Source organism: Kocuria sp. CCUG 69068 (genome assembly GCF_020833785.1).
GTDB classification, from domain to species: Bacteria; Actinomycetota; Actinomycetes; order Actinomycetales; family Micrococcaceae; genus Kocuria; species Kocuria rosea.
In genome coordinates, this window is sequence record NZ_PDDL01000015.1 from 1 (window position 1) to 52,477 (window position 52,477).

The following is a 52,477-nucleotide window of genomic DNA, read 5'->3' on the forward strand; positions in this document are numbered from 1 at the left end:
GCCGACACTCCGCACTCGAGTACGCCACCCCGCACGAATACGACCTCGCTCGAACGCCGCAGGCACTCACCACCGCTGGAAGCTAGCGACCACGACTGGCAACCAAACCATAGGTCAGGTCAACCTGACACCTTCCGGTGCGGCGGTCCCGCTGTGCCGTCGCGCGTCGAGGTAGTCCGATGGCTGACCGCGAACCGACCGTGCCGTGGCTCGGGTACGGCTACGGCTTCTGCGGACGGGTGCGCGGGTGATCGTTGTCCTCAGGCCAGGTTCGACACGCCCGTGTAGGTCGCGTAGGCCGGGAGCCCGGTCCGTTCATAGACCTGGAGGGCGAGCCCGCCCGGGGTGGTCTGATTGCTGACCAGCTGCAGGCGCGCTGGCGCGCCACCGTCGGGGAAGAGGCGGCGCCCGTGGCCGAGGACGACCGGGGCCACCACGAGCCGGAGTGCGTCGATCAGTCCTGCGGCCAGCAGAGACTGGGCCAGTCGAGCGCTTCCGTGGATCTGAAGCTCGGCCCCGGGCTGCTGTTTGAGTTCTGCGATCTGGGCCGCAACGTCGCCGGAGAGGACCGTGGTCGGCTTCCACGGGCCGGTGGTCAAGGTGTGCGAGGCGACGTACTTCGGCAGGCTGTTCATGAGCTCGGTGAAGGGATCGTTCGGGTCGGTGATCTTCGGCCAGTCCCTGGCGAAGGCGTCGTAGGTGCGCCGGCCCAGCAGCAGTGCCTCGGCCTGGCCCAACCACTGCGCGGCGCGGTTGATGAACGCCTCGTCCAGGTAGGGGACCAGCCATCCCCCCTGGGTGAACCCACCGCTGGTGTCCTCCTCGGGTGATCCCGGGCCCTGGGACACCCCGTCGAGACTCACGAACTCGGTGACGGTCAGCTTCATCGTCTTCTCCCTTCGGTGGGCGTGGGTCTAGGTCCGTGGCTCGACGAGCTCGGGCGGCAGTCTGGTGACGGTGCCCCAGCCCTCGTGGAAGCCCAGCCGTTCGTGCCGATCACGATCGGGTCTGCTGGCTTCGCCCGGTTCCTGTCGGAGGCCGGCACAACAGCCCGGTGATGATTCACGGCAGGAGTCCGGAGTCGCGCTGACCGCCCCCCCTCCACCGCTTGTCGGACTGTCGCGCGACAGTTCCCATTGTCTGGCAACTTTCGCGCCCCGGGGCCCTTCGCTCGCGCAAAACAGGTCGCCGTGTCTGTTCACTATCGATTGACTCGGGTCGGGGCCTTGTTCCAGGCTGGACGAGTTCCCGGGCGGAGACGATTTCGCCCTGACCGATCGAGGAAGGAGTCACCATGGTGGATCTCGGAGGCTTTGCGGACAAGGCCAAGAATTTCGCCAGCGAGAACCCGGACAAGGTGGAGCAGGGCATCCAGGGCGGCGGCGACATGGTCGATGAGCACACCGGCAACAAGTTCCAGGACCAGGTGGACCAGGCCCAGGAACACGCCGGAGGTCTGGTCGGCGAGCAGAACCCTGAGGATCAGCAGAACTGATCCGCACGTGTTGTCGCGGGCCTCGGACCCCATGTGGGGCCCGAGGCCCGCGTCGTGACGTCGACCTTCAGTTCGAGGAGCCGGTTTCCCTTCCCGGCACGGGATGCGGCGCCCAGGTGTCCGACCGGCCCACTCGTGCGCACCCCTCGAGGCGGCCGCCACCGAGCACTCGACCGACCAGCCCCCTGCCCCTTGCGGGCCTCCACAACGGGTCGTTCCCACACGACTCCAGCACTGCCCGCCCCCAGGCGGTGGGCACAAGGCACCCAGGGGCAGGCGGCGCTGAGCATTCGGACCGATGTGCCGCTAGCAGCGTCTAAAAGGACATCGATACGGTCTCAATAGGTTAGGGCGGCGGGGTTCTCGGTGGGCTCAGCGCCGATAGTCTGGGCGCATGCTTAGAGGATTCAAAGAATTCATCATGAAGGGCAACGTCCTGGACCTCGCCGTCGCCGTGATCATCGGTGCCGCCTTCGCCCAGGTCGTCAACGCCCTCGTCGAGTCCGTGCTCATGCCCGCCATCTCGGCGCTGGTGGGCTCACCCAACTTCGACTCGTTCGCGATGATCACACTCAACGGCAACGACATCCGGTTCGGGGTGCTGCTCACCGCCCTGGTCAACTTCCTGCTCGTGGCCGCCGCCGTGTACTTCGCGATCGTGTTGCCCATGAACAAGATGATCGAGGCCCGCAACCGCCGCCTGGGCATCGCCCCCGCCGACGAGGAGGCCGACCCCCAGGTGCAACTCCTCACCGAGATCCGGGACGCCCTCAAACAGCGCTCCTGACCCTCTCCGCCCGCCAGGGCCCGTCCCGGATCTCGGGACGGGCCCTGCTCCTTTCCTCCCCATCCATACGAGAAGACGTCTCGGAAAACGAACCTCTACCGCAGCACGGTCCGCCGCTAACGGGCCATATGTAAAGCGGTGGGCTGAGCCGCAAGCGGGAATTCGGTGCCCGGTCCGGGATGGCATGGTCGCTCTGGTCCCGTCCCACCTTCCCGGCCTCGACGCCGGTTTGTTCAAGCACCGATGCTGAGACTAGGGGTCGGTCAGACCGGCCGGTGCGTGTGAGCAAACCAACGTTCTCCCGCTGAGGAGTTTGGCCGCAGTCGGTGATAAACCGAAAGGGAGGGTCCGTGCCAGCCACCGTGCCGCTGGCCGCCATCATCCTCGTGCTTCCTTGACCCATCGCCATCTGCATTTGTTCCCGTTTGCCCTCTGGAGCCCCCTGTGAGCCTGCAGCAGTCCTTCGACGACCCGCACCGTCCCACCACCGACACGACGGTGCGGGTCTTTCCCAACATCGCGCCAACCCCCCGATCGCCGGAGCCGACATGGTGGAACAACCCAGCCGCGATCGCACTGATCGGCATGCCCCTGTCCGTGGGCCTCACCTGGCTCCCCTGGCTTCCCCCAATTCTGGGTGTGGTGGCCATGCTGAGTAGTCTCGTCGTGGCCGTCTGCGCAGCAGTGGCTCACTTGACCTGGCCCGAAAGCCACGTCAAGGCATTGGCAGAAGGCGCCTGGGTGGCCCGGCAGTGCGGCTACCAAGCCGCTGTCAGCGGCCACGCGCTGCACTGGATGGATGGTGACGACACGATCAAGCACGCCACCGTCGTGCGCGGAAGCACCGGATGGGACCTCATCCTGACCGACCAAAACACCAGCATCAGTGTCGACTGATCAATTCCTCAATCGAATCCGCGACTAATACAGGTCATATGTAGAGTCGAGCCCCTGAAGTGCTGACGCGACACTCAGAGAATCCTTAATTGCACGTCCGCATGGACCAGGCGGCCTCGCAATAGCTGTGCCATAAATAGCAAGACACGGTGATAGTGGCTGACCCGCTTCCAAGCTCGTGGATACACCTACTTTGTCTTGCCTGTGCGCAGGCGCGGCGTGCCCTGCCGTCGTCGTGGCGCGTTATTCAGAGAGCATCGAGGCCTGTCACATGCTCGAAAATCAGACTGGTCTGGGTGGCAGCCACGATTGGGTTCGAGGACAGGTGTTCGAGCACGAATTGGCGGATGTGGTCGGTGTCCCGCGTGACGACGTGAATCAGGAAGTCGTCCACTCCGCCGACGAAGAAGAACTGGGTAACTTCCGGCACCTTCTTCAAGTTCTCGCCGAAGGCGGCCATTTGCTGGCGAGCTCCGGGGCGCAGGCGCACGCTGATCAGCGCCTCGATGGTCTGCCCCGATGCTTTGGGGTCCACCTCGATGGTGAAGCGACGGATTACTCCGGCCCGCTGCAGGGTCTTCATCCTCGTCAGGCACGTGGAGGGGGCCACCCCGAGGTTCTCGCTCAGGGCTTGGTTGGTCATCCGCGCGTTGGCTCGCAGCAGTTCCAGCAGGCGACGGTCGAGGTCGTCGAGCTCGTAGGGCCGGCGTCGATCCTGCGGCGAGGGTTGTGTGATGCGGGTCACCTTTTCTACCATTCTGTAGATTTGGCGCAAACTCTCGAAGGATCTGCAATCCTACCTCCAGTGATGGCATGAATACGACAGAATTTCTTCATCTAGTCCATGTTTCTTTGGAAGGTCCGTCATGATTGTCTCCGTTCCCCGCGAAGTGAAGAACAACGAGTACCGGGTGGCCATCACCGCCTCGGGCGTGCACGAGCTGGTCGCCCACGGCCACGAGGTCCTCGTCGAGGCCGGGGCCGGGATCGGCTCGGGAATCGACGACGACGCCTACACCGCTGCCGGCGCGCAGATCCTCGCCGACGCGGAGGAGCTGTGGGCCCGCGCCGACATGGTCCTGAAGGTCAAGGAGCCGGTGGCCTCCGAGTACCACCGCTTCCGCGAGGGTCTGGTGCTGTTCACCTACCTGCACCTGGCCGCCGAACCCGAGCTGACGGCCGCACTGCTGAAGGCCGGGGTCACCGCCATCGCCTACGAGACGGTCCAGACCGCGGACCGGCGCCTGCCCCTGCTGGCCCCGATGAGCGAGGTCGCCGGGCGGCTGGCCGTCCAGGCCGGGGCCGCGGCCTTGACCGCACCGGCCGGCGGCAAGGGCGTGCTGCTGGGCGGGGTGCCCGGGGTGCGCCCGGCGAAGGTCACCGTCCTGGGCGCGGGGGTGGCCGGCACCAACGCCGCCGCCATGGCCGTGGGCCTGGGCGCGGACGTGAGCATCCTTGACATCAACGTCGACCGCCTGCGCCAGCTCGACGACCGGTACGCCGGGCGCCTCACGACCATCGCCTCCAACGCCTACGAGGTCGAGCGCGCCGTGACCGAGGCCGACCTCGTGGTCGGCTCCGTGCTCGTTCCCGGGGCGAGGGCCCCGAAGCTGGTCACCAACGCCATGGTGGCGGCCATGAAGCCCGGCAGCGTGCTGGTGGACATCGCCGTGGACCAGGGCGGGTGCTTCGCCGACTCCCGGCCCACCACCCACGAGGACCCCACCTTCCGCGTCCACGACACGGTCTTCTACTGCGTGGCCAACATGCCCGGGGCCGTGCCGAACACCTCCACCTACGCGCTGACCAACGTCACCCTCCGCCACGCCGTGGCCCTGGCCGACAAGGGCGCCGAGGCCGCGCTGGCCGCCGACCCGGCTCTGGCCGCCGGGCTCAACGTCCACGCCGGGCGGGTCACCCACCGCTCCGTGAGCGAGGCCCACGGCCTGGAATACACCGACCGGCAGGATCTGGTCGCGGCCTGACCGGATAGAACTGAAGTGAACCCCATCGGCCAGGCTCCTCGCGCTTGGCAGCACCAGTAAGGGTGCGGGACTTTGATGGGGTCGGCTGAGCAAGGACTCAGCAGAGCTTTACGACCATGACTTCCGCACCGGTCGCCCAAGGCATAACCAGCCGTCTATTGTTGACAATAAGAACGACAGATTTGATGATGAGCTATGACCACCTCGAAGCTTGGCCCCGGCAACATCACAGACTTGGGCCTCGGTGTCCCGGATCGACAGGGCAACGCCGATGTCCGTGCGTCTCTCTTTTCCGCTGAGGAGTACGCACAGCGTCTGGTGATGGTGCGCGGGCGCATGGACTATCAGGGCCTCGGCGCCCTGATAGTGACGGATCCCGCGAACATCTTCTACCTCACCGGTTACGATGCCTGGTCGTTCTACACCCCGCAGATGCTGTTCGTGCCGGCACAGGGCGAGATGCTCCTCTATTTGCGGGAGATGGACGCTAACGGGGCCTTCCGCACCTCGTGGCTGCCCCCGGATCAGATCGTCGGCTATCCCGAGCGCTACGTCCATCGTCCCCATCTGCATCCCTTCGACTGGGTGTCCTTCGACCTGCGCCGGCGCGGCCAGATCGCCCCGGCCGCCCGCGGGTGCGTCGGTCTCGAGATGGACTCCCACTTCTTCTCCCCCAAGGGATACCGGTCCCTGGTCAACGCGCTGCCGGAGTGGACACTCGTTGACTGTTTCGAGCTCGTGAACTGGGTGCGGGCCGTGAAGTCGGAGGCCGAGATCCAGTACATGCGTACCGCGGCCCGGGTCACCACGGCGGCGATGCAGGCCGCGATCGACGCGATCGAACCCGGTGTCCCGCAGAATCGGGTGGCCGCCCAGATCGCCCGGGCCCAGGCCGAGGGCGTCGACGACGCGTGGGGCGACTTCCCCGCGATCGTGCCCATGCTGCCGACGGGTGCCTCCGCCGACACCCCGCACCTGACATGGTCCGACCGTGTCCTGCGGGAGGGCGACGCCGTGGTCGTGGAGCTGGCCGGCGCGCACCGCCGCTACCACGTCCCTTTGGCCCGCACGGTGATGCTGGGTCCACCCACGGACGAGCTGCTGCGCCTAGAGGCGGCCGTGGGCGAGGGCCTGCAGGCCGTCCTCGACACCGTGGCCGAAGGGGTGCCGGTCCGGGAGCTGGCCAGGGCCTGGAACTGGTCGCTGGCCGAGCGCGGATTGGAGAAGCACAGCCGGCTCGGGTACTCCATCGGCATCGGTTATCCACCCGATTGGGGTGAGCGCACCATCAGTATCCGCACGGAGGACGAGTCCGTGCTGGCCGAGAACATGACCTTCCACGTCATCTGCGGCATGTGGATGACCGGGTACGGGTACGAGGTCTCCGAGTCCGTGCGCGTCACGCGCACCGGGGTGGAGATTTTCACCTCGTTCCCCCGAGCACTCATCAGGAAGTGAGAAACCCATGACGACCACCACCACACACCTCACCACGGTCGAGAACCTCGCCGTCAAGCCCACTCACGGGATCAGTGGGGACCCGGGCCAGGGGTTGCTGCCCTTGGCCCGGCGGGCCGACGGGCTTGTCGGCTCTGTCATCGACTCCTCCACCTCTTTGCTGGCCGCCCAGTCCCACGACATCGTCCGCTTCGCGATGGGCGCCCCCGCCGCCGAGGTCATCCCCACGGCCGAGTTCCGCCGCATCGCCGCGGAGGTGCTCGACGACAGTTCCTTCACCTACGGGGCCACCGAGGGAGAGCCAGGGCTGATCGAGACGGTGGTAGAGCACCACTCGACCACCCCGGAGCCGACCCGCCCCGAGCGCCTCGTGATCACCTCCGGGGGCATGCAGGGTCTCGACCTGGCGTTCAAGCTGTTCGTGGACCCCGGGGATCTCGTGGTGGTCGAGAGCCCCACCTACACGAACGGCTCCGGCACGGCCCTGAGCTACGGCGCGGACATCCTCGAGGTCCCGATGGACCGAAACGGCATGGACGTGGACGCCCTGGAGACCCTGGTGGCCGAATCCGGCCGGACCCCGCGGGTCATCTACACCATCCCGAACTTCCAGAACCCCTCCGGCACCACTCTCAGCGAGGCCCGAAGGGTCCGCATCCTGGAGCTGGCCCATCGGTGGGGATCGATGATCCTCGACGACGACCCGTACGGGGGCCTGCGCTTCGCCGGCCAGGATGTCCCGGGCTTCCGGGAGATCAGCCCGGACGACCCTCTGGTGTTCTCGGTGCGGACCTTCTCCAAGGTCCTCGCCCCCGGCCTGCGGGTGGGGTGGGTGGACGCGGACCCGAAGCTGCGCAAGCTGCTGATCGCCGGCAAGCAGGCCATGGACACCTGCACGAACGTGCCCGCCCAGCACATCGTGGAGCGCTTCGTGCGCCAGGGCGGCTACGACGACCACCTGGCCGGTCTGCGCACGGAGTACCGCCGCCGCAAGGAGGCCATGGACGCCTCGATCGCCCGGCACCTGGGCTCCCGGGTGACCACCACGGATCCCGAGGGCGGGTTCTTCCTCTGGGTGACCCTTCAGGGCGAGGACGCCCGGGTCTCCACCTCGCGGCTGTTCGAGATCGCCCTCGCCGAGGGCGTCGCCTTCATCCCCGGCCCGGCGCTGTCCCCCTCGGGCCGGTTCGAGGACGCCTTCCGCCTCTGCTTCGCCTCGACCACCCCGGAGCGCACGGAGGTCGGGCTGCAGCGCCTGGCCCGCGCCCTGGACATCGCCCGCGCGGAGCTCGACCGCTGAACGACGACGCGGGCGCAGCCCGGTCCGGGAGGAACCATGCAGACTGCCCACGAGTTCGAGCACGCCGTCCTCGACCTCATCGACCCGGACGAGGTCGTGGCGCTGACCCGAGCCCTCGTCGACGCCGGCGGGGAGAACCCCGGCGGCACCGAGGAACGCACCGTACAGATCCTGGAACAGGCCGGCCGGATCCGCGGGCTCGAGGTCCGCATCGACCCGGCCGCCCCGGGCCGGCCGAACGTGGACGTCGAGCTGGCCCCCGGCGGACCGGTCGGGGACGGGCCCGGTCTGCTCTTCCTCGGGCACTCCGATGTGGTGCCCGCCGGGCCCGGCTGGACCCGGGAGCCGTTCCGCTCCGTCGTGGCGGACGGCCGGGTCTACGGGCGGGGGGCCACCGACATGAAGGGTGGGCTCGCGGCCGTGCTGGTGGCCATGGACGCCCTACGCCGCTCCGGTGCGGAACTGCGCGGGCCCGTGCGGCTGGCCTGCACCGTGGACGAGGAGGACCTGGGCCTGGGGATCCGGCACCTGACACGGCGAGGCCTCGGCCGGGGTTTCCGCGGCTGCGTGGTCGCCGAGCCCACCGACCTCCAGACGGTGGTGGGCTGCCGTGGCGACGCCTACCTGGAGCTCGAGGTCACCGGGGTGCCGGCGCACTCCGGGCGGCCCGCGGACGGACGCAATGCCATCGACGCCGCGGCCCGGGTGCTCGAGCTCGTCCGCGCCGACCACGACCGCCGGCAGCAGGACCTCGATCCGCTGCTGGGCGCGGGCACCTGGAACGTCGGGCGGATCGAGGGCGGGCGCACCACCTCGATGGTCGCCCCGTCCTGCCGGGTGTGGCTCGACCGCCGGTTGATGCCCGACGAGGACCCGCACCGGCTCGCCGCGGACCTGGTGGCGGCCGTGGACGCGGCCGGCATCACGGGGGACGGCATCTCCGTGAACATCGAGGTCACCATGGCCATGCCGGGGTTCCGCACGGACCTCGACCACCCCCTGGTCACCGCCGTGCACGGTGCCGTCGCCGACCTCGGCGGCCCCGCGTCGGTGGGCGGGTGGAGCGCGGCCTGCGACGGCGGCTTCATCGCCCGGGACCACGGCGTCCCCACGGTGGTGATGGGCCCCGGCGGCCTCAATGACCAGGCCCACCAGGTCGACGAGTCCGTGGGCGTGGACGAACTGGTCCTCGCCGCGCGCGCCTACGCCCTCACCGCGCTGCGGCTCCTCGGCGCCTGACTGAAGTTCCCGGCTTGCGGGGGACTTCCGGCGTCACCGGGACACCCACGTCCCCCGCCGCACCACGTCTCAAAGTCCAGCACAGGCCGTTCCCGTGCTCCCGAGCTCTCATCCCGTGTCGATGATGCGCCTGGGGCCCTGCGCTGCGCCGGTGGCAGTCACGGCCCTGCGCTGCGCCGGTGGCAGTCACGGCCCGTGGGTGGAGATGGCAGAGACCCCCGCACCTCGGATCGAGGTGCGGGGGTCTCCAGGTGGAAGGTCAGGCCCGGGCCCGGGCGCGAATGATGTCCTGCGGCTTCGTCTCCGGGATCTCAGTGCCGCGCAGGGACGCGCCGACGGTCTCCTTCATGGTGCGAACCGCGATGAGCCCGACGACGCAGGCTGCCATCATGTAGAACGCCGGGACCAGCGGGGTGCCGGTGGCCTCGATGAGCGCTTCGTTGGCGAGCGGGGCGGTGCCGCCGAAGACGGCCGTGGCGAGGTTGTAGGTGATCGCGAAGCCGGCGTAGCGCACGTGGGTGGGGAACATGGCCGGGAAGGTCGCGGAGATGGTGGCCAGCTGCGGGATGTAGAGCAGACCGAGCACCGCGAACCCGAGAAGGGCCCACCAGAACCCGTTGGCCATGAGCATGTACATGGGGATGGCCAGCACGAACAGCCCGATCAGCGAGACGTACCACATGGGCTTGCGCCCCACCCGATCGGACAGGGCCCCGGCGAAGGGGATGACGAGCATCATCGCGAACTGTGCGACGAACATGATGGTCAGCACGGTCCGGGAGTCCATGCCGGTCTGGCCCTCCAGGTAGGTCGGCATGTAGCTCAGCAGGGTGTAGTTCACCACGTTGAGCGCGATCACCAGACCCGTCATCGTGAGCATGGGACGCCAGTACTGGGTGATCAGGTCCTTGAGCGCCGTCCCGGCGGAGGACTCGGCGTGCCCGGCCTCCTCCAGCTCCAGGAAGATGGGCGAGTCCGCCAGCCGAGACCGGAGGTAGAGACCGACCAGGCCCATGGGTCCGGCGAGCAGGAACGGGATGCGCCAGCCCCACTCGCTCATGGCCTCGTTGCCCAGCACCACCTCACCCGACAGGACGATGAGCGAGCCGAGGGCGAAGCCGCCCAGCGTGCCGAACTCCAGGAAGCTGCCGAGGAAGCCGCGCTTCCTGTCCGGGGCGTATTCGGCCATGAAGGTCGCGGCGCCGCCGTACTCGCCACCGGTGGAGAAGCCCTGCACGGCGCGCAGCAGGATCAACAGGATCGGGGCCGCGATCCCGATGGTCTCCACCGAGGGGATCAGACCGATGCAGAACGTGGCCCCGGCCATGAGGATGATCGTGAGCGCGAGGATCCGCTTGCGGCCGAGGCGGTCGCCGAGCGGTCCCCAGAACAGGCCGCCCAGAGGCCGGACCAGGAACGAGAACGCGAAGGTGCTCAGCGCCAGGATGGTGCCGTACTCACCCGGGAAGAAGTTCTGGGTGATGTAGACGACCGACACGGCGTACACGCCGTAGTCGAACCACTCGGTGGCATTGCCGATGGCGGAGGCCGCGACGGCGCGGTTGACCGTCTTGGCGTCCGGTTCGGGCCGTCCTGTTGCCGGGTTGCGGGGCAGGCCGTCCTGTCGGGCGCCGGAATGGCCAGGATCGTGGTGTGAATTCATGGAATCCTCCAAGAGTGCGGATGGTGCACCGGCTGGCGCCCCGGTTGTGTTGGGCTTGCCTTGAACGGAACAGCCCGCGTGAATGATGGTCAACAATTCGTCAGGTGTCGTGGTGCTTTTGGTGCACCGGGGTCAGGGGTGCTTGCCCCCTCCCCTCGTGCGCGGCCGTGGTCGGATGCCGCGTGGTATCCGACGCAGTGGTGCTCCGGGACCAAGGCGGCCCTCAGCCACCGCTGACCACCGCCCGCGCGGGCGGCTGGGTGCCCCAGGCGGTCGCCTGCTCGTATGCCTGGGCGGCGCGGAGCACCATCCGGTCCGCGTGCCGGGGCCCGATGATCTGCAGTCCCGCGGGCAGGCCCGCCCCGGTGAGGCCGCACGGCACGCTCACCGCCGGTTGCTGGGTCATGTTGAACGGGTAGGTATACGGCGTCCAGCTGGTCCAGTTCGGGGAGTGCCAGCCCTCCGGCGCGTCCTGGCCCCGGGGGAAAGCGGGGATCGGCAGGGTGGGGGTCAGCAACAAGTCATAGGTTTCGTGGAAGCGCCCCATGGTCACGCCCAGGTCCATCCGCACAGCCGTGGCGTCCAGGAAGTCGGAGGCGCTGATCTCGCCCTGCTCCTCGATGCTGCGGCGCAGCCCCGGGTCCACCTCGTCCATCGCGCCGGGACCGTAGCCCTCCAGGACCTTTGCGGCACCGGCGAACCACAGGGTGTGGAAGGCCTCGACCGGGTCCTGGATGCCCGGATCCACCTCCTCGACCACGGCCCCGAGCTCCACAAACCTTTCGGCGGCGCGGCGGACGAGCCGCTCGATCTCGGGATCGTTCTGCCCGAACCCCAGTGTGGGCGAAAAAGCGATGCGCAGGCCGCCGACCCCGCCCTCAAGCTCTTCCAGGAAGGACCAGGTGGGCGTCGGCAGGGCGGACCAGTCACGGGAGTCGAAGCCCGTGATGATGTCCAGCAGCAGGGCGGCATCAGCCACGGTGCGGGTCATGGGCCCGGCGTGGGCGAGCGTGCCGAAGGGACTGGCCGGAAACATCGGAATGAGGCCGTAGGTGGGCTTGATCGCCACCGTGCCGGTGAAGGCGGCAGGGATCCGGACCGAGCCACCGCCGTCCGTTCCCACGGACCAGGGCCCCATGCCCATACCCACGGCCGTGGCGCTGCCGCCGCTGGAACCCCCCGAGGTCAGGTCAGCGCCCCATGGGTTGCCGGTCGAGCCGTGGCGCAGGGAGTCGGTGACCCCTTTCCACGCGAACTCCGGGGTGGTGGTCTTGCCGAGGAGCACGGCACCGGTCTCGCGCAGCCGGGCCACACAGGGGGCGTCCTCCTCCCACGACCGGTTCGCGTCGATGAGCCGGGTGCCGCGCAGCGTGGGCCAGCCCCGAGTGTAGAAGATGTCCTTGATGGACGTGGGGACCCCGTCGCCGGGACCCAGCGGCTCCCCCGCATGCCATCGCTTCTCCGATTCGGCGGCCGAGCGCAGGGCCTGCTCGTGGTCCACGGACACGAAGGCGTTCACCGCACCGTCCAGCTCATCGATGGTCCGCAGCACGGCCCGCGTGGCGTCGACCGGGGAGAAGCTGCCCCGGCGGTAGCTGTCCAACAGCTCGAGCGCCGTGAGTTCCGTCAAATCAGTCATGGTCTTCCTTCTAGGTCGAAGTTGGTCGAACGGGGACCACGATGGGGCCACTCCGGGTGGTCGCGGGAGTCTTTCCGCCCTGCGGAACGAAGAGCAAGGCATCCGAGACGACGTGGTCCGGGGGCGTCAGGTTGAGAGACCACGAGAGAGAAGGGAAGACCACGCCGGCCCGGATCACCGCCGCCCGCCAGGTCCCCGTGGCCGGGCCGGGTGTCCGCACGGCACGGGCATGCTCCTCCATGGCAGTCGCCGATGGGCCACAGCCCAGCAGTAGCGTCCTGAAATCGGCTGACTGCCCCCGGACCTCGGCCGCACGGTCAGCAGTGAACGAGCGGTCCAGGATGGGCACATCGGGGAGCGCACTGGGAAACACGTGATCACCATCCCCCGTCGTACGATTGTCTACAAGAAGCATATGGTGTTGATGTGAGCTAGGCAACAAGGAGAAGGCATGAGGCGCGCCGCGGGGTGTGGGTCCGGCTCCGGAGCCGTTGAGGATAAGCCTGGAGACCGCTACCGCAGTCTCGATACCCTTCCTCCGCAGGGTTGCCCATAACTGGCACCCGGACGTGCGTATCGGAGCAGGTCACAGGCGGTGGGCACGGGGAATGTCAAGGTGCCCAGCGGGTCATCAGAAGGCGCGGAGCACCGCAGGGGAGGCGAAATCGGGACACAGTGCAGCCCTCGCTCTAGTCCGCTTCGGGATATGATTGTGAACAATATTTTTGTCCAGCACGGTTACCTATGGTCGGAGGCACCATGACCAGCCCCATACTTCAACCGGTGGTCCAGGAGACGACGCCTGCCCTCATCGCACGGCAATTGCGCCGGGCCATCGGCGAGGGCGACCTGGTGCCCGGTCAGCAGCTGAACGAGGCCGAGCTCAGCCGCCGCCTGGGTGTGAGCCGCGGGCCCCTGCGGGAGGCCATGCAGCGACTCACCCAGGAGGGTCTGCTGGTCAGCATCAGGAACCGGGGCGTGTTCGTCATCGAGGTGACGGACGACGATGTGCGGGACATGTACCTGGCCCGCACCGCCGTGGAGCGGGCGGCCGCGACACGGGTCATCCAGATCAACGCTGAGCACGCGGGTGAACGACTCCTCGAGGTGGTGCGGACGATGACGGCTGCGGTCGCGCAGAATGACACGGACGCGCTCACCGAGGCGGACGTGGAGTTCCACGCGCTGCTCGTGGCCCTTGCCGGCAGTGCCCGGCTTTCCCGGATGCACACCACGCTCATGGTGGAGACCCGTATGTGCATCACCGCGCTGGAGAGCCGGTACAACTCCCACATCTTCCGGCTGGACGAGCACCGGGGCATCGCCGAGGCGATCGGACGATCCGACGTGGAGCGCGCCGATCGGCTGCTCCTGGACCACATGGAGGACGCCATCGGCCGCCTGAGTCCCTCCGAGGGCTGATAGAAGAGCACCACTCACGTCCGGGACTCTCCGGAGCCGGTCCTGGCCCAGTCGACACCGACCGACCCATCCGCCCGCCCCTGAGTCACCCACGGGTGGGCACCGGGCAGAGGGCAGACGAGAACGCATCCAGTTGTACCTGAAACGCGCGGGTGCTCCTTGCCCGGCCAGGACAGTCGGGCGAGGAGCACCCGCGCGTGCGGGGCCCGGCGCACCGGGCCGTTGCGTCAGCCGCGGGGAACGGCCATGTACTTGGTCTCGAGGAATTCCTCGATGCCGACGCGGCCGCCTTCGCGGCCGAGCCCGGAGGCCTTGATGCCGCCGAAGGGTGCCGCGGGGTTGGAGACGATGCCCGTGTTGAGCCCGAGCATGCCGACCTCGAGGGCGTCGCCCACCCGGAAGCCGCGGTCGATGTCTTGGGTGAAGAGGTAGCCCACCAGGCCCCACGGGGTGTCGTTGGCCATGCGGACGACCTCCTCCTCGGTGTCGAACGGGATCACGGGGGCCACGGGGCCGAAGATTTCCTCGTTCATGAGTTGCGCGGTGGGGTCCACGTCGGACAGGACGGTCGGCGAGTAGAAGTATCCGGGCCCGTCCGGACGGGACCCGCCGCAGACGACCGTGGCGCCCTTGGACACCGCGTCGTCCACCAGCTCCTGCACCTTGGCCAGGGCCTTTTCCTCGACGAGGGGGCCGACGTCGGTGCCGTCCTGCGCGCCGTCGCCGACGGACAGCGAGCCCAGGCGCGCGGCGAGCCGCTTCGAGAACTCGTCCGCGATCGAGCGCTGCACGAACAGGCGGTTCGCGGCGGTGCAGGCCTCGCCCATGTTGCGCATCTTCGCGGCGACGGCGCCTTCCACGGCACGGTCCAGGTCCGCGTCCTCGAACACCACGAACGGGGCGTTGCCCCCGAGCTCCATGGAGGAGCGCATCACGTGCTGGGCGGCCTGCTCGAGCAGGCGCACGCCCACCTCGGTGGAACCGGTGAAGCTGATCTTGCGGGCGATGCCGGAGGACATCCACGGGCCCACCACGGAGGAGGCCTTGGAGGTGCAGATGACGTTCAGCACGCCCTCGGGCAGGCCGGCCTCCACGAGGATGTCCACCAGGGCGAGGGAGGACAGCGGGGTGAGGTTGGCGGGCTTGAACACCATGGTGCAGCCGGCGGCGATGGCGGGGCCGATCTTGCGGGTGCCCATGGCCAGTGGGAAGTTCCAGGGGGTGACCAGCACGCACGGGCCCACCGGCTCCTTGGACACGAGGATGCGGTTCTTGCCGTCGCCGGTGGTGGTCTGGTCGCCGCCGATGCGCACGGCTTCCTCGGAGAACCAGCGGAAGAACTCAGCGGCGTAGGCCACTTCACCCTTCGCCTCGGCGAAGGGTTTGCCCATCTCCGTGGTCATGATCAGGGCGAGCTCGTCCTGGCGCGCCATGATGATGTCGTAAGCGCGGCGCAGGATCTCGCTGCGCACCCGGGGCGGGGTCTTCGCCCAGTCCTTCTGCACACGGCCGGCGGTCTCGATGGCGCGCTGGGCGTCTTCGGTGCCGCCGTCGGCGACCGTGGCGATGACCTCTTCGGTGGCCGGGTTCACGACGTCGAAGCGCTTGCCTGAGGCGGCCTCGCTCCACCGGCCGTCGATGAACAGGCCGGTGCTGACCTTGCCGACGGCGTCGAGGGCCTGCTGGGAGGTACGGGAGGCGTTGACGTTGGTGGTCATGGGGTGTCCTCTTTCGGGGTCGTGGAGCGGGTTCGGTCGGAGGCGGCCGGCTGCGGCGGGCCCGGGTCCAGGATCTGGGCCAGGTGCAGGCCCGGTCTGGTGGCGTCGAGTTGGTTGATCTGCATGGCGCAGGAGAAACCGTCGGTGAGCACGGCGGTCTCGGCCCCCGTGCCGCGCAGGGCCGGTGCCAGGGCGTTCTCGGCGACCTGCATGCTGACGTCGTAGTGCTGTTTCTCGAAGCCGAAGTTGCCGGCCACGCCGCAGCAGCCGGTGGCGTCGACCACGTCGGTTACGCCCGCGGCGGTGAGCGCGGCACGCTGGCCGGCCGCACCGAACACCGAGTATTCGTGGCAGTGGGTCTGCAGCACCACCTGCTCGGGCACGGGACGGGCCGGGGACGGGGTCCACCCGTCTGCGGCGCGCTCGGCCGTGTGCGCCGCGAAGCTGCGCACACGGGCGGCGACCCGCCGCGCCTGTTCCGTGGGGACGAGCTCGGGCAGGTCCTTGGCCAGGGCCGCGGCACAGCTGGGCTCCACGACCACGATCGGGCGGTCCGTGCCGTCGTCGAGCGTCTCCGCGGCCCGGGCCAGCAGCTTCTTGGCGGTGCCCAGCTGGCCGGTGGAGATCCAGGTGAGTCCGCAGCAGGCATCAGCGGAGCACTCCACGGTCTCCCCGGAGTCGGCGAGCACGCGGGCGGCGGCACCGGCCACCTCGGGGCGGAAGCCCCGGGTGAAGGTGTCCACGAACAGCAGTGCGGTACCGGCGCCCGGCTGCTGCGCGCCGGCGGCCGTGACCTCCCGGCGCCACTCTCTCGCCCCGGCGAAGCGCGGCATGGTGCGCTTAGTGGTGAGCCCACCCACGACGGCGGCGACCTTGGCCAGGGGCGTGGCCAGTACCGCGTTGACCAGCGGGGCGATCCGCCCGGTGAGCTTGAGCCAGCGCGGCAGCCAGCCCAGGGAGAAGTGTGAGATCGGGCGGAGTCGGCCCTGGTAGTAGTGGTCGAAGAACTCAGACTTGTAGGTGGCCATGTCCACCCCGGCCGGGCAGTCGGTGGCGCAGGCCTTGCAGGACAGGCACAGGTCCAAGGCCTCCCGCACCTCCTCCGATCGCCAGCCCTTCTGCACGGTGGCCGCACCACGGACCATGTCCTGGAGCACCCGCGCCCGGCCGCGGGTGGAGTCCTTCTCGTCCCGGGTGGCCCGGTAGCTGGGGCACATGACCCCGCCGGTGTCCGCGCGGCAGCGGCCCACGCCGATGCAGCCCTGGACGGCGTGGACCCACGGGTCGGTGCCCGCGCCATGGGCGGTGGCCGGGTCGTCGGTCTCCACCAGCGATCCGCCGCCGTGGCTGCCGACCGGGCGCAGATCGAAGCTTGTGCGCCACTCCCGCGCCGGGATGCCCTCCAGTGCCAGGTGGGCGTCCATGGGGTCCGGGGCCGTCATCGAGCCGGGGTTGAGGATCCCGGAGGGGTCCCACAGGCGGCGGTACCGGGCGAAGGCGGCGAGCACCGTCGGGGAGTACATGATCGGCAGCAGTTCCGAGCGGGCGCGCCCGTCCCCGTGCTCGCCGGACAGCGACCCGCCGTGGCGGACCACGAGCTCGGCGGCCTCGTGGGTGAAGCGGCGGAAGACTTCTCGCCCGGCGTCGGTGCGCAGGTCGAAGGTGATGCGGATGTGCATGCACCCGGCGCCGAAGTGGCCGTACATCACCCCGTCCAGGTCGTGTTCGGCCAGCAGGACGCGCAGGTCCGCGAGGTAGTCCGCGAGGTCCTCCGGGGCCACGGCGGAGTCCTCCCAACCGGGCCAGGACTCCCCGCCGCTGGCCAGCCGGGACGACAAACCCGCCCCGTCCTCGCGCACGCGCCACAGCGAGGCTCGCTCCACGAGGTCGGGCACGGCCCGACCCTCCACGAGCCGGCCGTTCTCGGCCAGCCTCGTCAGCAGGCGGTCGGCCTCGGCGGCCACCGCCTCGGGCTCGGATCCGTCGAGATCCACGAACAACCAGGCCCGTCCGGCGGGCAGGCCCAGCACGGAGCCCGCTCCGCGCCGGAACCGCATGGTCTCCACGATGGCCTCGTCGGTGCCCTCCACCGCCGCCGGCGAGAACTCGAGGATGGTGGTGATGTCCCGTGCGGCCTCCACGACGTCCTCGTAGCCCAGGCACACCAGCAGCGCGCTGGCAGGTTTGGGCACGAGCTTCATCCGGGCGCGGACCACCACGGCGCAGGTGCCCTCCGAGCCCACCAGCGCGCGGGCCATGTTGAACTTCTTCTCCGGCAGCAGGTTCTCCAGGTGGTACCCGGAGACCTGCCGCTGGATCCGGCCGAGCTCGACGCGGAAGGCGGCGAGGTTCTCCCGCGCCAGCCGCATCAGCGACTCCGTCAGCTCGGCCGCACGGGCGGCCGACGCGTCGTCGGACGGATCGGTGGCGCGCAGACCCGTGGTGGTGGCCGTCAGCCGCGCGCCGTCGGTGGTGACAACGTCGATCTCCACCACATGGTCGGAAGTGCGACCGTAGCGCACGGAGTGGTTGCCGCACGCGTCGTTGCCAATGGCCCCGCCCACGGTCGCACGGTTCTTCGAGGAGGGGTCCGGAGCGAAGGTGGAACGGTTGCCGGTGGCGCGCTCCACCTCCCGAGTGAGGTCCGACAGGACCACGCCCGGGTCCACGTCCACGGTGCCCGAGGCCTCGTCAATGCCGTGAATGCGGTTCAGGTAGCGGGAGAAATCCAGCACCACCCCGGGGCCCACGGCGTTGCCGGCCATGGACGTGCCCCCGCCGCGACCGATCAGCGCAGTACCGGTCTCCCGGCAGGCCGCCACCGCGGCCAGCACCTCCTCCACGGTGCGCGGGAACACCACGGCCAGCGGGGGCACCCGATAGTTGGAGGCGTCATAGGCGTACTCGGCCAGCCGGCGCGGCGAGGAGTCCGCCGCTACCCCCGCCGCGGCGAGGAGGCCCAGCACAGCGGGGTCGACGGCGGCCTCCCTGCGGGCGGCAGTAGCTGCCGTGCCAGAGGCTACGACGTCGGGGAGGGCGGGAACGGTGGCTTCGCTCATGCGTGCTTTCAGGCTCCCGTCGTGCCCGCAGGGACAGCACCGACCACAGCGGCCACAGCGGCCTCGAAGCGCTCCAGCCCAAGGGAAACTTCCTCTTCGGTGACCACGAGGGCGGGGATGAGGCGCACCACGTTGCCCTCCGGCCCACAGGTGAGGGTAAGCAGTTCCTGCTCCGTGGTGGCCTGCTGGACGGCCGCGGCCGTCGCGGCGTCCGGGGTGCCGTCCTGGGCGGTGAACTCGATGCCCTGCATCAGGCCGAGGCCGCGGACGTTGCCGATCACGGGGAAGCGCTCCTGGATCTGGATCAGCCCGGCCTGCAGCTGTTCGCCGCGCACCCGCGAGTTCTCCACCAGACCCTCCTCCTTGACCACCTCGAGGGTGGCCACGCCGGCGGCGGCGGAGACCGCGTTGCCGCCGTAGGTGCCACCCTGGGAGCCCGGCCAGGCCTTGGACATGGTCTCGGTGGAGGCGGCGATGGCCGAGATGGGGAAGCCGGAGGCGACGCCCTTGGCCGTGATGATGATGTCCGGAGTGGCGGTGGAGTGCTGGTGGCCCCAGAACTTGCCCGTGCGCCCGACGCCGGCCTGCACCTCGTCGAAGATCAGCTGGATGCCGTACCGGTCGGCACGCTCCCGCAACCCCTCCATGAAGGCCGGCGGGGTCGGCAGGTAGCCGCCGTCGCCCAGGGCGGGCTCGATCAGGAAGGCCGCCGTGTCGTTGGGCGCGGTGCGGGTCTTCAACAGGTAGTCCAGCTCCTGGAGGGCGAAAGCCACCGCGGTCTCCTCGTCCCAGCCGTAGCGGTAGGCGTAGGGGAACGCCGACATGTGCACCCCGGCCATCAGCGGCGCGTATCCGGCCGAGAACTTCGTGCCGGCCGTGGTGAGGGAGGCCGCGGCCACGGTGCGACCGTGAAAACCACCCTGGAAGACGACGATGTTCGGCCGGGCCGTGGCCATGCGCGCCAGACGGATGGCGGCCTCGACGGCTTCGGAGCCGGAGTTGGCGTAGAACACGGAGTCCAGCCCCTCCGGAAGCACCTCGCCGAGCTTCTCGGTGAGCTGCAGCAAAGGCTGGTGCATCACGGTCGTGTACTGGGCGTGAATGATCTTGCCAACCTGCTCCCGAGCAGCCGCCACCACCTTGGGGTGACAGTGACCGGTGCTGGTGACACCGATGCCGGTAGTGAAGTCCAGGTAGTCCCGGCCGTCAGTGCCATAGATCCAGCTGCCCAGGGCGTGGTCCACGACCACGGGGGTCGCCTGCTTGAGTACGGGGCTCAGAGATGTCATGGCTCACATTCTTCCCAACAGATCGACTTATTGTCAACAATCTTCCGGGGTCTTACAGTGGGCCCATGGAAGAGACAGCGCAGTCCCAGCCCTCTCAGCGTCGCCCGAAAGTTGTCGTGCTCACGGCACCCGGCACGAGCGCCCCCTACAACGCCTTGGATTTCGAGGATCACGCCGATGTGGTGTGGACTGATGCGGAGGGTCTTTCTGGGGCCCTGCCCGGGGCCCAGGTCTTGTTCGTCTGGGACTTTTTCTCCCCAGCCTTGCGTGACGCCTGGTCTTACGCCGACTCCCTGGAGTGGGTCCACGTGGCCGCCGCGGGCGTGGACTCCCTGCTCTTCGACGAGCTGCGGGAGTCCTCCGTCCAAGTCACCAACGCCCACGGCGCCTTCGACGGGCCCATCGCGGAATTCGTCCTGGCCTCGGTGCTCGCCCACGACAAGCAGCTGCACACCAGCAAGGAGCTTCAGCGCCGGTCTGTCTGGCAGCATCGCGAGGTAAGGCGTAGCGCGGGGCAAAACGCGCTCGTGGTCGGTACGGGCGGGATCGGGCGTGCCACGGCCCGGCTGTTGCGCACCCTCGGCCTGGAGGTGCGAGGTGCCGGGCGCACCGCGCGGGGGGAGGACGCGGACTTCGGGACCGTTGTCCCCAGCGCGGAGCTGGCAGAGCACGCCGGATGGGCGGACCACCTCGTGCTCATCGCTCCCCTGACAGAGGACACCCGCGGCCTGCTCGGCGCGGATGTGCTGGCCCGGATGAAGCCCACCGCCCATGTGGTGAACGTGGGCCGGGGCGCGTTGGTTGACGAGCCGGCCCTGGTCCAGGCCCTGCGAGAGGGCCAGATTGCAGCCGCGTCGCTGGATGTCTTCGATGAAGAGCCGTTGCCTGTCGAGCATCCGTTCTGGCAGATGGACAACGTGCATGTGTCCGCGCACATGAGCGGGGACGTCGTCGGTTGGCGAAACACGCTGGCGGACCAATTCGTACAGAACCTCACTCGCTGGTGTATCGGCGAGGAGCTGGTCAACCAGGTGGACAAGCAGCTGGGTTACGTGCGCCGGGCCTGAGGCGCGGGAGTTAATATCCCCGCGCGGACCGGATGACAGTAGAGCGCGCAGAAAGACGAAACGGGAGCGGGGCCGGGAATCCTCCCGGCCCCGCTCCTTCACGTTGAACCGCTGAGCACGCCTCAACCATCATGGTCGCTCGACCGCGACCCTGAGCGGGAGCTCGTAGACCCTGAACACAGCACGTGTGTCCCTGCCGGCCACGCCGAAAACCTCCTCCAGCCGCCGGAGACCTCCTTGGCGAGTGAGGACCGGTCGCGGACTTCCCCGGCCGAGGTGATGCGCACCGTTAGGTTCACGATCGAGCTGATCCGTTCGAGGGAGCTGGGGCGCTGGGACAGGGGTCGTCAGGCGGTTGAGCGGAGATGATCTCGGTGGCGCGCCGGTTCTCGGCGATGCCAACCTCCGCTCCCAGCTTGCCGGAGACAAGCATCGCGCCATGCCATGGCGTGCCGATACGGAGTGGTCCTTGAGGTGTAGGTCGGATTACGCACTTACTTGACCAGGACGTAGCTGCTCGCCGACTCGCCAGGCCACACTCGGCCTACCAGCCGATCAGGGATAGAGGCCCCGGGTGGTGTGCGCCTCGGCCACGCGCTGAACGGCGGTCAGGGTGGCGGCCTCGCGCAGCGTGACCTCACGGCGGCGCGCGGTCTCGAGGACACTTGTCCACCCCTGGAGCATGCGGCGCTCAAGCCTCTCGTCCACCTCGTCGGCCGTCCACCAATAGGCCTGGTTGCCCTGGACCCACTCGAAGTAGGAGACGATGACGCCTCCCGCGTTAGCGAGGATGTCCGGGACCACCAGGACGCCCTGGGTGTGCAGCTGCCGGTCGGCCGCGGCCGTCGTCGGACCGTTGGCTCCCTCCACGACGATGCCTGCCCGCACACGGTGCGCGTTGCCCTCGTGCAGCACGCCCTCCACTGCGGCGGGGATCAGCAGATCGACGTCGAGCTCCAACAGCTCATCGGAGCCGATCGCATCAGCTCCCTCGAAACCGATGACCGACCCCGTCCGCTCCGCATGCGCCAGCAGGCGCGGGACGTCCAGCCCGCTGGCCGCGTGGACCGCTCCGTACTGGTCCCCCACGGCCACCACCCGCACCCCGGCCTCGGCCAGGAACTCGGCCGCGCCCGCCCCGACCTTGCCGAAGCCCTGGACCGCGGCGGTGCTCCCGTGTGGCCGCAGGCCGCGGTGGGCCAGGGCGGCCAGGGCGATGTGCACCACGCCTTTGGACGTGGCCGAAGAGCGGCCCAGCGACCCACCCAGGCTGACCGGCTTGCCCGTGACGACAGAGGGCACGGTGAAGCCCACACTGGTGGAATAGGTGTCCATCATCCACGCCATCGTGCGCTCGTCCGTGCCGATGTCCGGGGCGGGGATGTCTCGTTCCGGACCGATGATCGGCAGGATCTCACTCGTGTACCGACGGGTGACCCGCTCCAGCTCCGCCGGGGAGTAGTTCCGGGGGTCGATGGTGACTCCACCCTTGGCCCCGCCGTACGGGACGTCCAGCAGGGCGCACTTCCACGTCATCCACATGGCAAGCGCACGCACCTCGTCCAGCGTCACGTGGGGGCTGAACCGCACCCCTCCTTTCGCCGGTCCGCGGGAGAAGTTGTGCTGCACCCGGTGCCCCGTGAACACGTCCACGGTGCCGTCATCACGCCGGAGCGGGATACTCACCGACATCTCGCGACGAGGCCGGGCCAGCATCTGGTGCTGGCCCGGCCCGTAGGAAAGGGTCTCGACGGCGGCCTTCAGCTGGCTGAGGGCGTCGTCAAGCGGGTTGGCCGAGAGCTCGGCGGGGACAGAAAGTGCGGTTGTCGTCGTCATTGACCTCGTGTCCTGGGATTCGGAACCAATCAGGCAAGTGCCTGATTGTTTACAATCGTACGTTAATGAATCCTCCGGGGACACCCCGCCCCGCCGACGCAGGGCTTCGAGTCAGACCGTCTCGGCGCGGGCGAAGCTGAGCGTCTCCCCGCGCGCACCGCCCATCCAGACGTCCTGGCACGCGGCGGCGAACTCCTCCATCCCCTCCTCGATCGTCGCGAAGACGTTGCCCGGCACCCATCCCACGTCGCCATTCACCAAAAGGTTGTTCCGCCCATAGAAGACGGCCAGATCGATGAGCAAGCGGTTCTCAGAGGTCCCCGCCGAGGCCTCGTACCCGTAGGCGGGATTGTCGAGTACACCCTCGAACGTGAAGTAACACAGGTCCCCAGTGATCGGAGTGATCGTCTGATTCTCCGGACCGGGCTCTTCCGCGGCGAAGGCGGGAACGAGCGCGTAGATCTCGTTGCGCGCGAACTTGCCGTGGAACACCTGCCCCGACTGGGGCAGGGCCTGCCACACCGCCTCAGCGGTGCGCGGCGCCTCATCGTCGAGCAAGCGCGCCCGGGCGGTGACGCCCCGCTTCTCCAAGGTGATGGTGATGTATCGGCTCATGGATCGTCCCCGTTCGGTCGAAGGCAGAGGCACCACGAAACGGCACCCTATGATTGTCTACAATCCAACTGTAAGCTTTTTCGTGAGACGTGCAACACACCACGAAAGGGTCTCCATCATCATGCACACCGTCGTCATCCTCTACCCTGGCCACAGCGCGGAGGACGAGTTCCCCGCCCTTGAAGAGCTCATCCCGGACACCTCCTTCCCCGTGATCCACACCTGGGAGGGCAGCACCGACCACGACGTCGAGGCGTTGCTGGCGCTAGGCTCACGAGCCAACCTGGTGCCGTCCGCCGAAAAGGCCCGGAGCCTCTCTCCCGACGCGGCGATGTGGGCGTGCACCTCGGGCAGCTTCGTCTACGGGTCGGAGGGGTGCCGCGAACAGGCGGGGTGGGTCCAGGAAGCCGCCGGCGTCCCGTCCTCCTCCACCTCCCTGGCCTTCGTCCAGGCGGTGCACCACTTGGGGCTGAGCAGAGTCGCGGTGGCCGCGACCTACCCGGAGGACGTCGCCTCGCACTTCGCACGGCTCCTCGAGCAGGACGGGATCACGGTCACCGCCCTGTCCACCTACGACGTTCCCAGCGGCGAAGACGCGGGCCTGCTGGACGAGGAATGGGTGCTGGAGACCGCCCGCGCCGCCGATCTGACCGGCGCGGAGTGCCTGCTCATCCCGGACACGGCGCTGCATACGGTCGCCGCGCTACCCCGGATCGAGGAAACCCTCGGTGTGCCCGTGCTGACCGCCAACCAGGTCACCGCCTGGCAGGGGCTCCGTCTAGCCGGCCACCCGGCCCGCGCCGAGGGGCTCGGTGCCCTGTTCAGTCACTAAGCGAGACGCTGAGCGGTTTCGACGACGACGCCCCACCTCAGGGGCGTCGTCGTCGTCTTCCATCCGTCATCGTTGGTCGGGCCACTCCGCCTCAGGCGGCGCGCCCCACCTCACCCAGGCGCTGATCCTGGGTCACCAAGGGCAGCCCAAGCCGTCGCAGGCCCGCCCACGCGGTGACCTGGTTCGCGGTCAACACGGGCTTACCGAGCTCCTCCTCAAGGGCCGCGATGATATGGAAGGTGGGCAGGTTGGTGCAGGAGACGAACACGGCCTCCGCATCCGGGTGGTCGGCCTGGCGCACGAGATCGGCAGTGACGTTGTAGGGCACGTGCCAGATCAGGCGGTCCAGGCCCAGGCCCGCAGTCCCCACGACGGTGCGCCCGTCGGCGGCCAAAAAGTCCTCGAGCCGCTCCGTCAACTTGGGGACGTAGGGCGTGGCGATGGCCAGCCGGGTGATCCCCAGGACGTCCAACGCCTCGAGCAGGGCCTCGGACGTGGTCACCGCGGGGGCACGAGTCTCCTCCCTGATGGCCGCGGAAATCTTCCGCGCCCCCTCGATCCCATTGACGAAGCTCCCGGACGTGCAGGCGAAGACCACAGCCTCCGGCTCGACTGCGGTGAGGCACCGGGCGGTGGAGCGGATCTCGGCGTCGTCACCGAGAGCACTTGCCATAATCTCGTCCACCACCATGGGGTGGTGGGGGGTCCGGGCAACAGCCAAAGAGACGTTGTCGGGCATCCAGCGCCACAGCTCCCGGTCCAACGCCATGTCATAGGGATTGACCACGCCGATGACGCGATCAGGCTCGGGGCCTTCGGGAACGAACCTCTGGATGTTAGGCATGTCTCATCTTCCCATAGTGTCTGATCGTCGACAATAATTTGATGATAAGGAGAATCCCGTGATTCCTGATCTTCCACCTACTCAGCCATCCACCCAGGGCCGCGCCCGCACCGACCATGATGCCTACCTTCGGACGCTCCCACCCACGCCCACACCCGCCGGCGCCTACGTGCCGGTCACAGAAGCCGGGCTACTGGTGTTCACCGCCGGTCACACCCACGCGGTGCAGGGAACTCTTGTTCATCGAGGAATGATTGGCATATCGGAGGGACCTACCCCTGAAGACGCCCGCGGCTGTGCTCGGCTGGCCGTGCGGAACTGCCTTGCCAGTCTCGCCCACCACCTGGGCGGCCTCCACCGTGTCGAGCGCGTGGTGTCCATGACCGGATACGTGGCGGCAGTGCCGGAGTTCACCGCCCACCCTGCCGTGCTCGACGGAGCCTCCGACGAGCTGCTGGCCGCCTTCGGAGAAAGCGGTCGTCCGTCACGGGCCGCCGTTGGCGTGACGAGCCTCCCCGACGGAGCCGTCGTGGAAGTCAGCCTGGTAATACTCCTTCGGGACTGATGCACCGTAGGTCAGGTCATCTGAACTGGTTTGATGGCCGGTAGCGGGCCATATGTAAAGCGGTGGTAGCGCTCTTCGGATTCATCGCTGTGTTCATCCATATCTGAACATCAATGATGACCTCATAGGTAACTGCAGATTTGCTCGGCGTCGCACTGGGCGGGGTCGCCTTGGGAGGCGGCCTGGTAGTGCTCGGCCACGGAAGTCCGCAGAGCGGTGAGCTCAGCGATGTGCTGGTCGAGGTCAGTGAGTTGCTGGGCGAGCTGGGCGGCTACGTGGGAACACGGGGCCTGTCCGGCGTCGCGGATCTGCAGGATGTTCCGGATCTCGGCCAAACTGAGTCCGGCGGCCTTGCTGCGGCGGATGAACTGCAGGCGGGCGAGGGTCTCTGGTGGGTAGTCGCGGTACCCGTTGGGACCGCGGTGCACCGGGGGCAGCAGTCCTTGCTGTTCGTAGAACCGCAGGGCTTTGGTGGTCATGCCGGCGGCTGCGGCCGCTTCACCGATCCGCACGGTGCACCTCGATCCTGGACTGTTCTGTGGCCTTCCACGGTAGAGGAAGGTTCCGGTACCGGGCACTGCCTGACCCGGAGTCGTCGGTGGCCACCCGGGGTCGGTGGTCATCCGGGTTCGGTGCGGGCGCGGTCGGTCTCCACGGCCTGCCAGGTCTTGCGGGCGGCGATCAGCACCGGGTCCCACACCGGGGAAAACGGTGGGGCGTAGGAGAGGTCGATGTTCAGCAGCTCTTCCACTGGGGTCTCGTGCCACAAAGCGACGGAGAGCACGTCGATGCGTTTGGCCGCGCCTTCTTCTCCGACGATCTGGGCTCCGAGCAGTCGTCCGGTGCCGCGTTCGGCGATGAGTTTGGTGCGGATCGGTTTGGCTCCGGGGTAGTAGCCGGCCCGGGTGGTGGAGTCGACCACGGCGGTGACCGGATCGAAGCCGGCCGCCTGCGCCTCGGCCTCGCCGAGGCCGGTGCGTCCGACTTCGATGTCGCAGATCTTGGTCACGGCGGTGCCGAGCACTCCGGGGAAGGTGGCGTAGCCGCCGCCGAGGTTGATCCCGGCGGTGCGGCCCTCCTTGTTGGCGTGGGTGCCCAGCGGGAGGCTGACGTGGCGGCGGGAGACGCGGTGGAACTTCTCCACGCAGTCCCCGGCTGCCCACACCCCGTCGATGCCGGTGCGCAGCCGGCGGTCCACCGTGATCGCCCCCGTGGCCCCCAGCGGGATCCCCGCCTGGGCGGCCAGGGTGGTGTTCGGGGTCACCCCCAGCCCGAGGATCACCAGATCGGTGGGGATGGTGGCTTGGTCGGTGACCACGGCGGTGACCTTCCCGTCGGTGGTGGCGAAGCCGGTGACGGTCTCCTCCATCCGCACCTCCATCCCGAAGCCTTCCATCGCGGTGGCGATGAGCGCGCCCATGTCCGGGTCCAGGGCCGGCAGCGGGGCCGGGGGGCGTCCGATCACGGTGATGCCCACGCCCCAGGCGGACAGGGCCTCGGCCAGTTCCAGGCCGATGTAGCCGGCCCCGACCACCACGGCCCGGCCCGGCCGGTCCCGCTCCAGCACCGTCCGCAGGGCCAGGCCGTCGTCGAGGGTCTGCACCCCGTGGATGCCGGCCGCCTCGATCCCGGGCAGTGGAGGGCGGGCCGGGGTGGCCCCGGTGGCGACCATGAGCTGGTCGAAGCCCTCCCAGGCCTCCCGGCCCCGGACGAGGTCACGCACCAGCACGGCGCGCCGGTGCAGGTCTATCTCCAGGACCTCGTGGCCGGTCCGGGCGTCGATGGCGTGGTGGTCGCGGAACTGCTGCGGGGTGCGCGCGATCAGTGCCGTGGTGTCGGCGACGTCCTTGCCGATGAAGTACGGGATCCCGCAGGCCGAGTACGAGGTGTAGTGACCGCGCTCGAACGCCACGATCTCCAACTGGTCCTGGGGCAGCTGGCGGCGGGCGGCGGAGGCCGCGCTCATCCCGGCGGCGTCCCCACCGATGACGATCAATCGTTGGGCCATGGGCTTCCCCTTTCTCGAGCAGTGCTTCGGCTTGCTGTCGCCTTCTGCAGCGGATCATGCCCGGTTGCCCGGGGCGGCGCCCAGCCCCTAGACCTCGAGCTGATCCAGTGCGGCTTGGTAGGCCTCATGGTAGGTGGGGAACTGGGCGACCTGATCGCGCAGGAGCTCCAGCGGCAGCTGCGCCCGGATCGCCAGGGCGGCGTGGTGGATCCATTCCCCGGCCTGCGGGCCGACCGCCCACGCCCCGATCAGCACCCCTCGCTCGGCGTCGGCCAGCAGCCCCAGGTGCCCGCGCGGGTCCTGCTCGTAGGTCCACGGGCGGGCGATGGCGTGGGCCAGGTCCAGTTCGGTGGCGGTGGTGCGGATCCCGCGGTGCTGAGCCTGCTCGGTGGTGAGTCCGGCCGCGGCGATCTCCGGGTCGGCGAACACCACCCGCGGGATCCCCACATAGCTGGCGGGGCGCGGGCGGCCGAGGATCGCGTCAGCGGCGATCCGCCCCTGGTACTTCGCCACATGGGTGAAGGGCATCACCGCGGTGACGTCACCGATCGCCCACAGGTTGTCGGCGGCCCGGGCGTGCTCGTCGATGAGCACCTCACCGTGTTCACCCAGACGTGCCCCGGCCGCCTCCAAGCCCAGGCCCTGGGTGCGGGGGGCGCGGCCGGTGCCGAAGATCACCACGTCGGCGGCCACCTCGCTCCCGTCCTCGAGGATCACCATACTGTCCGCACCGTTCCTGTGGGCCTTGGCGGCCGAGGCGCCCAGGCGGATGTCGACCCCGGCCTCGGCCAGGTAGTCGTGGACGAGCTCCCCCACCCGGGGGTCCTCCCGGCCCAGCAGCCGGTCCCCGCGGTGGATGAGGGTGACCTGCACCCCGAAGCGGGCCAAAAACGTGGCGGTCTCCACCCCGACGGCGCTGCCACCGACGACCACGGCGCGTTCGGGCAAATCGTGGGTGGTGTAGGTTTCCCGGTTGGTCCAGGCCGTGATCTCCTCGATCCCTTCGATCGGGGGGATCACCGCTTCGGAGCCGGTGGCGATGATGATGTGCTCGGCGGTGATCTCCCGGTTCCCGACCCGGATCCGGCCCGGGCCGGTGAGGCCGGCCTCGCCCCGGATCACGGTCGCGCCCTGGGCGGTGTAGCCCTCGGCCTGGGCGGAGTCGTCGAGGTCACGGATCATGTAGTCGCGGTATTCCCGGGTGGAGGCCCAGTCCACCTCAGCCCCGGACACCCCGGCGGCCTTGTGCACCTCGGTGCGGGCCTCGGCCGGGCGCAGCACCGTCTTGGAGGGGATACACGCCCAGTAGGCGCACTCCCCACCGATCAGCTCCCGCTCGATCACGGCGACGTTCTTCCCCGCCGCCAGCAGCCGGCCGGCGGCAACCTCACCACCGGGTCCCATGCCGAGAACGGCCACGTCGAAATGTTCGCTCATGATGTGTCTCCTTCAGATGCGGTGGATCTTTCGGCTCTACTCGTCGTGGCGCCCCGTCCCATCACGGGCAGGGTGTGCGGTGTCCGCAACCGCCCGCCCGGTCGCGGAGGAGGTCGGCGGGGCCTGGGTGAGCCGCTGCTCAGCCGTGCTGATGCCTCCCGGCCGGCCATCGTAGAGGCCTCGTGGCCGGTCACGGTCGCCCCCCTGGGCGGGGGCGGCTGGTGGGGTCCGGGCCTCAGGCGGCGCAGCAGGACAGTTTCGAGACATCGGTGCGGAAGGACTGGGCGGCGATCTTCACACCCTCAGCCATCGTCAGATACGGGCACCACAAGGTCGCCACCTGGTCCACCGTCATCCCCGCGGACAAGATGTAGACCCCGGCCGCGGCCAGGTCCCCGGCCTCCTGGGCCACCGCGGTGATCCCCACGATCCGCCCGGTGTCGGCGTCGGCGACGATCTTGATGAACCCCCGGGTGTCACGGTTCACCAGCGCCCGCGGCACGTACTCCAGGGGCAGCACCCGGCACTCACACCGGATGCCCGCCTCCCTGGCCTGCTTATCCGTCATGCCCACCGCCCCCACCGCCGGGGAGGTGAACGTGACCCGGGGAAGGTGGGTGTAGTCGACCCGCTGTCCCGCGCCGTGGAAGGCGTTCTCCACCGCGGTGACCCCGTGGGCGGAGGCCACGTAGACGAACTCCGGGTGCCCGGTGACATCCCCGGCCGCCCAGATCCGCGGGTGCGAACTCGCCAGGGTGTCCTCCACGAGGATCTCCCCCCGCCCCCCGGTGGCCACCCCCACCGTGCCCAGGCCCAGGCCCTCGGTCACCGCCCGGCGCCCGGTGGCCACCAGCAACCGGTCCGCGGTGAACTCCTGGCGCCCGGCCCGGGTGGTGGCGGCCACCACGACACCCCCGGTGGCCGGATCGGTGCCCACGGACTCGACCGCGGCCCGGCGCAGCACCTGGATGCCCTCATCGGCGAAGACCCCCATAAGGGTCTTCGAGACCTCCGGCTCCTCCCCGGACAGCAACCGGGAACGGGCCAGCACCGTGACCTGCGAGCCCAGCCGGGCGAAGAGCTGAGCCTGCTCCAAGGCCACATAGCCGCCGCCGAGCACGATCATCGACTCCGGGACCTCCGGCAGCTCCATCGCCGTCGTGGAGGTGAGGTAGTCGACATCCTCCAGCCCGGGAATCGGCGGAGCCCACGGGGCCGAGCCGGTGGCCACCAGGTAGTGGCCGGCCCGCACCTCCTCCACCGCCCCGCCGCGGCCGGTGATCTCCAGCACCGGGTCCTGGGCCGTGCCGGTGAAGGCGGCCTCCCCGCGGCGCAAATCCCACCCGTAGTCGGCGATCAGATCCACGTACTTCTCCGAACGCATCCCCTCCACCAGCCCGTCCTTGCCCGCCATCAGCCCCGGCATGTCCACCGGGCCAGCCGAGGCGGCGAGCCCGGGAAACCGACCGGAGGCATCCAGGGCCACATGGCGGGCGCCGGCGGCGGCCAGCAACGCCTTCGAGGGCACGCACCCGGTGTTCACACAGGTGCCCCCCACCGTGGACCGCTCCACCATCACCACCCGTTGGCCCAGGCTCGTTGCCCGGATCGCCGCGGCGAAAGCACCACCACCAGAACCGATGATGGCCAGATCCGTCTCGATCACTGCAGTTCCACCCATGACAACCTCCGCAAATCGGTGAGGACCACTCCCACCGGAAACTTTCCGTGTGCCCTTCTCCGACCCAGCCTGCACCCTCCCCCACAGGGGGAGGTCAAGGTGTCACTGCGACAACAGCCCCCTGCCGGTGCCGGCTGAATACTGACCCTCGGGCGCCGGGCGGGTTCAACGGTGGGTTCACCCCAGGCTCATGGCCCCATCAGCATCAGCCTGGTCGACCCTGACGTGGCGATCCCGCCCAGAACGCAGGACGCCCACTGGGCCGTCCCGACCGCACTACTCAGCTCCTCAGGGGCCTCCTCAGGATGGCCGGCCGATGGTCAGCTGCTGCCGGTGATGGTCGTAGTGCTGAGTGCCGTAGTGGTAGATCTCGGCCAGGCTCATCCAGTCCCGGAAGTACGGGTCCCAGGACACGGGCATGTGCATCCCACGGGCCAGTGCGGCCGCGGCCTCGGTCTCCAGCTGGGCCTGCAGGACCTCGACGGTGCGGTCGAACCACCGGATCAGCCGCGGACCGTGGATCACCCGCGCGGCCCCACGGTCGCTGAAGTAGTTGATCAGGTGGAAGAGCCGGGTGCCGGCCTCCAGCACCCGGGCGAAGGTGCGGCTGACCGGCTCGGGGAGACGACCCATCAGACGCACCAGCGGCAACAGGCGCCGCACGATCAGGTAGCCGAAGAACATGTGGAACAGCAGCTGCCCGTTGGTCCACCGGGTGCCTGACGAGAGCCGGTGCACATCCGCAGGGGTCGCTTCAGTGACCAGGGCGTGGAAGTCCGCGCGGACCCGCTCCAGCTCCTCATGGATGGTTCCGGGGGTGATGGGCGCGCTATTCATCGGCTGCTCCTGGAAGTGATGTCGCTGCCGGGAGCGTTCTGGGCATTGCCTGGCTTGTGGCCGATAAAACGTATGACCCGACCGCCGAAGGACAGCCGGAGGGCGAGTGGGGCAAGGCCGGCCTGGTCGAGGACTGGTCCGAAGGCTTCCGGTTCGATGAGCCGGTGCGGTGACCGGTCGGCACGGTGCACCAGGGATGCCATCGGTGAGGCCAGCAGGTCGTATCCCACGAAGGCCCCGCCCGGTCGCAGGACTCGGGCCGCCTCGGTCACCGCGTGTTCCCACTCGATGACGTGGTGGAGCATCAGAAAGCTCAGAATCGTGTCGAACGACTCGTCCTCGAAGGGCAGCCGAGTGGCATCGGCCTGACGCGCCTGGACCAAGGGGTGTCCGGCCAGGCGGTCCTGCGCGGCCTCGACCATCACCGGGTCGGCATCGGTCATGGTGAGCCGCACCCGGGGGTGGGCTCGGGCGATGGCCTCGGCCATCGCACCGCTGCCTCCACCGATCTCCAGCACGTCCCCGGTGACGGGGAACCCCTGGGTCGCCCAAGGAACCATCCGCCGGGCCACAAGGCCCCATGGCGCGCTGCGACAGAAAGAGGCCTCTAAGGCGGACATCCTCGGCATGGTTTCCACCTTTCGGCGTACGCATCGTGTGCGCCGAGCCTAGTTCCACGATCGACGGTAGTGAACCGTTTAGGCAAAGGATGGGGGCGACCTGGCCATTCACACCGCCCGGGGGCGGGCCCGAGGGAGCCGGGGTCCCGTCGTAGGGCTGAGCTCAGCAGGCGGATGGGTTAGAGGCCGAAGGCGCCGCCTTCGAGGAGGATGACCACGCCCAGGCCGATCAGCACGATCGGGAACAGGATGTGTTCCCATCGTTCCAGGACTTCGGCGATGGGTTTGCGGGTGGCCACGTACTTGGCGATAGCCACCAGCACCGCGACCATGGCCAAAAAGGCGATGCAGTAGGCCACCATCGCGGTGGGGCCCACGGTGACGAATACGGGCACATAGACCCCGATGTTGTCCCCGCCGTTGGCGAAGGTGACTGCGGCGACGGTCCAGATGCTGACCTGTTTGCCGGCGACCTTCCCCTCGTCATCGTCATCATCGTCGTCGCTGCGCCAGACCTTCCAGGCCGCGATGAGGCCGAGGATCAGGGGGATGAGGCCGAAGTAGGGAATGGCCTCGGGCGGCAGGAAGGTGCTGGCGCCCAGGGTCACCAGCACGGAGGCGACCAGGATGCCGCCGAAGCCCAGGTACTGGCCGATCCCGATTTTGGCGGTGGTGCCGCGGGCCCCGGCTCCGCGGGCGAAGAACAGGGAGAGCACGATGATGTCGTCGATGTTGGTGGCCGCGAACAGGCCGATCGCCTGCAGCACGGGGGAGATGAGTTCCATAACCTGTCTTTTCTTCAGTGGGGAGAACCGCCGACCGGGACCTGGCGTGCTGCGCTGGGTCGGGCGGCCGAGCGCAGCAGGCAGGGGAAGGCTGCCGGGAGCCGATGCCCCGGGCACCATCACCGGGGCACTGTCACCGGGTATGGGTCGCGGCGCCCGTCATGGGCACCCGAAGGCGCATCAGCACCCGCTTTCACCCTCAGTGCGTGGGCGGGCCCGGTGAGGGTGATGTATTTGTCAGTGTTCTTGGGTGGAGGTGCCGTAGGCGGGACACAGCGCGACCTGGGAACCGGTGGCTGCCAGCAGGGTCTCGGCGGCGGCGAGCACATCCATCAGCTCCGGGCGGGTCAGAGCGTAGAAGATCTGCCGCCCCTCGGTGCGTCCGGCCACCAGCCCGCACTCGCGCAGGCAGGCCACATGGGCCGAGACGGTGGATTGAGCCAGGCCCGTTTCCTCCACCAGGTCCCGCACTCGGGCTTCACCGCCGGCCAGGCGCCCCACGATGGCCAGGCGAGTGGGATCGGACAGGGAGTGGAACAGGGCCACGGCCGGGGCCAGGCCGGTCGTACAACTAGTGTTCGTCATGACCCGATCCTATCGCCTAAGTCCGATTGATTGGACGGGGTGGATCTGACGTTGCCCGCAAGGGACGGTGCAGGGCCTTTTGTCCAGGGAGTGGTGGGTCTCGGGCTGGAGACTGCCTCGACCCGAGCCTACCCGGCAGAGAAGCTGTTGTGGCCGCCGTGCAGGGGTCTGAGATAGTCATCGGCTCGGTGCGACGGGCGGCCCGGGGGCCTCGCCTGCGGTGGCTGTGGCCAAAGAGCGGCGGGCATGGGCGTGACGAGTAAAGGCCCGGGGCGGGACCCGTGGTGGCCTGGGCCAGGGCCGCCGAGGAGGTCTCGGCGGCCCTGACGTTACGCGATGAGCAGGTGGGGGCTATTCGGCGGAGATGTCCTGGGGGCGCGGAGCCAGCAGCGTACCCAGGATCAAGAGGCCGACCCCGGTGGTGACGAAGACGTCGGCGAGATTGAAGGTGGGGAACCACCCGGTGTGCAGGTAGTCCACCACCCCTCCCCCGTCGAGGCGGTCCAGGAAGTTTCCGATAGCGCCCCCGAGCATCAGGGTCGCTCCGGTACGGGCCAGCCCGGTCAGGGTGGGTGCCGCAACGAGCAAATACCAGATCAGCCCGGCGATGATCGCCCCGGTCGCGGCGATGATGACCCAGGAGGGCAGGGCCGCCCCGAGGCTGAAGGCCACCCCGGTGTTGTGGTGCAGCTGCAGCGTGAGCGGCCCCAGATCTACCGTGGTCCCGTCGGTGAGACGGGCTGAGGTCACGGCTTTGAGAATCAGATCGACGGTGGCCAGCGCCGCTGCCCCGGCCAGCAAGAGGGTCCGGGACCGGCGAGCAGATCGGGACGAAGGGCCGACCTGCCCGGCGACGGGGGCGCTCATGCGGCCGGTTCCAGAGCCGGTGCGGGCTGGGCGGTGGGCAGCTGGGTGCGGCGGGAGATCCGCCCGGCGCGTACCCCGTTGGCGATGATCAGGATTTCGGCCACCTCGTGTACCAGCACCACCGCGGCCAACCCGAGGATCCCGAACAGGGCCAGGGGGATCAGCACCGCGATCAGCGCCAGGGACACCCCGACATTCTGCAGCATGATCGAGCGGGTCCGCCGGGCGTGCTCGAGGGCTTGGGGCAGGTGGTGGAGGTCCTCGCCCATCAAGGCGATGTCGGCGGTCTCGATGGCCACGTCGGTGCCCATTGCGCCCATGGCGATGCCGATGTCGGCGGTGGCCAGGGCGGGGGCGTCGTTGACGCCGTCACCGACCATCGCCGTGGGGCGCTGCGCCTTGAGGGTGCGGATGATCTCGGCTTTGTCCTCCGGGCGCAGGTCGGCGTGGACCTGGGTGATCCCGGCGGCTGCGGCCAGGGCATGGGCGGTGAGAGTGTTGTCCCCGGTGAGCATCGCGGTGGTGTACCCGGCGCGGTTGAGCCGGGTGATCACCTCCCGGGCCTCCGGGCGCAGCTCATCGCGCACCGCGATCGCCCCAAGAACCTTCCCGTCCTGCTCGATGAGCACGGCGGTGGCCCCGGAGCGCTGCATCCGCTCGATCTCGGCGGCCAGGGGCCCGGGGTCGATCCACCCGGGCCGGCCCAGGCGCAGGCGGGCGCCGTCCAGGGTGCCGTAGAGCCCGGCCCCGGGCACGGTGTCCACCTGGGTCACCTCGGCCCGCTCAGGTGTGGCGGCGAGGATGGCCCGGGCCAGGGGGTGTTCGCTGCGGGCCTCCAACCCGGCGGCCAGCCCCAGCACCTGCTGCCGGTCCACCCCGCCAGCGGTGGCGACCTCGATGACGGCCGGGGCGTTGCGGGTGAGGGTGCCGGTCTTGTCCAAGGCGATGGTGCCGATCTTGCCCAGGGTCTCCACCGCGGCCCCGCCCTTGATCAGCACCCCGATGCGGCTGGCGGCTCCGACCGAGGCCACCACGGTGACGGGCACCGAGATCGCCAGGGCGCACGGGGAAGCGGCGACCAGCACGACCAGGGCGCGTTCGAACCACAGGACCGGCTCCCCCACGATGAACCCGTAGGCGATGATCAGGGCGGCGACGATGAGGATGCCCGGCACCAGGCGTTTGGCGATCGCATCGGCCAGTCGCTGGCCGGGGCCTTTGCGGGACTGCTCGGTCTCGACGATGTGCACGATCTTCGCCAAGGAATTGTCCTCGGCGGTGCTGGTGACTTCCACCTCCAGCGGGCCGGTGCCGTTGATGGACCCGGCGTAGACCTCCGCGCCGGGGCCGGCCTCCACGGGCACGGACTCCCCGGTCAGCGCCGAAGTGTCCAGGGAGGTGCGCCCGGTGAGGATCCGCCCATCGGTGGCCACCCGCTCCCCGGGCCGCACCACCATCCGGTCCCCCAGTACCAGCTCAGCCGGGGGCACGGTGACCTGCACCCCGGCCCGGAGCACCGTGGCCTGATCCGGGACCAGCTCCAGCAGCGCGCGCAGCCCGCGCCGGGTGCGCGCCACCGAGTACTCCTCCAGGGCCTCGGCGATGGCGTAGAGGAAGGCCAGCATCGCCGCTTCCTCGATCTGCCCCAGGGCGACCGCTCCGACGGCGGCGATGGTCATCAGGGTCCCGACCCCGATCTTGCCCCGGGCCAGCCGGCGCAGCGTGGAGGGCACGAACGTCCATCCGGCCGCCAGCAGCGCGCCCGTCTCCAGGCTCAGCGCCACCCACAGAGGAACCCCGGCCAGCGACAGGATCCAGCCGGCCAGCAGCAGGATCCCGGCCGCGGCGGCGAACCGGACGTCGCGCACCTGCCAGAAGCCCTCGGCCTCCTCCCCGGCCTCACCGGTTTCGTTCTTCTCGTCGCTGCATCCGCAGGCATCGCTCATCGGGTGATCTCCTGAATCTGGGGGGTGTCACGGGCATCCAGCCCGTAGTTCGGGCACAGACTCACGGCGTTGCCGGTGGCCGCCAGCAGCACCTCAGTGGCGGCCAGCACGTCCATCAGCTCCGGGCGGGTCAGCGAGTAGTACACGCTGCGCCCCTGCGCCCGACCCTGCACCAGCCCGCAACCACGCAAGCACGCCACATGGCCGGACACGGTCGACTGGGCCAGCCCCAGCTCGCTGGTGAGATCACGCACCCGCACCTCCCCGGAAGCCAAGCGCTGCACAATCGCCAGCCGGGTCGGGTCACTGAGGGAGTGGAACAACGCCGCCGCCGGATCCAGCACCTCACAGGGGGCATCCGGAACATACTCTGAAATCGTCATGGACCGATGATAACCGTGTTTTGGGCTGACAGTGGTCATGTGCGGTAGTCTCAGGGCGCCCCCTGGCCCGAGGAGATGGTGATGACGATTGGCGGCTACTTCGCCGAGACGGTGAACTCCGGGGCCCTGCTCATCGCCGTGCCCTTGGCGGTGATCGCCGGGATCGTCTCTTTCATCTCCCCGTGCATCCTGCCGTTGGTGCCCGGCTACCTCGGCTACGTCTCCGGGCTGACCGATCCGACCCGGGCCGACAACCGGCGGCGGGTGCTGGCCGGGGTGGGGCTGTTCATCCTGGGTTTCGCGGCGGTGTTCACTGTCTACGGGGCGGCCTTCGGCGCCATCGGGGGCTGGTTGGTGCGGTGGCAGGATCCGCTGATGCGGGTGTTGGGGGTGTTCGTGGCGCTCATGGGCCTGGTGCTGGTCGGGAAGTTCCCCTTCCTGCAGCAGACCAAGAAGCTGTCCTTCCAACCCCGCACCGGCATCGCCGGCGCCCCGCTGCTCGGGGTGGTCTTCGGCCTGGGTTGGACCCCCTGCATGGGCCCGACGCTGAGTGCGGTGCTGGCGCTGAGCACCACCACCGGCGGGGCCTGGCGCGGAGCCCTGCTGGGCTTCACCTACTGCCTGGGCCTGGGCATTCCATTCGTGCTGGTCGCGGCCGGGCTCAACTGGGTCACCACGACCCTGAGCTACATCCGCCGCAACATCCGCACCTTCAACATCGCCGGCGGATCCGTACTGATCGCCGTGGGGCTGCTGATGGTGACCGGGATCTGGATGCAGTGGATCTATCAGCTCCAAAGCCTCGCCGGCACCTTCATCACTCCTGTCTGAGCCCGGGAGAACATCCCCGGCTTGTGACGCACCGAATCCCAACACCCACCGATTCACCACACCACCACCCAGGAGCACACCATGGCGAAGATCTACCACGACGTGACCGAGCTCGTGGGTCGCACCCCGCTCGTCCACCTCAACCGGCTCGACGAGGGCCTGCCCGGCAACGTGGCCGTGAAGCTGGAGTTCTACAGCCCCGCCAGCTCCGTCAAGGACCGCATCGGCGTGGCCATCGTCGACGCCGCCGAGAAGTCCGGGAAGCTCAAGCCCGGCGGCACGATCGTCGAGGGCACCTCCGGCAACACCGGCATCGCCCTGGCCATGGTCGGCGCCGCCCGCGGCTACAAGGTGATCCTCACCATGCCCGAGACCATGTCCACCGAGCGGCGGGTCATGCTCCGCGCCTACGGCGCCCAGATCGTGCTCACCCCGGGCGCGGAGGGCATGCGCGGGGCGGTCGAGAAGGCCCAGGAGATCGTCGAGTCGACCGAGAACGCCGTGCTGGCCAAGCAGTTCGCCAACGAGGCCAACCCGGCGATCCACTACGCCACCACGGGCCCCGAGATCTGGGCGGACACCGACGGCGAGGTCGACGTCTTCGTCTCCGGCGTGGGCACCGGCGGCACCATCACCGGGGCGGGCCGCTACCTGCGCGAGCAGAAGCCGGACATCCGCCTGCTCGTGGTCGAGCCGGCCGACTCCCCGCTGCTGACCGAGGGCAAGGCCGGCCCGCACAAGATCCAGGGCCTCGGGGCGAACTTCGTGCCCGACAACCTCGACCGGCAGATCTACGACGACGTCTACGACGTGAGCGTCGAGGACTCCGTGCGGGTCGCCCGGGAGCTGGGCACCAAGGAGGGCATCCTCGGCGGGATCTCCTCGGGCGCCATCGTCTGGGCCGCCCTGCAGGAGGCCGCCAAGGAGGAGAACCGGGACAAGCTGATCGTGGCGATCGTGTGCGACTTCGGGGAGCGCTACATCTCGACGCTGCTCTACGAGGACATCCGCGGCTGAGGCCCTGCCAGGGTTGCCGACCCACATCACCGATCCGCAGCTGCCGCAAGCCATCACTAAGGCCGAGCTGATGGCCCGCGTGCTGGCCGAGAACGGCCTGGGGCACGTGGGTCTCGCCCTCGATTTGGAGTCCCCGTAGCTGTCCGCCGGAGGAGAACTGCGCGTGGTCATTCCCTGGAGTCCGCCCTAACCGCGGCACCTCCGTCTCGGGCCGCATCGCCATTGCCCGGAGAGCCAATGCCCCCGCAGCCGGTGGTCGCCGCCCCGACGGCAACGGTGATTCCCGTTGCTATGATCGACGTATAACGATCATCTCTGAGTGTGCCGGCGTGCGCCTCAGGTCCTCGACAACAGGCCCGCCGTGTTGCGCTCAGAGGCCTATCGGCTTCCCGGTTCATCGTTTCCGGGGTCAGCCCCTACCCGTCCCCGAGCCCGTTTCGACCCTGAGGTGAAATGCCCGTGCCCTCGAACTCTTCACTGCCCACCCACCCGTCCCGCCGCCGTGTGCTCTCCTTGGCCGGTGCAGGAGTCCTCGGGGTGGTCATGGCCGGCTGCGGTGCGGAGGAAGATCCCCTGGCCCAACAGGCCAACACGGGAGATGAGAAGGGCTACATCGCCGGGGACGGCACCGTCTCGGAGTACGCCCCGGATCAGCGGGGGGAGCCGGTGCAGTTCAGCGGCACCCTTTTCGATGGGACCGAGCTCTCGGCCGAGGACTTGCGGGGGAAGCCCGCGCTGCTGAACTTCTGGTACGCGGCCTGCCCTCCGTGCCGGGTGGAGGCCCCGGACCTCGCCGAACTCGCCCAGCAGTTCGAGGGGCAGATCGCCTTCTACGGGGTAAACCTGCGCGATGATCAGGCCACGGCCGAGGCCTTCGAGCGGACCTTCGGGATCCCGTACCCCTCCTTCGAAGACAAGGACGGGAAGGTGGTGATGGCCCTGAACGCCTATGTGCCCCCGCGGGCGGTGCCCACCACGCTGGTGCTCGACGCCCAAGGCCGGGTCGCAGCCCGCATCCTGGGGATCGCAGACCGGTCCATCCTCGAGACCCTCCTCGAGGACACGGTGGCCGAGACAGCATGACTTCCGGCACCCCCTCCGCCGTCCCCGCACAGGGAGCTGAAAGGTCACCATGAGCACCACTAGCAGCAGGCAGAGCACCCCTGAGGACACCCCCGGCAGGGGCCCCCGAGGCTCTTCGCCCACCGGACCCGGCAAGAACCCCAGGGATGTCGAGCTGCCGGCGCTGGGGCCGGTCGGGATGGCCCGGTGGGCGTGGGCGCAGCTGACGAAGATGAACACCGCCCTGTTCCTGCTGCTGTTGCTGGCGGTGGCGGCGGTGCCCGGCTCGACCTTCCCGCAGCGGATCCAGGACACGGGTGCGGTGGCCGACTACATCGATGCCAACCCGACCCTGGGCCCGTGGCTGGACCGGCTGCAGTTCTTCGACGTGTTCTCCTCCGTGTGGTTCTCCGCGATCTACATCCTGCTGTTTGTCTCCTTGGTGGGGTGCGTACTGCCCCGGGCGGGCAAGCACTGGCGGGCCTGGCGGGCGCAGCCCCCGCGCACCCCTAAACGGCTGGAACGGCTGCCCGAGCACCGCCGCCTGGTCCTCGGTGGGCCCGCGGACGCCCCGGCCCCGGACGAGGTCGTGGCCCAGGCCGCCCGCCTGCTGGGCAAGCGCGGCTACCGGGTGGCCGTGCGCGACACAGGAGGACCGGCGCCGTCGGTGGCCGCCGAGCGGGGAATGTGGAAGGAGGTCGGCAACGTCGTCTTCCACCTGGCGCTGCTGGGCGTGCTGGTCTCCGTGGCCGTGGGGTCCCTGTTCGGCTTCAAGGGCCAGAAGATCCTCGTGGAGGGCGATTCGTTCGCCAACTCGTTGATCAACTACGACGCGTTCATCCCGGGCACCAACTTCGACGCCGACCAGCTGGAGCCGTTCTCCCTCACCCTGGAGAACTTCGAGGTCGAGTTTTACCGCGACACCGCCGTTCCCAGTCAGTACGGGACTCCGGTGGACTTCACCGCCGAGGTCACCGTCCAGCAACCCGGAGGACAGCCGCGGCAGGAGACCCTGAAGGTCAACGCCCCGGTCAACGTCGACGGGGTGAAGTCGTTCTTGATCGGCAACGGCTACGCCCCCCTGATCCGGGTGACCGACGGCAACGGCGACGTCGCCTTCGAGGGGCCGGTGGTGGGCATTCCTTCCGACGGGGTCTACACCTCCTCACTCGTGCTCAAGGTCCCCGACGCTGCCCCGGACCAGCTAGGCTTCACCGGCCTGCTGCTGCCCACCGCCGTCACCGGGGCCGATGGGCTCCCGCGGTCGGCGGATCCGGGACTGGCCAACCCGAAGCTGATCCTGTCCTCCTACTCCGGGGACCTCGGACTGGACTCCGGAGTCCCCCAGAACGTCTACGCGCTTGACGTCGAAGGGCTCACCGAGCTCAACGGCATGCTCACCCCCGATGGGCCGATCACCCTGGATGCCGCGGGCCCGGTCTACGAGCTGCCCCAGGGCAAGGGCAGCATCGAGTTCCTCGATGTGAAGCGCTACGTGGGCCTGGATATCGTCTACGACCCGGGACGGACGGGCGCCTTCGTGTCCTTCGTGCTGGCCTTCACGGGCCTGTTGATGTCGATGTTCATCGCCCGCCGCCGCCTCTGGGTGAGGGCCTCGAAAGGCGTCGACAAGGACGGGGCCCCAACCACAATCCTGGAGTACGGTCTGCTGGCTCGCGGGGAGGACCCCCGGCTGGCGGCCGAGGCGCAGCGGCTGGGCGAGCTGTTCACCCAGCAGTGGGGCACCGCGCCCCCGCCCGCTGACGCTGCCGCACACCCCAAAACGAGCAGGGCCCACAGCGGGCCGGCCCACAACTGAGAGGACATCACCGATGACCGTCAATGAGGACCTGGGCGCCTGGAGCCAGTTGTTCATGCTCCTGGCCGCCATGACCTACCTGGTGGCCTTTGTGGCCTTCGCCTGGGACATGGCCTCCCACTCCAAGATCCTGCGCAGGGCCCGACCCGAGCAACACAACAGATCGGAAGGGCAACTGGTCGGCGCGGCAACCACTGCCACGGTGAACACGGTGGAGGCCGATGATTCCCGGGCCGGGCTGGGCACCGGTGACCGCGGCCGCGGGTACCCGGCCTCCGCCCAGTCGGTGCTGGCCGAACACGTCGCTGACTCCTCCATGCGCTACACCGGGACCCGCCGCCCAGCGGCCCGGGCGGCCGTGACCGTCATGGTCCTGGCCTTCGCCCTGCACGCCGTGGCCGTGATGGCCCGGGCGGTGGCCGCCGGACGGGTGCCCTGGGGCAACATGTACGAGTTCGCCACCACCGGGGCACTCGTCGTGGCCGGGGTCTACCTGGGTGCGCTGCTGCTGAGGGACCTGCGCTTCGTGGGCACCCTTGTCACCGGGCTCGTGGTGATCATGCTCACCGCCGCCACCATCGGCTTCCCCACCCCGGTGGGCCCGCTGGTCCCCGCGCTGCAGTCCTGGTGGCTGGTGATCCACGTGTCCATCGCCGTGGCCGCCTCCGGGATCTTCACCATCACCTTCGCCATGGCCGTCCTCCAACTGCTGCAGGCCCGCCGGGAGAAAGCCATTCTGGCCGGTGAGGCCCCCGGCATGGGTTTCCTGGGCATGGTGCCCTCCGCCCAGGCGTTGGAGAACCTGTCCTTCCGGCTCAACGCGATCGGCTTCGCGTTCTGGACCTTCACCCTGGCCGCCGGCGCCATCTGGGCCGAGCAGTCCTGGGGCCGCTACTGGGGCTGGGACGTCAAAGAAGTCTGGACGTTCGTGATCTGGGTGGTCTACGCCGCCTATATGCACGCTAGGGCCACCCGCGGCTGGACCGGCACCCGCTCAGCCTGGCTGTCGATCGTCGGATACTTGTGCGTCATCTTCAACTTCGCCGTCGTCAACACGGTCTTCACCGGCCTGCACTCTTACTCCGGGCTGTAACCCCGGCGGCGTAGACCGCCAGCTATGGGGCGGGATTCGTCGTGATCCAGCAGGGAACGGATTGCAGAAACAGGCACGGAAAGAACCCATGGGCCGCTGCCCCGCGGCGCTGGGGCGCGCATCAGGGATACTCCCGGCGCCGCCCTGCGATGGCGTCCCGATCACGGCACCCCGCCCCAGCACTTCCTTGATTTCCGGGCCCGAGAAGGACCCCTTTCGCAGCGCCCATCCAGGCACCACCACGGCAAGGCGGATATCTTCTTGGCGCATCGACCGGCCGGTGCCGGTGCCCGGTACTCAGACATCCAGCAAAGGTCACCCGTGAAGCGCTCTGCCACCATCACCGCCCTCGTCCTGGGGTGCGCTCTGGTGCTGCCCGGATATACCGGCAGCATCGAAGAAGCAGCCGAGGAGAAATCCTCCGGAACTCCCGTTGCTGCAAGCGGAGTCAGCGCCCTGGAGGCGGTTGGCATTCACCTAAGGCTTCCCCCCAGTAACATGCACGCGAACCACGTGCCGGAGTGAATCGCACCAGGTCCCGTGGAGGCTCTGTCCCAGGTTTCGCCCTATTAGCGGCCGCCGGCTCCGGCCAGGAAGAAGAGAACGGCGGCAGTGCACAGGAGATATGCGATCAGAGCCCCACCGAGCATGACGACATCGCGGAGGATGAACCCGTAGGAGTCGTGGCGTTCGCGGCGGTAGCTCAGAACGGCGAAGAGTACCGGCATGAGCGCAACGAAAGCCATGACGGTGAGCACGACCGGGTAGTTCTGCACCGGCACGGTCACGATCGCCAGAGGCAGCACCGCAAGCGTGAAGGTCATGGTGTGGTCGGCGAAGACGCTGGTGATCCCGCTGGTCACCTGCCCACTGCGGACCACGGAACAGGTGGTGAACACCTGCGGCAGAGTAGTCATGAACGCGGTGATGAACAGCCCGCTGACCAGTGGTGCCAGGCCAAGCGCTGAACCGATCTGCTGGGTTCCGGTGACGAGGACGTAGGAACCCACGGCAAGTGCGGCTACACCGCCGAGCGTCAGCAGGGTCTGTTTCCCCGACCACGAGACTTGACCGCGTTCGCCGCCACGACCGCGGAAGAGGGCCTGCCCGAGGTAGATGACGTATGCGACCACGGCGATCAAGCCATCGATCGGCTGCAGCCCTCGCCAGGCCGGAGGCAGGATGAGCACCGCGAACAGGGCGACGACGGCAAGGTAGGGCAGTGCGTCGATGAGCACCGCGCCCTTCTCGATCCGCAGGCCCTCGCCCTGCTCGGCAGGTTTCTTGTCGCTGGTCGCCCGGTTCTACCGAAACGCCGCGTAGCCGACCGCGACGGTGATCGGGATCGAGACCACGGTGGAGCCGAGCATGCTGCCCAGTCCGATCGATCCGGCCCCGGTGGCCGCGCTGACGACGTTGATGCCGACATCGGGGCTGGCGCTGCCGAGAGCGACCAGTGGGCCGCCGGCGGCGCCGGTGAACCCGTACCGCTGCCGTACCGCCTTCAGGGGAGCGGCCAGTTGCTCAGCGCCCCAGCGGGTGGCGAATGCCGCCAAGACCAAGCCCACCACCCACACCCACGTCATCGCGGCCCTCCCCCCACCGTTGCGCTCGACGGTACGGAGCGCACGTTAGAGATCACGAATCCGCTGGATGGCAGGGTGGGCATGCGACGCAGGCTGATCCGCAGATCCTGGGACGGGACGTCATAGGTCATCTCCCGCGTCAGGATGGCCAGCGCCGCCTTCATCAGGGCGATGGTGATCCACTCCCCCGCGCACCGGTGGCCGATGTGGTGATCCCCGCCGCCTTGTGGGATGAGACCGTAGGCGCCGCCGTCCCAAGTGGTGAAGCGGTCCGGATCGAAGATCTCGGGGTTCTCCCACAGGTCGGGGTGGTGGTTGGTGCCGTACAGGTCCAGGAGCGTTCTACGCCCCTGGGGGAAGTGCACGCCCTGCCAATCGAAGGCGGTGCGCACCCGAGCACCGACCATCGGGAAGAAAGGATAGAAGCGGCGGACCTCCTGAACGAACAACTCGGCGTCGCGGTCACCGCCCTGGCGCAACCGGCTTCGCCACTGGGGGTGCTGGTGCAGGGCCAAGGCCGCGAAGATGATGAAGCGGTCGACCGCGACCGTGGGACGCACGAGGTTGAGCAGCTCGACCGCGGCAATCCGGCTGCCCAACAGCTGCCCACCAGGCTCGCGGTGAGTGGACACGACCTGCAAGGCGCTGCCCTCCGGGGCAGCGTGCTCCCCGCGGCGTACCCGATCCACCAGGTCCGCAATGGCTTGTTCGGCCCCGTGGCGGGCGCGCCGGCCCCGCCAGTGCCGGGGACCGACCGCAGCGGGAGCCTCGATCATGGCGTGCAAGGACTGGGTGCGGCCCCTGACCTGGGACTCGGTGACGGGGACACCGACCCAGCTACTGACCGCCTGGCACAGGATCTGCCCGACCTCCTCGTACAGCACGATGCGGTCAGCGGCTTCCCACCCGATAATCCGGGCTCTCCAGCCGTCGGCGACCAGGCCCGTCAAAGTACGGATGTCGTGCGGGGTCATGAGATCCATGAACATCTGCTTGCGCGCCCGGTGGGTCTGTCCGTCTAGGCCCTGCACGCCACCGACACCGAGCAGCGTCTTCTGCACCCGCATTGGGAAGGCACCTCGTCGCTGGAACCGGTCGGCGTCGTAGAAGACCTGCGCGGCCTCCGCACCGCGCAGACACACCGTCGGCTCCAGCAGCAGGCGGGTCTGGAACACATCGGTTCCGTACCGTTCACACCGCCGGGACACGAACTCATAGCCCTGCCAAGCCAAGGCCAGAGTGCTGTCCATACTGAGGTCGTACGCCATGCGTCCCATCAGGACTCCCTCTCACGGTGGACTCGCGGCATCGTGGCCTCGGACCTCGGACCTCGGACCTCGGACCTCGGACCTCGGAAAGCATGATCGCGACTGAAGGATGACATTACCCTGGCGAGGTACCAACGTCAGATGCCGATCGAAGCGCTACAGCGGTAATACCTTCCAAGACGGGATCCCGAGCCCCTGCGATGGCGACCTGATGCAACGCGTCCGACCGGACGCGGCCGGCGATCACCCGATGTCTGTCAGCGGAACATGGGCCACGGATGATGAGTCTGATGGGCAAGCTGGGTCTGACACCGTCGACGGTGTCGACCCCCGTGGGAGCACCGCGACCGGTGGGTGTCAGAGGCCGGTGAAGGCGGTGAAGAAGCGGAAGAACACCGAGGCGGCCACCGCGACGTAGGTGATGGCGACCAGGGTCCAGGCCCAGTCGGCGGCGAAGCGGGCCAGCCCGGGCGGGGCGGGGATGATGCCGTGGACCATGTTGCGGATGGTGAGCAGGATGGTCAGCGGGATCATCGCCGCCCACACGATCATGCAGTACAGGCACAGGATGTAGATGGAGAACAGCGCCTGGGACCACAACCAGATCGCGAACACCGCCCCGGCGGTGACCCCGACCTGCAGCCCGATCCAGTACCAGCGCCCGAACCGCGCCCCCGAGAGGGCCGCCATGGCGGTGGTAATGACCACGGCGAAGGCGACGATGCCGATCAGCGGGTTGGGGAAGCCGAACAGTTCCGACTGCCAGGTGCCCATGACCTGCCCGCAGGAGACCCAGGGGTTGATGTCGCAGCTGGTGACGTGGCCGGGGTCGCGGTAGAGGGCCAGGCGCTCGAGCACCAGGACACCGGAGGCGATCCAACCGATCACCCCGGTCACCAGCAGCAGGACCGCGAAGGGCCGGTACCGGGCGAAGCCGGGCAGGTGGGTCTCGGTGGCCGGGCCGGCGTCGGTGTGATGGGTGGTGCTGGTGGTGGGGTCAGCCATGGTGGGTGTCCTTGACGGTTCCGTTGTCGATGACAGGGGTGTCGGCCTGGGGTCTTCGGGCCAGGACGGCCAGGGCGGTGGCCAACAGGGGCAGGGCCCCGGCCAGGAGGATGGAGCTGGCCGCGGATTGCTGGTCCGCCAGCGGGGCGGGGCCCCAGTCCCTCCCCAGCCCGGAGAACCACTCCGGTTGGATCAGCGCTGGGGACAGGGCGGTGGCCCCCGCCCAGAGCCCCAGGGCGGTGGCTGTCCCGACCAGCGTCAGAGCTTGGGTGTGCACCGCAGCCCGGTCGCGTGGTGGGACCAGCACGGCGGCGGCGAAGATCAGGCCCAGGACCAGGGCGGTGGTATTCATCAGTTCGTGGCCGACGTGGGTGTGCAGGGCCAGGGCGAAGGCGGGGGTGTAGTAGAAGACACCGAGCCCGGCCAGGACCAGGACCGCGGCCGGGATCGGGTGGGCCATCAGCGCCCCGGTCCGGGAGGTGCGCCATGCGGTGGTGAGCTCGCGCGCCCCGGTGGAGCCGTCGGTGCGGGCCGGCACCAGGGCCGCGGCCAGAAGCCCGGGTCGTCCGGCGATCAGCAGCAACGGCACCGGGAAGGCCAGCAGCAGGTGGGCGGTGGTGTGGATGCTGAACAGGATCGGGGCGTAGACGGCCGGCAGCCCGCAGGTGACATAGACCAGCAGCACGAGTCCGGCCAGGAACGCCACCGTGCGCGCCACCGGCCACGGTGTCCTGGTGTAGCGCAGGCGTCGCGCCCCGGCCAGGTAGAGGCAGGCTGCGAGGATCGCCACGGCGATCCACAGCCAGTCCAGGCGCCACTGGGTGACCCACCCGGAGGCGCTCAGCGGTGGGGGCAGCAGGTAGCCGGTGAGGATCTCGGCGGCGGTGATGTCCGGTTCCCGTTCCAGGGGCACCGGGGTGGGGGTGCGCCCCAGGGCCACGCCCAGGGCCATCACCGCGCAGAGGATGAAGGCCTCCACGGTGATCAGCCGCCACACCCTGCCCCGGCTCGCAGGCCCGGCAGCAATGACCCGGCCGTTGAGGTACCCGAGCACCCCCAGGGCCACGGTGGCGATCGTCTTGGCGATCACCAGTGCCCCGTAGCCGGAGGCCAGCCCGTCCCACCCACCGATCCGGTAGACGGTGTTGATAACCCCGGAGACGGCCACCACGACGAAAGCCACCGCGGCCAGGGCGGAGAAACGCACCAGCACGCCGTGCGTGGCCTGCGGGGTGGTCAACAGCGGGACGAGCAGGGCGAGCACGATGATCCCGCCGGTCCAGATCCCGGCCCCGAGCAGGTGCAGGGCCAAAGCGTTGACGGCCCCGTTGTGGTCATCGACCCCGGCCACGTGCCCGAGCTGGGACAGCGGAATGACGGCGGCCAGGGCCACCACGGTGGTGGCGGTCACCGGCCCCGGGGAGCGGGCGAGCACGGCCAAGGTGGTGGTGAGCGCGGCCATCACCGCGGTCACCGCCCACGCCTGGCCGGGAATCAGGCGGGTCACGTAGTAGCCCAGCTGTCCGGTGAACTCGGTCGAGCCCGAGACGGGGGCACCGATGGTGTCGGCGTAGCTGAGCACGATGATCGCCACCGCGGCCAGCGTCCACACCGCCGCCGCCCCCGCGGCCACGTTCAGCACCCGGGCGAAGGCCGGGTGCTCGGCTCCGGGTGTTCTCGCGCCGTGGGCCGGGGTGGACCGGGGCACGACGGTGGTGGCGAAGACCAGCCCTGCCCAGGTGATGGACATGGCCAGATGGTGCACGGTCGTGGCCGCCGGCAGTCCCCAGCGCACCATCGCCCCGGGATCGAGCACCTCCCGGGCCGCGGTGGCCCCGGAGGAGCTCAGGGCCACCCACAGCACGGTGAGGGTCATCAGGCCGACAACGATGAGAGCAGCGGTGGCGACGCCCCGGCGCCGTCCAACCACTGCCAGGGCCGGCGCCGACGGGGCGGGCGGTGGTGTGGTGGTGGTGCGGGATGGACTGGTCATCGGGTCAGTCGGTGGCTGCGGTCTCGACAGCGGCCCGGAAGGCTTCCAGGGATTCGGGGTTGAGCACTTCTCCGTCGAGGTAGAACGTCGGGGTCCCGGCCACGCCCAGGGCTTCACCGTCAGCCACATCGAGCTTGATCCGCTCTTCGGTGGCCGGGTCGGCCACCGCGGCATCGAAGGCGGCCATGTCCAGGCCGAGGTCCTCGGCGAAGCCGCGGAAGAGTGCGCTCTGGTCCTCGGCCGATTCCCCCCATTCGGCCTGGGTCTCGAACATGCGCTGATACATGGCCTCGTACTGTCCCTGCTGGGCGGCGGCCTCCACGGCCACCGCGGCGTTGACGGAGTTGCGGTGACCCGGCAACGGGAAATAGCGGTGCACGAAGGTGACGGTGTCGCCGTACTCGGCCCGCAGGTCTTCGACGAAGGGGTAGGCGGCCCGGCAGGCCTCGCACTCGTAGTCCAGGAACTCCACCAGCACCGCCTGCTCATCCGGGGCCTTCGAGAGCACTCGGCTGTTCTCTCGCACCAGCTGCCCCACATCTTCGGGTACTTCAGGGGTGGAATTGGCACGGGCGATGAGGATCGGGATGGCCACGGCGGCCACGATGGCGACCAGGAGGATCCACACGAGGATCTTGGCCTTCGAGGGTTTCCGCTGGGGGGCGCTCGTACTGGCGGTAGTGCTCACAAGGGGTTTCCGTTCTGTCTCAGGCAGCAGGGCATACCGGGAGTGGAGGGGTTCTAGTGGCGGAGAGTCTCGTCCCCGCGGTGGGAGGCCGGTTCGATCTGGAAGGTGGAGTGCTCGATGGCCACGTCGAAGTCACGGGCCACACAGGCCTGCAGATCCGCCAGCACGACACCGGCGTGCTCGGCGCTCAGGCAGCCGTCGTGGACGGTGACGTGGGCCGAGAGCACCGGGGTGTCGGAGTCGATGCGTGAGGCGTGCAGGTCGTGCACCCCCACCACGTGGGGCAGGGACTCCAGGCGGGTGCGGACCTCATCCAGATCCAGACCCTTGGGAGTGGTTTCCATCAGGACCTCGATGGTGTCGCGCAGCAGAATCAGGGCCCGGGGCACGATCAGGGCGGCGATCAGCAGGGACACGATCGCATCCGCCTGGGTCCACCCAGTGGTGGCGATGACGATCGCGGAGACGATGACCGCCACCGAGCCCAGGGCGTCGTTGGCGACCTCCAGGAAGGCGGCCTTCATGTTCAGGTTCTCTCCCCGCCCCGAGGCCAGGATGATCAGCCCGATGATGTTGCCGACCAGCCCGATCACCCCGAACCACAGCATGGCCGAAGACTCGACCTCCGGGGGCTCCAGCAGCCGGCGGATACCTTCGACGGCAACGAACCCGCCCACGGCCAGCAGCACCGAGGCCTGGGCGGCCGCGGCGACGATCTCCGCCCGCTTGTACCCCCAGGTGCGTTTGTCCGTGGCCGGCTTCAGGGCCAGGGTCGCCGCGATCAGCGCGATCAGCAGCCCGGCGGAGTCGGTGAACATGTGCCCGGCATCGGCCAGCAGCGCCAGGCTGCCCGAGATCACCGCGCCGATGATCTCGGCGACCATGATCGTGGCGGTGATGGCGAAGACTACTGCCAGCTTTCCCCGCCGCCCGGTGGCACCGTGGGCGTGATCGTGCTCACCGCTCACGCCGGAACCTCTTGGGTGCTGGCCGCACCGGCGAGCTCCTCGGCGGCGCACTCCGGCGTGCCGCACTGGCACACCGCCTCGACGGTGAGAATCGTGCCCAGCAGGTCCTCCAGGGCGTGGGCCAGCTTCGGGTCCGAGAGCTCATAGCGCACATTGCGTCCGGCCGGCACGCCCACGACCAGCCCGCAGTCGCGCAGGCAGGCCAGGTGGTTGGACAGGATCTGCCGGCTCACCCCGATCTGGGCCGCCAGTTCCGAGGGCACCGCCGGGCCCTGCTGCAGCTGCAGCAGCACCGCGGCCCGGGTGGGATCGGCCAGTGCTTTGCCGAACCGGGACATCACCTCGACCGGGGACAAGATCCTCATGCCACAACCGTACAGCAGAATCTGTATCAAAGAGGGGCGGGGTCGAGCGAGGCTCGGGCAATGTCCAGCTTGTGTCCCTACGGTGTGGGCGGATGGGGGTGCCGTCCGCCACTGCGGCGCCCCCGTCCTCGAACCACCACGGCACCTCGTGCGGCCGTTGCCGCAATGCCCCTGCGGGGAGGGAAGGCGATTGTCTGCCTCCGGCAGGAGACGGGTGGAGCCCATGATCACTTTCTGCGCTGCTCCGCTGGGCAGCCCGCCCGTGCGCCGTTTCCCGACCGGGTGCAAGGCGGCCGGGCCGTGGCGACCGATCGACTCTGCGATCCAGGCACGAAGTACCCCAAATATGTCGCCGATGACGATCCTCTCGGAGCACTTCGCACCTGACGGAAGGCCTCCCGTCAACCGGCCACCACTGGTGGGGCGAAGCTCAGCGGTAGGTGTAGTACCCATCGAGGGGCATGGCGTTGACGGAGTGGACGAAGGTGCCCTGGGTCGGGTTCAGCGCAGAGACCATCTTGCCGCCACCGATGTAGATGCCGATGTGGTTGCCACCGTTCTGAGACACCAGGTCCCCGGGCTGCGGAGTGGAGGTCGGGGTGGCGGCTGCGATCTGCTGGAAACTGGTGCGGGGAATATCGATACCCTGCTGGGCGTAGACCCACCCGGTGAATCCAGAGCAGTCCCAGGCACCGAAGGAAGTGCCGCCCCAGACATAGCCGGTGCCCACACCCTGCATGGCCGTACCCACGATGCCGCCAGTGGCGGGGGCGATCTCGGTGATCGCGGTGGACTGCGGGCTCACGCTCGAAGCCGTCTGCGCCGCCACCGGGGCCGGGGTGACGTAGGAGCCCTGGCTCCCCAAAGAGGACGAAGCCGGGGCCCACGACGTGGCGGCCGGGGTAGCCGGGAGCTCCGCATAGGCCTGGGCCGGGGCCACGGATCCAAGGATTGCCACGCCAGCAGCAGCAGCGATGGTGGTGTTACGCGCCCGGCACGAGGGGGTCTCGGCGCGGTGACGAGCAGAAGTGTGCTTGAAGAATGCCATGGATGTACTCCTCCCTTTGCCTACGAGGTGAGCTGTCGGATGCGGGTGGGAGACACCCGGTCGCAGGGCGGGATGCTCTGGCGACTTAACCCCTAGGACCCGAATCATCGGGACCGCATGTGGTTCCCCCGCTTCTGCCAAGCAGTTTCTGTGTAATGAACCTCGGGCACCGGCAGAATTCGGCGATGTGCCCGAAGGCGCCGACAGGATCAGTGGCCGGCACGCATCGAAGAGTACAAGAAGATCACGAAACAATCACAATCCCATTCGGGAATGTATAGGAACTATAAAGAAAACAATCAAGATTTGATGAAGTTGTAAATTTTTCTCGACTTTTTCCTATTAATGTCCTGCAAATTATGGCGCCTCGTGGCGGGCGGCACATGCCTTTGTGGTGCGTGCGGACGGTACGGGGAGCCGTTGACCGCGCTGTGGCGGGGACGCGTGCCGCCCTAAAAGGCTCGGTGGCCGATGTCAGGGAAATTTCCACGGATGGCGGTACAAGAATCGTCCCCGAGCAGCTCCAGCTATGTGCGCTACGGTAATCGGCGTTTGAATACGTACGGCATTTGGGCCCGAGGAGACCGCATGGCTATTTATGATTACACCGCCGACCAGCTCCGAAGCACAGCCCACCCGACGGTCGTGCCGCGCTCCAAAGGCCGGATGGTGGTGCAGTGGTTGACCTCCACCGACCACAAGACGATCGGGTACATGTACCTGATCACCTCCTTCGCCTTCTTCTGCCTCGCCGGCGTCATGGCGCTGCTGATCCGCGCCGAGCTCTTCGCCCCGGGCATGCAGATCCTGGAGACCAAGGAGCAGTACAACCAGCTGTTCACCATGCACGGCACGCTGATGCTGCTGATGTTCGG

At 68.8% G+C, this 52,477-nt stretch carries 48 protein-coding genes and 1 riboswitch; of the genes, 18 read left to right on the top strand and 30 right to left on the bottom strand.

The window, feature by feature from the left end; translation table 11 throughout:
- Positions 1 to 260: 260 nt before the first annotated feature.
- The gene (locus CRM73_RS04835; protein ID WP_017834501.1) at positions 261 to 887 is read right to left on the bottom strand and encodes a dihydrofolate reductase family protein; all 627 of its coding nucleotides are present in this window, start codon (positions 885 to 887) and stop codon (positions 261 to 263) included.
- 407 nt (positions 888 to 1,294) lie between these two features.
- On the opposite strand from CRM73_RS04835, the gene CRM73_RS04840 reads away from it, so the two are divergent.
- The 3 genes from CRM73_RS04840 (at position 1,295) to CRM73_RS04850 (ending at position 3,179) form a co-directional block, all read left to right on the top strand.
- Entirely contained in the window at positions 1,295 to 1,495 is a 201-nt protein-coding gene (locus tag CRM73_RS04840) for an antitoxin (protein ID WP_017834502.1), read from the top strand.
- 394 nt (positions 1,496 to 1,889) lie between these two features.
- A complete protein-coding gene (mscL, locus tag CRM73_RS04845; protein WP_031283557.1) occupies positions 1,890 to 2,282 on the top strand; it encodes a large conductance mechanosensitive channel protein MscL in 393 nt (130 codons plus the stop codon).
- 444 nt (positions 2,283 to 2,726) lie between these two features.
- Positions 2,727 to 3,179 carry a hypothetical protein gene (locus CRM73_RS04850; protein ID WP_109244566.1) on the top strand — a complete coding sequence of 151 codons (453 nt, stop codon included), beginning with the start codon at positions 2,727 to 2,729 and terminating at the stop codon, positions 3,177 to 3,179.
- A 247-nt stretch (positions 3,180 to 3,426) separates the two neighbouring features.
- Here CRM73_RS04850 and CRM73_RS04855 read toward each other — a convergent pair whose 3' ends face one another.
- Positions 3,427 to 3,924: an Lrp/AsnC family transcriptional regulator gene (locus tag CRM73_RS04855; RefSeq protein ID WP_229587010.1), complete on the bottom strand. Its 498-nt coding sequence runs from the start codon at positions 3,922 to 3,924 to the stop codon at positions 3,427 to 3,429.
- A 121-nt stretch (positions 3,925 to 4,045) separates the two neighbouring features.
- On the opposite strand from CRM73_RS04855, the gene ald reads away from it, so the two are divergent.
- The 4 genes from ald (at position 4,046) to CRM73_RS04875 (ending at position 9,161) form a co-directional block, all read left to right on the top strand.
- Positions 4,046 to 5,164, top strand: coding sequence for an alanine dehydrogenase (gene ald, locus CRM73_RS04860; RefSeq protein WP_229587011.1), 1,119 nt, complete (start codon positions 4,046 to 4,048; stop codon positions 5,162 to 5,164).
- A 321-nt stretch (positions 5,165 to 5,485) separates the two neighbouring features.
- A complete protein-coding gene (locus tag CRM73_RS04865) occupies positions 5,486 to 6,622 on the top strand; it encodes a M24 family metallopeptidase (RefSeq protein ID WP_229587012.1) in 1,137 nt (378 codons plus the stop codon).
- A 7-nt stretch (positions 6,623 to 6,629) separates the two neighbouring features.
- A complete protein-coding gene (locus tag CRM73_RS04870; RefSeq protein WP_229587013.1) occupies positions 6,630 to 7,922 on the top strand; it encodes a PLP-dependent aminotransferase family protein in 1,293 nt (430 codons plus the stop codon).
- A gap of 36 nt (positions 7,923 to 7,958) precedes the next feature.
- Positions 7,959 to 9,161 carry a M20 family metallopeptidase gene (locus CRM73_RS04875; RefSeq protein WP_229587015.1) on the top strand — a complete coding sequence of 401 codons (1,203 nt, stop codon included), beginning with the start codon at positions 7,959 to 7,961 and terminating at the stop codon, positions 9,159 to 9,161.
- A gap of 259 nt (positions 9,162 to 9,420) precedes the next feature.
- Here the strand turns inward: CRM73_RS04875 and CRM73_RS04880 are convergent, their stop codons facing one another.
- Positions 9,421 to 10,824 carry an MFS transporter gene (locus tag CRM73_RS04880; RefSeq protein ID WP_229587017.1) on the bottom strand — a complete coding sequence of 468 codons (1,404 nt, stop codon included), beginning with the start codon at positions 10,822 to 10,824 and terminating at the stop codon, positions 9,421 to 9,423.
- 223 nt (positions 10,825 to 11,047) lie between these two features.
- Positions 11,048 to 12,463 carry an amidase gene (locus CRM73_RS04885; RefSeq protein WP_229587018.1) on the bottom strand — a complete coding sequence of 472 codons (1,416 nt, stop codon included), beginning with the start codon at positions 12,461 to 12,463 and terminating at the stop codon, positions 11,048 to 11,050.
- Between the two features lie 759 nt (positions 12,464 to 13,222).
- Here CRM73_RS04885 and CRM73_RS04890 point away from each other — a divergent pair.
- Positions 13,223 to 13,885, top strand: coding sequence for a GntR family transcriptional regulator (locus tag CRM73_RS04890; protein ID WP_229587019.1), 663 nt, complete (start codon positions 13,223 to 13,225; stop codon positions 13,883 to 13,885).
- Positions 13,886 to 14,112: 227 nt separating this feature from the next.
- Here CRM73_RS04890 and CRM73_RS04895 read toward each other — a convergent pair whose 3' ends face one another.
- The 3 genes from CRM73_RS04895 to CRM73_RS04905 are packed head-to-tail and all read right to left on the bottom strand — an operon-like array spanning position 14,113 to position 19,951.
- Entirely contained in the window at positions 14,113 to 15,603 is a 1,491-nt protein-coding gene (locus CRM73_RS04895; protein WP_229587020.1) for an NAD-dependent succinate-semialdehyde dehydrogenase, read from the bottom strand.
- A complete protein-coding gene (locus tag CRM73_RS04900) occupies positions 15,600 to 18,662 on the bottom strand; it encodes an FAD-binding and (Fe-S)-binding domain-containing protein (protein WP_229587021.1) in 3,063 nt (1,020 codons plus the stop codon). Before CRM73_RS04900 ends, CRM73_RS04895 begins: the two co-directional genes overlap by 4 nt.
- A gap of 8 nt (positions 18,663 to 18,670) precedes the next feature.
- Complete coding sequence (locus CRM73_RS04905) at positions 18,671 to 19,951, bottom strand: aspartate aminotransferase family protein (protein WP_229587022.1); 1,281 nt, start codon at positions 19,949 to 19,951, stop codon at positions 18,671 to 18,673.
- A 65-nt stretch (positions 19,952 to 20,016) separates the two neighbouring features.
- Between CRM73_RS04905 and CRM73_RS04910 the strand changes: the two genes are divergently transcribed.
- Complete coding sequence (locus tag CRM73_RS04910; RefSeq protein WP_229587023.1) at positions 20,017 to 21,018, top strand: D-2-hydroxyacid dehydrogenase; 1,002 nt, start codon at positions 20,017 to 20,019, stop codon at positions 21,016 to 21,018.
- 555 nt (positions 21,019 to 21,573) lie between these two features.
- Here the strand turns inward: CRM73_RS04910 and CRM73_RS04915 are convergent.
- Both CRM73_RS04915 and CRM73_RS04920 read right to left on the bottom strand, forming a co-directional pair.
- Entirely contained in the window at positions 21,574 to 22,854 is a 1,281-nt protein-coding gene (locus CRM73_RS04915) for a Glu/Leu/Phe/Val dehydrogenase (RefSeq protein WP_109244442.1), read from the bottom strand.
- Between the two features lie 111 nt (positions 22,855 to 22,965).
- Complete coding sequence (locus CRM73_RS04920) at positions 22,966 to 23,469, bottom strand: DUF3830 family protein (protein ID WP_017831931.1); 504 nt, start codon at positions 23,467 to 23,469, stop codon at positions 22,966 to 22,968.
- A gap of 121 nt (positions 23,470 to 23,590) precedes the next feature.
- On the opposite strand from CRM73_RS04920, the gene CRM73_RS04925 reads away from it, so the two are divergent.
- Positions 23,591 to 24,301, top strand: a complete 711-nt coding sequence (locus CRM73_RS04925; RefSeq protein ID WP_109244443.1) for a maleate cis-trans isomerase — start codon at positions 23,591 to 23,593, stop codon at positions 24,299 to 24,301.
- Positions 24,302 to 24,392: 91 nt separating this feature from the next.
- On the opposite strand, the gene CRM73_RS04930 is transcribed toward CRM73_RS04925, so the two are convergent.
- Positions 24,393 to 25,145, bottom strand: coding sequence for an Asp/Glu/hydantoin racemase (locus CRM73_RS04930; protein ID WP_109244444.1), 753 nt, complete (start codon positions 25,143 to 25,145; stop codon positions 24,393 to 24,395).
- A 58-nt stretch (positions 25,146 to 25,203) separates the two neighbouring features.
- On the opposite strand from CRM73_RS04930, the gene CRM73_RS04935 reads away from it, so the two are divergent.
- Entirely contained in the window at positions 25,204 to 25,710 is a 507-nt protein-coding gene (locus CRM73_RS04935; protein ID WP_219931179.1) for a RidA family protein, read from the top strand.
- A 122-nt stretch (positions 25,711 to 25,832) separates the two neighbouring features.
- Here CRM73_RS04935 and CRM73_RS04940 read toward each other — a convergent pair whose 3' ends face one another.
- From CRM73_RS04940 to CRM73_RS04990, 11 genes are all read right to left on the bottom strand, one after another.
- The gene (locus CRM73_RS04940; RefSeq protein WP_095650746.1) at positions 25,833 to 26,222 is read right to left on the bottom strand and encodes a heavy metal-responsive transcriptional regulator; all 390 of its coding nucleotides are present in this window, start codon (positions 26,220 to 26,222) and stop codon (positions 25,833 to 25,835) included.
- A gap of 107 nt (positions 26,223 to 26,329) precedes the next feature.
- The gene (locus tag CRM73_RS04945; protein WP_095650747.1) at positions 26,330 to 27,718 is read right to left on the bottom strand and encodes an FAD-dependent oxidoreductase; all 1,389 of its coding nucleotides are present in this window, start codon (positions 27,716 to 27,718) and stop codon (positions 26,330 to 26,332) included.
- Positions 27,719 to 27,805: 87 nt separating this feature from the next.
- Entirely contained in the window at positions 27,806 to 29,155 is a 1,350-nt protein-coding gene (locus CRM73_RS04950; RefSeq protein ID WP_095650748.1) for an NAD(P)/FAD-dependent oxidoreductase, read from the bottom strand.
- A 235-nt stretch (positions 29,156 to 29,390) separates the two neighbouring features.
- Positions 29,391 to 30,836, bottom strand: a complete 1,446-nt coding sequence (merA, locus tag CRM73_RS04955; RefSeq protein ID WP_095650749.1) for a mercury(II) reductase — start codon at positions 30,834 to 30,836, stop codon at positions 29,391 to 29,393.
- A 300-nt stretch (positions 30,837 to 31,136) separates the two neighbouring features.
- Positions 31,137 to 31,673, bottom strand: a complete 537-nt coding sequence (locus CRM73_RS04960; RefSeq protein WP_062737350.1) for a DinB family protein — start codon at positions 31,671 to 31,673, stop codon at positions 31,137 to 31,139.
- Positions 31,670 to 32,302 (bottom strand): class I SAM-dependent methyltransferase, encoded by a 633-nt coding sequence (locus CRM73_RS04965; protein ID WP_370658521.1) that lies wholly within the window; start codon positions 32,300 to 32,302, stop codon positions 31,670 to 31,672. Before CRM73_RS04965 ends, CRM73_RS04960 begins: the two co-directional genes overlap by 4 nt.
- A 170-nt stretch (positions 32,303 to 32,472) precedes the next feature.
- Complete coding sequence (locus tag CRM73_RS04970) at positions 32,473 to 33,078, bottom strand: cadmium resistance transporter (RefSeq protein WP_062737352.1); 606 nt, start codon at positions 33,076 to 33,078, stop codon at positions 32,473 to 32,475.
- Positions 33,079 to 33,315: 237 nt separating this feature from the next.
- On the bottom strand, positions 33,316 to 33,663 hold the full coding sequence (locus CRM73_RS04975) for a helix-turn-helix transcriptional regulator (RefSeq protein WP_095650751.1): 348 nt from the start codon (positions 33,661 to 33,663) through the stop codon (positions 33,316 to 33,318).
- A gap of 351 nt (positions 33,664 to 34,014) precedes the next feature.
- Positions 34,015 to 34,530, bottom strand: a complete 516-nt coding sequence (gene lspA, locus CRM73_RS04980; protein ID WP_062737354.1) for a signal peptidase II — start codon at positions 34,528 to 34,530, stop codon at positions 34,015 to 34,017.
- Positions 34,527 to 36,476 (bottom strand): cation-translocating P-type ATPase, encoded by a 1,950-nt coding sequence (locus CRM73_RS04985; protein WP_229587025.1) that lies wholly within the window; start codon positions 36,474 to 36,476, stop codon positions 34,527 to 34,529. The genes lspA and CRM73_RS04985 overlap by 4 nt, the downstream gene beginning before the upstream one ends.
- On the bottom strand, positions 36,473 to 36,859 hold the full coding sequence (locus tag CRM73_RS04990) for a helix-turn-helix transcriptional regulator (protein WP_062737356.1): 387 nt from the start codon (positions 36,857 to 36,859) through the stop codon (positions 36,473 to 36,475). The genes CRM73_RS04985 and CRM73_RS04990 overlap by 4 nt, the downstream gene beginning before the upstream one ends.
- 81 nt (positions 36,860 to 36,940) lie before the next feature.
- On the opposite strand from CRM73_RS04990, the gene CRM73_RS04995 reads away from it, so the two are divergent.
- From CRM73_RS04995 to ccsB, 6 genes are all read left to right on the top strand, one after another.
- A complete protein-coding gene (locus CRM73_RS04995; RefSeq protein WP_095650753.1) occupies positions 36,941 to 37,690 on the top strand; it encodes a cytochrome c biogenesis CcdA family protein in 750 nt (249 codons plus the stop codon).
- 81 nt (positions 37,691 to 37,771) lie between these two features.
- A complete protein-coding gene (gene cysK / locus CRM73_RS05000) occupies positions 37,772 to 38,707 on the top strand; it encodes a cysteine synthase A (RefSeq protein WP_229587027.1) in 936 nt (311 codons plus the stop codon).
- Positions 38,708 to 38,720: 13 nt separating this feature from the next.
- Positions 38,721 to 38,846: a hypothetical protein gene (locus tag CRM73_RS19715; protein ID WP_255219693.1), complete on the top strand. Its 126-nt coding sequence runs from the start codon at positions 38,721 to 38,723 to the stop codon at positions 38,844 to 38,846.
- 314 nt (positions 38,847 to 39,160) lie between these two features.
- Complete coding sequence (locus CRM73_RS05005; protein ID WP_062737359.1) at positions 39,161 to 39,790, top strand: TlpA disulfide reductase family protein; 630 nt, start codon at positions 39,161 to 39,163, stop codon at positions 39,788 to 39,790.
- 49 nt (positions 39,791 to 39,839) lie between these two features.
- A complete protein-coding gene (locus tag CRM73_RS05010; protein WP_084271833.1) occupies positions 39,840 to 41,588 on the top strand; it encodes a cytochrome c biogenesis protein ResB in 1,749 nt (582 codons plus the stop codon).
- A 13-nt stretch (positions 41,589 to 41,601) separates the two neighbouring features.
- Positions 41,602 to 42,681, top strand: a complete 1,080-nt coding sequence (gene ccsB, locus CRM73_RS05015) for a c-type cytochrome biogenesis protein CcsB (RefSeq protein ID WP_062737360.1) — start codon at positions 41,602 to 41,604, stop codon at positions 42,679 to 42,681.
- 569 nt (positions 42,682 to 43,250) lie between these two features.
- Here the strand turns inward: ccsB and CRM73_RS05020 are convergent.
- The 9 genes from CRM73_RS05020 to CRM73_RS05060 all read right to left on the bottom strand — a co-directional run bounded on the left by CRM73_RS05020 (position 43,251) and on the right by CRM73_RS05060 (position 51,602).
- Positions 43,251 to 43,919 (bottom strand): hypothetical protein, encoded by a 669-nt coding sequence (locus CRM73_RS05020; protein WP_229587028.1) that lies wholly within the window; start codon positions 43,917 to 43,919, stop codon positions 43,251 to 43,253.
- Positions 43,920 to 43,985: 66 nt separating this feature from the next.
- Entirely contained in the window at positions 43,986 to 44,267 is a 282-nt protein-coding gene (locus tag CRM73_RS05025) for a hypothetical protein (protein WP_095650758.1), read from the bottom strand.
- Entirely contained in the window at positions 44,264 to 45,535 is a 1,272-nt protein-coding gene (locus tag CRM73_RS05030) for a cytochrome P450 (RefSeq protein ID WP_217987537.1), read from the bottom strand. Before CRM73_RS05030 ends, CRM73_RS05025 begins: the two co-directional genes overlap by 4 nt.
- Positions 45,536 to 45,892: 357 nt before the next feature.
- On the bottom strand, positions 45,893 to 46,540 hold the full coding sequence (locus CRM73_RS05035; protein ID WP_095650760.1) for a vitamin K epoxide reductase family protein: 648 nt from the start codon (positions 46,538 to 46,540) through the stop codon (positions 45,893 to 45,895).
- Complete coding sequence (locus CRM73_RS05040) at positions 46,533 to 48,533, bottom strand: cytochrome c oxidase assembly protein (RefSeq protein ID WP_229587029.1); 2,001 nt, start codon at positions 48,531 to 48,533, stop codon at positions 46,533 to 46,535. Before CRM73_RS05040 ends, CRM73_RS05035 begins: the two co-directional genes overlap by 8 nt.
- A 4-nt stretch (positions 48,534 to 48,537) precedes the next feature.
- A complete protein-coding gene (locus tag CRM73_RS05045) occupies positions 48,538 to 49,221 on the bottom strand; it encodes a thioredoxin domain-containing protein (protein WP_062737365.1) in 684 nt (227 codons plus the stop codon).
- A gap of 53 nt (positions 49,222 to 49,274) precedes the next feature.
- On the bottom strand, positions 49,275 to 50,189 hold the full coding sequence (locus CRM73_RS05050; protein WP_062737366.1) for a cation diffusion facilitator family transporter: 915 nt from the start codon (positions 50,187 to 50,189) through the stop codon (positions 49,275 to 49,277).
- Positions 50,186 to 50,554 carry a helix-turn-helix transcriptional regulator gene (locus CRM73_RS05055; protein ID WP_062737367.1) on the bottom strand — a complete coding sequence of 123 codons (369 nt, stop codon included), beginning with the start codon at positions 50,552 to 50,554 and terminating at the stop codon, positions 50,186 to 50,188. The genes CRM73_RS05050 and CRM73_RS05055 overlap by 4 nt, the downstream gene beginning before the upstream one ends.
- A 430-nt stretch (positions 50,555 to 50,984) precedes the next feature.
- The gene (locus CRM73_RS05060; protein WP_229587030.1) at positions 50,985 to 51,602 is read right to left on the bottom strand and encodes a C40 family peptidase; all 618 of its coding nucleotides are present in this window, start codon (positions 51,600 to 51,602) and stop codon (positions 50,985 to 50,987) included.
- 2 nt (positions 51,603 to 51,604) lie between these two features.
- A riboswitch (cyclic di-AMP (ydaO/yuaA leader) is annotated at positions 51,605 to 51,797 on the bottom strand.
- Positions 51,798 to 52,190: 393 nt separating this feature from the next.
- Between CRM73_RS05060 and CRM73_RS05065 the strand changes: the two genes are divergently transcribed.
- Positions 52,191 to 52,477 (top strand): cbb3-type cytochrome c oxidase subunit I (locus tag CRM73_RS05065; RefSeq protein WP_229587031.1); only part of this gene is annotated, 287 nt, incomplete at its 3' end.

Bases quoted from the DNA above. Each gene is read 5' to 3' on its own strand.
- CRM73_RS04835 (WP_017834501.1), bottom strand. From the start codon at position 887: ATGAAGCTGACCGTCACCGAGTTCGTGAGTCTCGACGGGGTGTCCCAG.
- CRM73_RS04840 (WP_017834502.1), top strand. From the start codon at position 1,295: ATGGTGGATCTCGGAGGCTTTGCGGACAAGGCCAAGAATTTCGCCAGC.
- mscL (WP_031283557.1), top strand. From the start codon at position 1,890: ATGCTTAGAGGATTCAAAGAATTCATCATGAAGGGCAACGTCCTGGAC.
- ald (WP_229587011.1), top strand. From the start codon at position 4,046: ATGATTGTCTCCGTTCCCCGCGAAGTGAAGAACAACGAGTACCGGGTG.
- CRM73_RS04865 (WP_229587012.1), top strand. From the start codon at position 5,486: ATGGTGCGCGGGCGCATGGACTATCAGGGCCTCGGCGCCCTGATAGTG.
- CRM73_RS04870 (WP_229587013.1), top strand. From the start codon at position 6,630: ATGACGACCACCACCACACACCTCACCACGGTCGAGAACCTCGCCGTC.
- CRM73_RS04875 (WP_229587015.1), top strand. From the start codon at position 7,959: ATGCAGACTGCCCACGAGTTCGAGCACGCCGTCCTCGACCTCATCGAC.
- CRM73_RS04880 (WP_229587017.1), bottom strand. From the start codon at position 10,824: ATGAATTCACACCACGATCCTGGCCATTCCGGCGCCCGACAGGACGGC.
- CRM73_RS04885 (WP_229587018.1), bottom strand. From the start codon at position 12,463: ATGACTGATTTGACGGAACTCACGGCGCTCGAGCTGTTGGACAGCTAC.
- CRM73_RS04890 (WP_229587019.1), top strand. From the start codon at position 13,223: ATGACCAGCCCCATACTTCAACCGGTGGTCCAGGAGACGACGCCTGCC.
- CRM73_RS04895 (WP_229587020.1), bottom strand. From the start codon at position 15,603: ATGACCACCAACGTCAACGCCTCCCGTACCTCCCAGCAGGCCCTCGAC.
- CRM73_RS04900 (WP_229587021.1), bottom strand. From the start codon at position 18,662: ATGAGCGAAGCCACCGTTCCCGCCCTCCCCGACGTCGTAGCCTCTGGC.
- CRM73_RS04905 (WP_229587022.1), bottom strand. From the start codon at position 19,951: ATGACATCTCTGAGCCCCGTACTCAAGCAGGCGACCCCCGTGGTCGTG.
- CRM73_RS04910 (WP_229587023.1), top strand. From the start codon at position 20,017: ATGGAAGAGACAGCGCAGTCCCAGCCCTCTCAGCGTCGCCCGAAAGTT.
- CRM73_RS04915 (WP_109244442.1), bottom strand. From the start codon at position 22,854: ATGACGACGACAACCGCACTTTCTGTCCCCGCCGAGCTCTCGGCCAAC.
- CRM73_RS04920 (WP_017831931.1), bottom strand. From the start codon at position 23,469: ATGAGCCGATACATCACCATCACCTTGGAGAAGCGGGGCGTCACCGCC.
- CRM73_RS04925 (WP_109244443.1), top strand. From the start codon at position 23,591: ATGCACACCGTCGTCATCCTCTACCCTGGCCACAGCGCGGAGGACGAG.
- CRM73_RS04930 (WP_109244444.1), bottom strand. From the start codon at position 25,145: ATGCCTAACATCCAGAGGTTCGTTCCCGAAGGCCCCGAGCCTGATCGC.
- CRM73_RS04945 (WP_095650747.1), bottom strand. From the start codon at position 27,718: ATGGCCCAACGATTGATCGTCATCGGTGGGGACGCCGCCGGGATGAGC.
- CRM73_RS04950 (WP_095650748.1), bottom strand. From the start codon at position 29,155: ATGAGCGAACATTTCGACGTGGCCGTTCTCGGCATGGGACCCGGTGGT.
- merA (WP_095650749.1), bottom strand. From the start codon at position 30,836: ATGGGTGGAACTGCAGTGATCGAGACGGATCTGGCCATCATCGGTTCT.
- CRM73_RS04960 (WP_062737350.1), bottom strand. From the start codon at position 31,673: ATGAATAGCGCGCCCATCACCCCCGGAACCATCCATGAGGAGCTGGAG.
- CRM73_RS04965 (WP_370658521.1), bottom strand. From the start codon at position 32,302: ATGCCGAGGATGTCCGCCTTAGAGGCCTCTTTCTGTCGCAGCGCGCCA.
- CRM73_RS04970 (WP_062737352.1), bottom strand. From the start codon at position 33,078: ATGGAACTCATCTCCCCCGTGCTGCAGGCGATCGGCCTGTTCGCGGCC.
- CRM73_RS04975 (WP_095650751.1), bottom strand. From the start codon at position 33,663: ATGACGAACACTAGTTGTACGACCGGCCTGGCCCCGGCCGTGGCCCTG.
- lspA (WP_062737354.1), bottom strand. From the start codon at position 34,530: ATGAGCGCCCCCGTCGCCGGGCAGGTCGGCCCTTCGTCCCGATCTGCT.
- CRM73_RS04985 (WP_229587025.1), bottom strand. From the start codon at position 36,476: ATGAGCGATGCCTGCGGATGCAGCGACGAGAAGAACGAAACCGGTGAG.
- CRM73_RS04990 (WP_062737356.1), bottom strand. From the start codon at position 36,859: ATGACGATTTCAGAGTATGTTCCGGATGCCCCCTGTGAGGTGCTGGAT.
- CRM73_RS04995 (WP_095650753.1), top strand. From the start codon at position 36,941: ATGACGATTGGCGGCTACTTCGCCGAGACGGTGAACTCCGGGGCCCTG.
- cysK (WP_229587027.1), top strand. From the start codon at position 37,772: ATGGCGAAGATCTACCACGACGTGACCGAGCTCGTGGGTCGCACCCCG.
- CRM73_RS05005 (WP_062737359.1), top strand. From the start codon at position 39,161: ATGCCCGTGCCCTCGAACTCTTCACTGCCCACCCACCCGTCCCGCCGC.
- CRM73_RS05010 (WP_084271833.1), top strand. From the start codon at position 39,840: ATGAGCACCACTAGCAGCAGGCAGAGCACCCCTGAGGACACCCCCGGC.
- ccsB (WP_062737360.1), top strand. From the start codon at position 41,602: ATGACCGTCAATGAGGACCTGGGCGCCTGGAGCCAGTTGTTCATGCTC.
- CRM73_RS05025 (WP_095650758.1), bottom strand. From the start codon at position 44,267: ATGACGTGGGTGTGGGTGGTGGGCTTGGTCTTGGCGGCATTCGCCACC.
- CRM73_RS05030 (WP_217987537.1), bottom strand. From the start codon at position 45,535: ATGGCGTACGACCTCAGTATGGACAGCACTCTGGCCTTGGCTTGGCAG.
- CRM73_RS05035 (WP_095650760.1), bottom strand. From the start codon at position 46,540: ATGGCTGACCCCACCACCAGCACCACCCATCACACCGACGCCGGCCCG.
- CRM73_RS05040 (WP_229587029.1), bottom strand. From the start codon at position 48,533: ATGACCAGTCCATCCCGCACCACCACCACACCACCGCCCGCCCCGTCG.
- CRM73_RS05055 (WP_062737367.1), bottom strand. From the start codon at position 50,554: ATGAGGATCTTGTCCCCGGTCGAGGTGATGTCCCGGTTCGGCAAAGCA.
- CRM73_RS05060 (WP_229587030.1), bottom strand. From the start codon at position 51,602: ATGGCATTCTTCAAGCACACTTCTGCTCGTCACCGCGCCGAGACCCCC.